61 protein-coding genes and 1 pseudogene (1 of these 62 running past the window's edge) are annotated in these 54,731 nt (G+C 68.8%); 41 read left to right on the forward strand and 21 right to left on the reverse strand.

Annotated features, from left to right (window positions below; translation table 11 throughout):
- The 3 genes from NL115_RS15245 to NL115_RS15255 form a co-directional block, all read left to right on the forward strand.
- A protein-coding gene (locus tag NL115_RS15245; RefSeq protein WP_254830197.1) for a hypothetical protein crosses the window boundary here: on the forward strand, positions 1-102 show its 3' portion. 93 nt of this gene lie to the left of the window's left edge; only the last 102 of its 195 coding nucleotides appear in the window; its start codon lies beyond the left edge, outside the window; the stop codon is at positions 100-102.
- The gene (locus NL115_RS15250; RefSeq protein ID WP_254830198.1) at positions 99-941 is read left to right on the forward strand and encodes a beta-keto acid cleavage family enzyme; all 843 of its coding nucleotides are present in this window, start codon (positions 99-101) and stop codon (positions 939-941) included. Before NL115_RS15245 ends, NL115_RS15250 begins: the two co-directional genes overlap by 4 nt.
- 140 nt (positions 942-1,081) lie before the next feature.
- A complete protein-coding gene (locus tag NL115_RS15255) occupies positions 1,082-2,524 on the forward strand; it encodes a hypothetical protein (RefSeq protein WP_254830199.1) in 1,443 nt (480 codons plus the stop codon).
- An 84-nt stretch (positions 2,525-2,608) separates the two neighbouring features.
- On the opposite strand, the gene NL115_RS15260 is transcribed toward NL115_RS15255, so the two are convergent.
- A complete protein-coding gene (locus NL115_RS15260; RefSeq protein ID WP_254830200.1) occupies positions 2,609-3,187 on the reverse strand; it encodes an LOG family protein in 579 nt (192 codons plus the stop codon).
- Between the two features lie 3 nt (positions 3,188-3,190).
- Positions 3,191-3,595 carry a winged helix-turn-helix transcriptional regulator gene (locus NL115_RS15265; RefSeq protein WP_254830201.1) on the reverse strand — a complete coding sequence of 135 codons (405 nt, stop codon included), beginning with the start codon at positions 3,593-3,595 and terminating at the stop codon, positions 3,191-3,193.
- A 107-nt stretch (positions 3,596-3,702) separates the two neighbouring features.
- Here NL115_RS15265 and NL115_RS15270 point away from each other — a divergent pair, with 107 nt between their 5' ends.
- The 12 genes from NL115_RS15270 (at position 3,703) to NL115_RS15325 (ending at position 14,566) form a co-directional block, all read left to right on the forward strand.
- Positions 3,703-4,377, forward strand: a complete 675-nt coding sequence (locus NL115_RS15270) for an alpha/beta hydrolase (RefSeq protein ID WP_254830202.1) — start codon at positions 3,703-3,705, stop codon at positions 4,375-4,377.
- A gap of 117 nt (positions 4,378-4,494) precedes the next feature.
- A complete protein-coding gene (gene sdhC, locus NL115_RS15275; RefSeq protein ID WP_254830203.1) occupies positions 4,495-4,887 on the forward strand; it encodes a succinate dehydrogenase, cytochrome b556 subunit in 393 nt (130 codons plus the stop codon).
- A 1-nt stretch (position 4,888) separates the two neighbouring features.
- Complete coding sequence (locus tag NL115_RS15280; protein ID WP_254821766.1) at positions 4,889-5,269, forward strand: succinate dehydrogenase hydrophobic membrane anchor subunit; 381 nt, start codon at positions 4,889-4,891, stop codon at positions 5,267-5,269.
- Complete coding sequence (locus NL115_RS15285; RefSeq protein ID WP_254830204.1) at positions 5,269-6,159, forward strand: succinate dehydrogenase/fumarate reductase iron-sulfur subunit; 891 nt, start codon at positions 5,269-5,271, stop codon at positions 6,157-6,159. Before NL115_RS15280 ends, NL115_RS15285 begins: the two co-directional genes overlap by 1 nt.
- A 155-nt stretch (positions 6,160-6,314) precedes the next feature.
- Positions 6,315-8,180, forward strand: coding sequence for an FAD-binding protein (locus tag NL115_RS15290; RefSeq protein WP_254830205.1), 1,866 nt, complete (start codon positions 6,315-6,317; stop codon positions 8,178-8,180).
- A 406-nt stretch (positions 8,181-8,586) separates the two neighbouring features.
- Entirely contained in the window at positions 8,587-9,612 is a 1,026-nt protein-coding gene (locus tag NL115_RS15295; protein WP_254830206.1) for a twin-arginine translocation signal domain-containing protein, read from the forward strand.
- Positions 9,613-9,736: 124 nt separating this feature from the next.
- A complete protein-coding gene (locus tag NL115_RS15300; RefSeq protein WP_254830207.1) occupies positions 9,737-11,083 on the forward strand; it encodes an MFS transporter in 1,347 nt (448 codons plus the stop codon).
- Between the two features lie 98 nt (positions 11,084-11,181).
- A complete protein-coding gene (locus NL115_RS15305; RefSeq protein ID WP_254830208.1) occupies positions 11,182-11,538 on the forward strand; it encodes a ubiquitin-like small modifier protein 1 in 357 nt (118 codons plus the stop codon).
- Positions 11,535-12,641, forward strand: a complete 1,107-nt coding sequence (locus NL115_RS15310; protein ID WP_254830209.1) for an MBL fold metallo-hydrolase — start codon at positions 11,535-11,537, stop codon at positions 12,639-12,641. Before NL115_RS15305 ends, NL115_RS15310 begins: the two co-directional genes overlap by 4 nt.
- Positions 12,642-12,757: 116 nt before the next feature.
- Positions 12,758-13,369 carry a superoxide dismutase [Mn] gene (gene sod, locus NL115_RS15315; protein ID WP_254821773.1) on the forward strand — a complete coding sequence of 204 codons (612 nt, stop codon included), beginning with the start codon at positions 12,758-12,760 and terminating at the stop codon, positions 13,367-13,369.
- A gap of 217 nt (positions 13,370-13,586) precedes the next feature.
- On the forward strand, positions 13,587-14,225 hold the full coding sequence (locus NL115_RS15320; RefSeq protein ID WP_254830210.1) for a hypothetical protein: 639 nt from the start codon (positions 13,587-13,589) through the stop codon (positions 14,223-14,225).
- Between the two features lie 68 nt (positions 14,226-14,293).
- Positions 14,294-14,566 carry a DUF5827 family protein gene (locus NL115_RS15325; RefSeq protein WP_254830211.1) on the forward strand — a complete coding sequence of 91 codons (273 nt, stop codon included), beginning with the start codon at positions 14,294-14,296 and terminating at the stop codon, positions 14,564-14,566.
- Positions 14,567-14,579: 13 nt separating this feature from the next.
- Here NL115_RS15325 and NL115_RS15330 read toward each other — a convergent pair whose 3' ends face one another.
- On the reverse strand, positions 14,580-15,287 hold the full coding sequence (locus NL115_RS15330; protein ID WP_254830212.1) for a class I SAM-dependent methyltransferase: 708 nt from the start codon (positions 15,285-15,287) through the stop codon (positions 14,580-14,582).
- A gap of 123 nt (positions 15,288-15,410) precedes the next feature.
- On the reverse strand, positions 15,411-16,658 hold the full coding sequence (locus NL115_RS15335) for an NAD(P)/FAD-dependent oxidoreductase (protein WP_254830213.1): 1,248 nt from the start codon (positions 16,656-16,658) through the stop codon (positions 15,411-15,413).
- A gap of 161 nt (positions 16,659-16,819) precedes the next feature.
- On the opposite strand from NL115_RS15335, the gene NL115_RS15340 reads away from it, so the two are divergent.
- Entirely contained in the window at positions 16,820-17,416 is a 597-nt protein-coding gene (locus tag NL115_RS15340) for a DUF6149 family protein (RefSeq protein ID WP_254821778.1), read from the forward strand.
- A gap of 72 nt (positions 17,417-17,488) precedes the next feature.
- Here NL115_RS15340 and NL115_RS15345 read toward each other — a convergent pair whose 3' ends face one another.
- Entirely contained in the window at positions 17,489-17,719 is a 231-nt protein-coding gene (locus tag NL115_RS15345; RefSeq protein ID WP_254830214.1) for a hypothetical protein, read from the reverse strand.
- A 249-nt stretch (positions 17,720-17,968) separates the two neighbouring features.
- On the opposite strand from NL115_RS15345, the gene NL115_RS15350 reads away from it, so the two are divergent.
- On the forward strand, positions 17,969-18,241 hold the full coding sequence (locus NL115_RS15350; protein WP_254830215.1) for a ribbon-helix-helix domain-containing protein: 273 nt from the start codon (positions 17,969-17,971) through the stop codon (positions 18,239-18,241).
- A gap of 101 nt (positions 18,242-18,342) precedes the next feature.
- The gene (locus NL115_RS15355) at positions 18,343-18,519 is read left to right on the forward strand and encodes a type II toxin-antitoxin system RelE family toxin (protein ID WP_254830216.1); all 177 of its coding nucleotides are present in this window, start codon (positions 18,343-18,345) and stop codon (positions 18,517-18,519) included.
- Between the two features lie 150 nt (positions 18,520-18,669).
- Here NL115_RS15355 and NL115_RS15360 read toward each other — a convergent pair whose 3' ends face one another.
- On the reverse strand, positions 18,670-18,840 hold the full coding sequence (locus NL115_RS15360; protein ID WP_254830217.1) for a hypothetical protein: 171 nt from the start codon (positions 18,838-18,840) through the stop codon (positions 18,670-18,672).
- Between the two features lie 344 nt (positions 18,841-19,184).
- On the reverse strand, positions 19,185-19,724 hold the full coding sequence (locus NL115_RS15365) for a DUF6789 family protein (RefSeq protein WP_254830218.1): 540 nt from the start codon (positions 19,722-19,724) through the stop codon (positions 19,185-19,187).
- 116 nt (positions 19,725-19,840) lie between these two features.
- Between NL115_RS15365 and NL115_RS15370 the strand changes: the two genes are divergently transcribed.
- Positions 19,841-20,647 carry an arylamine N-acetyltransferase family protein gene (locus tag NL115_RS15370; RefSeq protein ID WP_254830219.1) on the forward strand — a complete coding sequence of 269 codons (807 nt, stop codon included), beginning with the start codon at positions 19,841-19,843 and terminating at the stop codon, positions 20,645-20,647.
- A 28-nt stretch (positions 20,648-20,675) separates the two neighbouring features.
- Here NL115_RS15370 and NL115_RS15375 read toward each other — a convergent pair whose 3' ends face one another.
- A complete protein-coding gene (locus tag NL115_RS15375) occupies positions 20,676-23,408 on the reverse strand; it encodes an AAA domain-containing protein (protein ID WP_254830220.1) in 2,733 nt (910 codons plus the stop codon).
- A 113-nt stretch (positions 23,409-23,521) separates the two neighbouring features.
- Here NL115_RS15375 and NL115_RS15380 point away from each other — a divergent pair, with 113 nt between their 5' ends.
- Positions 23,522-24,073 carry a hypothetical protein gene (locus NL115_RS15380; RefSeq protein WP_254830221.1) on the forward strand — a complete coding sequence of 184 codons (552 nt, stop codon included), beginning with the start codon at positions 23,522-23,524 and terminating at the stop codon, positions 24,071-24,073.
- Positions 24,074-24,083: 10 nt separating this feature from the next.
- On the opposite strand, the gene NL115_RS15385 is transcribed toward NL115_RS15380, so the two are convergent.
- A complete protein-coding gene (locus NL115_RS15385) occupies positions 24,084-24,263 on the reverse strand; it encodes a hypothetical protein (protein WP_254830222.1) in 180 nt (59 codons plus the stop codon).
- Positions 24,264-24,457: 194 nt separating this feature from the next.
- On the opposite strand from NL115_RS15385, the gene NL115_RS15390 reads away from it, so the two are divergent.
- A complete protein-coding gene (locus tag NL115_RS15390; RefSeq protein WP_254830223.1) occupies positions 24,458-25,105 on the forward strand; it encodes a ribonuclease H-like domain-containing protein in 648 nt (215 codons plus the stop codon).
- Between the two features lie 68 nt (positions 25,106-25,173).
- Here NL115_RS15390 and NL115_RS15395 read toward each other — a convergent pair whose 3' ends face one another.
- The 3 genes from NL115_RS15395 to NL115_RS20640 all read right to left on the reverse strand — a co-directional run bounded on the left by NL115_RS15395 (position 25,174) and on the right by NL115_RS20640 (position 27,073).
- Positions 25,174-26,208, reverse strand: coding sequence for a hypothetical protein (locus tag NL115_RS15395; protein WP_254830224.1), 1,035 nt, complete (start codon positions 26,206-26,208; stop codon positions 25,174-25,176).
- Positions 26,209-26,251: 43 nt separating this feature from the next.
- Complete coding sequence (locus NL115_RS15400; protein ID WP_254830225.1) at positions 26,252-26,770, reverse strand: DUF5804 family protein; 519 nt, start codon at positions 26,768-26,770, stop codon at positions 26,252-26,254.
- Positions 26,771-26,938: 168 nt separating this feature from the next.
- Positions 26,939-27,073 carry a DUF7128 family protein gene (locus NL115_RS20640; RefSeq protein ID WP_286666910.1) on the reverse strand — a complete coding sequence of 45 codons (135 nt, stop codon included), beginning with the start codon at positions 27,071-27,073 and terminating at the stop codon, positions 26,939-26,941.
- 120 nt (positions 27,074-27,193) lie between these two features.
- Between NL115_RS20640 and NL115_RS15405 the strand changes: the two genes are divergently transcribed.
- The 5 genes from NL115_RS15405 to NL115_RS15425 all read left to right on the forward strand — a co-directional run bounded on the left by NL115_RS15405 (position 27,194) and on the right by NL115_RS15425 (position 32,961).
- On the forward strand, positions 27,194-28,168 hold the full coding sequence (locus tag NL115_RS15405) for an ABC transporter ATP-binding protein (RefSeq protein WP_254830226.1): 975 nt from the start codon (positions 27,194-27,196) through the stop codon (positions 28,166-28,168).
- Positions 28,165-29,997, forward strand: coding sequence for a PrsW family glutamic-type intramembrane protease (locus NL115_RS15410; RefSeq protein ID WP_254830227.1), 1,833 nt, complete (start codon positions 28,165-28,167; stop codon positions 29,995-29,997). The genes NL115_RS15405 and NL115_RS15410 overlap by 4 nt, the downstream gene beginning before the upstream one ends.
- Before the next feature lie 154 nt (positions 29,998-30,151).
- Positions 30,152-31,204 (forward strand): ABC transporter permease, encoded by a 1,053-nt coding sequence (locus NL115_RS15415; protein WP_254833101.1) that lies wholly within the window; start codon positions 30,152-30,154, stop codon positions 31,202-31,204.
- 54 nt (positions 31,205-31,258) lie between these two features.
- Positions 31,259-32,062, forward strand: a complete 804-nt coding sequence (locus NL115_RS15420) for a shikimate dehydrogenase (RefSeq protein WP_254830228.1) — start codon at positions 31,259-31,261, stop codon at positions 32,060-32,062.
- Positions 32,063-32,127: 65 nt separating this feature from the next.
- Positions 32,128-32,961, forward strand: coding sequence for a helix-hairpin-helix domain-containing protein (locus tag NL115_RS15425; RefSeq protein WP_254830229.1), 834 nt, complete (start codon positions 32,128-32,130; stop codon positions 32,959-32,961).
- Positions 32,962-33,129: 168 nt separating this feature from the next.
- Here the strand turns inward: NL115_RS15425 and NL115_RS15430 are convergent, their stop codons facing one another.
- The 4 genes from NL115_RS15430 to NL115_RS15445 form a co-directional block, all read right to left on the reverse strand.
- The gene (locus tag NL115_RS15430; protein ID WP_254830230.1) at positions 33,130-33,831 is read right to left on the reverse strand and encodes a competence/damage-inducible protein A; all 702 of its coding nucleotides are present in this window, start codon (positions 33,829-33,831) and stop codon (positions 33,130-33,132) included.
- 68 nt (positions 33,832-33,899) lie between these two features.
- Positions 33,900-34,832: a DUF5803 family protein gene (locus tag NL115_RS15435; RefSeq protein ID WP_254830231.1), complete on the reverse strand. Its 933-nt coding sequence runs from the start codon at positions 34,830-34,832 to the stop codon at positions 33,900-33,902.
- Entirely contained in the window at positions 34,829-35,518 is a 690-nt protein-coding gene (locus NL115_RS15440; RefSeq protein ID WP_254830232.1) for a DUF2110 family protein, read from the reverse strand. Before NL115_RS15440 ends, NL115_RS15435 begins: the two co-directional genes overlap by 4 nt.
- Complete coding sequence (locus NL115_RS15445) at positions 35,519-36,055, reverse strand: transcription factor (RefSeq protein WP_254830233.1); 537 nt, start codon at positions 36,053-36,055, stop codon at positions 35,519-35,521.
- 123 nt (positions 36,056-36,178) lie between these two features.
- Here NL115_RS15445 and NL115_RS15450 point away from each other — a divergent pair, with 123 nt between their 5' ends.
- Positions 36,179-36,682 (forward strand): TIGR04206 family protein, encoded by a 504-nt coding sequence (locus tag NL115_RS15450; RefSeq protein ID WP_254830234.1) that lies wholly within the window; start codon positions 36,179-36,181, stop codon positions 36,680-36,682.
- Between the two features lie 48 nt (positions 36,683-36,730).
- Here NL115_RS15450 and NL115_RS15455 read toward each other — a convergent pair whose 3' ends face one another.
- The gene (locus tag NL115_RS15455) at positions 36,731-37,018 is read right to left on the reverse strand and encodes a DUF7091 family protein (RefSeq protein ID WP_254830235.1); all 288 of its coding nucleotides are present in this window, start codon (positions 37,016-37,018) and stop codon (positions 36,731-36,733) included.
- A 128-nt stretch (positions 37,019-37,146) separates the two neighbouring features.
- Here NL115_RS15455 and NL115_RS15460 point away from each other — a divergent pair, with 128 nt between their 5' ends.
- The 8 genes and pseudogenes from NL115_RS15460 to NL115_RS15495 all read left to right on the forward strand — a co-directional run.
- Positions 37,147-37,704, forward strand: a complete 558-nt coding sequence (locus tag NL115_RS15460) for a GNAT family N-acetyltransferase (RefSeq protein ID WP_254830236.1) — start codon at positions 37,147-37,149, stop codon at positions 37,702-37,704.
- A 191-nt stretch (positions 37,705-37,895) separates the two neighbouring features.
- Positions 37,896-38,834, forward strand: a complete 939-nt coding sequence (locus NL115_RS15465; protein ID WP_254830237.1) for a replication factor A — start codon at positions 37,896-37,898, stop codon at positions 38,832-38,834.
- 1 nt (position 38,835) lies between these two features.
- Entirely contained in the window at positions 38,836-39,441 is a 606-nt protein-coding gene (locus tag NL115_RS15470; protein ID WP_254830238.1) for an RPA family protein, read from the forward strand.
- A 114-nt stretch (positions 39,442-39,555) separates the two neighbouring features.
- Complete coding sequence (locus tag NL115_RS15475; RefSeq protein ID WP_254830239.1) at positions 39,556-40,389, forward strand: hypothetical protein; 834 nt, start codon at positions 39,556-39,558, stop codon at positions 40,387-40,389.
- 375 nt (positions 40,390-40,764) lie between these two features.
- Positions 40,765-41,313 (forward strand): CBS domain-containing protein, encoded by a 549-nt coding sequence (locus tag NL115_RS15480; protein ID WP_254821804.1) that lies wholly within the window; start codon positions 40,765-40,767, stop codon positions 41,311-41,313.
- 71 nt (positions 41,314-41,384) lie between these two features.
- Complete coding sequence (locus NL115_RS15485; protein WP_254830240.1) at positions 41,385-41,678, forward strand: DUF433 domain-containing protein; 294 nt, start codon at positions 41,385-41,387, stop codon at positions 41,676-41,678.
- A 1-nt stretch (position 41,679) separates the two neighbouring features.
- Positions 41,680-41,790 (forward strand): DUF5615 family PIN-like protein, encoded by a 111-nt coding sequence (locus NL115_RS15490; protein WP_254830241.1) that lies wholly within the window; start codon positions 41,680-41,682, stop codon positions 41,788-41,790.
- A gap of 24 nt (positions 41,791-41,814) precedes the next feature.
- Positions 41,815-42,027: pseudogene (locus NL115_RS15495) on the forward strand (hypothetical protein); the annotation flags it as partial.
- 85 nt (positions 42,028-42,112) lie between these two features.
- On the opposite strand, the gene NL115_RS15500 reads toward NL115_RS15495, so the two are convergent.
- Both NL115_RS15500 and purM read right to left on the reverse strand, forming a co-directional pair.
- A complete protein-coding gene (locus tag NL115_RS15500) occupies positions 42,113-43,150 on the reverse strand; it encodes an aldo/keto reductase (RefSeq protein ID WP_254830243.1) in 1,038 nt (345 codons plus the stop codon).
- Positions 43,151-43,211: 61 nt separating this feature from the next.
- Positions 43,212-44,294 (reverse strand): phosphoribosylformylglycinamidine cyclo-ligase, encoded by a 1,083-nt coding sequence (purM, locus tag NL115_RS15505; protein ID WP_254830244.1) that lies wholly within the window; start codon positions 44,292-44,294, stop codon positions 43,212-43,214.
- A 124-nt stretch (positions 44,295-44,418) separates the two neighbouring features.
- Between purM and NL115_RS15510 the strand changes: the two genes are divergently transcribed.
- From NL115_RS15510 to NL115_RS15530, 5 genes are all read left to right on the forward strand, one after another.
- The gene (locus NL115_RS15510) at positions 44,419-47,535 is read left to right on the forward strand and encodes an oligosaccharyl transferase, archaeosortase A system-associated (RefSeq protein WP_254830245.1); all 3,117 of its coding nucleotides are present in this window, start codon (positions 44,419-44,421) and stop codon (positions 47,533-47,535) included.
- A gap of 1 nt (position 47,536) precedes the next feature.
- Complete coding sequence (locus NL115_RS15515) at positions 47,537-48,505, forward strand: DUF368 domain-containing protein (RefSeq protein WP_254830246.1); 969 nt, start codon at positions 47,537-47,539, stop codon at positions 48,503-48,505.
- The gene (locus NL115_RS15520; protein WP_254830247.1) at positions 48,506-49,825 is read left to right on the forward strand and encodes an MFS transporter; all 1,320 of its coding nucleotides are present in this window, start codon (positions 48,506-48,508) and stop codon (positions 49,823-49,825) included.
- A gap of 102 nt (positions 49,826-49,927) precedes the next feature.
- On the forward strand, positions 49,928-51,295 hold the full coding sequence (gene nreA / locus NL115_RS15525) for a DNA repair protein NreA (protein ID WP_286666922.1): 1,368 nt from the start codon (positions 49,928-49,930) through the stop codon (positions 51,293-51,295).
- 64 nt (positions 51,296-51,359) lie between these two features.
- The gene (locus tag NL115_RS15530) at positions 51,360-51,650 is read left to right on the forward strand and encodes a hypothetical protein (RefSeq protein ID WP_254830248.1); all 291 of its coding nucleotides are present in this window, start codon (positions 51,360-51,362) and stop codon (positions 51,648-51,650) included.
- Positions 51,651-51,753: 103 nt separating this feature from the next.
- Here the strand turns inward: NL115_RS15530 and NL115_RS15535 are convergent, their stop codons facing one another.
- Both NL115_RS15535 and NL115_RS15540 read right to left on the reverse strand, forming a co-directional pair.
- Complete coding sequence (locus NL115_RS15535) at positions 51,754-52,206, reverse strand: DUF302 domain-containing protein (protein WP_254830249.1); 453 nt, start codon at positions 52,204-52,206, stop codon at positions 51,754-51,756.
- A gap of 243 nt (positions 52,207-52,449) precedes the next feature.
- Entirely contained in the window at positions 52,450-52,743 is a 294-nt protein-coding gene (locus NL115_RS15540) for a DUF5789 family protein (RefSeq protein ID WP_254830250.1), read from the reverse strand.
- Positions 52,744-52,943: 200 nt separating this feature from the next.
- Here NL115_RS15540 and NL115_RS15545 point away from each other — a divergent pair, with 200 nt between their 5' ends.
- Positions 52,944-54,731 (forward strand): YcaO-like family protein, encoded by a 1,788-nt coding sequence (locus NL115_RS15545; protein ID WP_254830251.1) that lies wholly within the window; start codon positions 52,944-52,946, stop codon positions 54,729-54,731.

Raw genomic sequence — 54,731 nt, forward strand, 5'->3', positions numbered from 1 at the left:
CGCGCCGACATCTGCAACGACCGGCACGACCTCTCGCACGCCACGCACTGTGAGTTCTACCGGGAGGCCGAGGGGCTGGACGGGGAGGGGGACGGGTCGTGACGGGCTACGACGACTACCTCGCCGGCGAACCCGTCATCATCACCGTCGCGCTGACCGGCGGCGTCCACGGGAGGGAGGCGAACCCGAACCTGCCCGAAACCCCGGCCGAGGTCGCCGCGGCCGCGGCCGACGCCGAGGCCGCGGGCGCGAGCGTCGCCCACCTCCACGCGCGCAAGCCGAACGGGGAGCGCTCGTTCGCGACCGAACGGTTTCAGGAACTCACCGAGGCGGTCCGGGAGGCGACCGACCTCGTGGTCCAGCACTCGACGGGCGGGACGGGCGCGCCGCTCGAAGCACGTCGCCAGCCCCTCCGTACGGACCCGGCACCCGAGATGGCGAGCCTCGACATGGGGCCCCTCAACCGCTACCGGCACCTCACGAGCGAGAACCCTCGCGCGATGGTGGACGACCTCTACGACGAGATGGCCGCGCGCGGCATCAAGCCGGAGCTGGAGGCGTTCAACGACGGGCACGTCAACGAGGTCCACGGGCTCCTCGACCGGAAGGACCTCGACGAGCCGTATCACACCACCCTCATCTTCGGTGGCGGGACGCTCACCCCGGCGAAGCCGCGGAACCTGCTGAACGCGGTCCGGAACCTGCCCGAGGGCGCGACGTTCAACACACTCGGATTCGGCCCGCACCAGCTCCCGTTCGCGACGCTCGGCACCATCCTCGGCGGCCACGTCCGGGTCGGACTGGAGGACAACGTCTACTACGAACGCGGGGAACTGGCCGTGAGCAATGCGCAACTCGTCGAGCGCGTGGCGAGTGTCGCACGGACGCTCGGACGCGAGCCGGCGACGCCCGACGAGGCACGCGACATCCTGAACCTGTGAGCGACATCTGCGGTCGCCCGTGATAGAAGACAGCGTCAACTATTGCAGAGCGACGGACAACTGTTGTACGGCCTCCCTCCGATGATTGTGTATTATTTACCGTGATAATAATCACGTGGGTGGCGTCGACGGATGACATCGTGAGTCACCCTCCCAACCCTTCACGTCGCACGGTGCTCGCTGCAGCCGGTGCCGCGGTCGGTACCACCGCTCTCGGCGGCGTCGCGTACGCGGCGACACAGGACGGTTCGACCGATGAGAACGACTCGACGGACGCGGACGCGTCGCAGGACCCCGCGGTCCAGTGGACGGAGACGTACTCCAGCGGGTCCTCCGACCAGGCAGTGACGGTCGTTCCGTCCAGCGACGGCGGCTACACGTTCCTCGGGCACGCACAGGACGAGGACGAGTCCACGTCGGGCGTCTGGCTGGTGGGCGTCGACGAATCGGGCGCGAAACAGTGGGAGGCCCGCCCCGGCGACGGCTCGTGGAGCAGCCCGACGGACCTGACCGAGACGGACGACGGGGGCTACGTCATCACCGCCCGGACGGGGGAGAACGACGCCGGGCTCATCAGGACCGACAGTCAGGGGACGGTCCAGTGGACCTCCGTCTACCAGGGCGCCGACGACGAGCCCGAAACGACCCGGACCGTCGCCGATGGGGGTGGCTCGGAGGAGGACTCGACGGAGGTCCTCACGGCCGTCGAGTCCCATCCCGACGGCGGATTCATCGCCGTCGGGCGGACGACCCTCGTGGGCTCCGAGGGGGTCGTGCTGTTCGTGGACGAGGACGGAACCCAGACGAACGACTGGCGCCGCAGCGAGGCGGCGTTCACCGACCTCACGACGGTCCGCGAGTCCGAGGAGTTCGTCATCGCCGGCCGTGACGAGGACCAGGCGTTCGCCCGCAACTGGTCCCGTGAGGGGTGGGACGACATCCGACCCGACCAGTGGGAGAGCTTCGACAACGTCGTTCGGCGAGCCGGCGGCGGGTACGCCTTCGACGTGGAGATCGAGGATGGGTACGGGCTCTTCACGCTGGACTCGGACGGTGATGTGGCCTTCGAGCGGTCGTACGACGAGGCCGACGACACGCCGGAGGAGGTTGTCGGCGGGCTCGTGCAGACGGCCAACCGCGGGTTCGTGCAGGCCGGGAACGGCCAGGCCGACCGGTCGGTGTGGCTGGTCGGCACCGGACCCGAGGGCGAGCGACGCGGCAGCGTGACGCTCGACGATGGACCCGGCACTGCCTGCCCCATCGACCCGAACCCGCTCGCACCGACGGCCGACGGCGGTGTCATCGTCGCGTACACCGCGAACCTCGGCGGCGCGACGAGCGACGAGCAGTCCGACGTCCGGCTGGCGAAGGTCGGGCCGTCGCTCACGGCCGCTCCGGGGACGCCGACCGAGGCACAACCCGACGAGCCGACCGAGGACACGCCGGAATCCGACGACGACACCGGAGCCGGTGACGCCGACGGGACGGACGATACGACCGACGAGGCGGACCAGACACCGACCGAGACGACGGCAGCATCCGACGACGAGACGGGCACGGACGAGGAGGACTGCGAACCCTGACGCTGTCGGCAGGCAGTGGCGGCTCCCCTGACCTTGACCGTCTCGTGGAGGCCGTCGCACCGGTGAGAAGCGCTCCGACGGCCGCTACGTGTCTTCAGGGCCGACCTTCGGCTCCGTCGGTGGTTCGTACGTCTCGAAGGCGTCCAGCAGCGCCGCCGGGTCGGTATCGACCTGTGCGAGGTCGCGGTGCGCCGGCGAGACGAACCCCTCCTCCGCGGCGCCGTCGAGGTGCGAGACGAGCCCGTCGTAGAACCCGCCGGCGTTGAGGACGCCGCAGGGCTTCTCGTGGATGCCCAGTTGCGCCCACGTCAGCACCTCGAACAGCTCCTCCAGCGTGCCCAGCCCGCCAGGGAGCGCGATGAACCCGTCCGAGTGTTCGACCATCCGCTGCTTGCGCTCGTGCATCGAGTCGACGACCTGCAGTTCGGTGACGCCGCCGTGGGCCACCTCCTTCGCCTCCAGGGCTTCCGGGATGACGCCGACGACATCGCCCCCGCCGTCGAGGACGGTGTCGGCGACCGTGCCCATCAGCCCGACGCTGCCGCCGCCGAAGACGAGCCCGAGGTCACGGTCGAGCAGTGCCTCGCCCATCTCGCGCGCGGCCCGCCGGTAGGCCGGGTCGTGGCCGGGGCTTGAGCCGCAGTAGACACAGATGCGCTCCACGGGTCAATCGGCGGACTCGGGAGCGGCTTCGTCGCTCTCCGCATCGCCCTCGGCGCCGGGCGCACCGTGGAGCCACTCGTCCGCCCAGCGCTCGATCTCGTCGAAGACCGGACAGAGGGAGGTCCCCTTCGCCGTGAGCGAGTAGTAGGTCGCGACGGGAGCGTCCTCCTCCATCCGGCGGTCGACGAAGTCCATCTCCTGCAGGTCGTCGAGCACGCGCGAGAGCGTCCGCGAGGAGGCGTCGGTCGACCGCTTCAGCTCGTTGAACCGCTTCTCGCCGTCCTGCAGGTCGTGGAGGACGATGAGCCGCCACTGCGAGCCGATCTGTTCCAGCGAGTCGACGACAGCACAGGGGCCGTCGTCCGCCACGTCGGTCTCCGAACCCGGAGTGTCTGCACCAGAGGACATGGATGTCACCTACCGGGATGGTTGTCAGGGAATATATAAGTAAGTTCGGGAACGTACTCAGGTGACGTGATGACACTGCTCGACCACCGCCGACCGGAGGGACATCGATGAGCGACGAGACGGCCGACACGGAGACCGGTGCGGGCGTCATCGGACCACATCAGGGCCAGCAGACGCTCACCGCCGGCACCGACCTCGAGGCGGCCGAGGCAGCGGTCGTCCTCGCGCACGGTCGCGGGGCCTCCGCCCGGGGCATCCTCGGACTGGCCAGCGAGATCGGCGTCGAGGGCGTCGCCTACCTCGCACCACAGGCCGCGCGCAACGAGTGGTATCCGAACTCGTTCCTCGCCCCGGTCGAGTCGAACGAACCCGGGCGCTCCTCGGGATTGCGGGCGGTGGGCGACGCCGTCGAGCGGGCGGTCGACGCGGGGATTCCCCACGAGCGCATCGTCCTCGGTGGCTTCTCGCAGGGCGGCTGTCTCGCCACCGAGTACGCCGCGCGCAACCCGCGCCGGTACGGCGGCGTCGTCGCGTTCAGCGGCGGCCTCATCGGGGAGGAACTGGACGACGAGTACCAGGGGGACCTCGACGGTACTCCTGTCTTCCTCGGCTGCTCGGACGTGGACCCGCATATCCCGGCCGAGCGCGTCGAGGCGACGCGGGATGCCTTCCAGTCGCTCGGTGCGGATGTCGATATGCGCCTGTATCAGGGGATGGGCCACACGGTGAACGAGGACGAACTCGAGTCTGCCCGGGACATCGTCGCTGCGCTGGTCGGGTAGGCTCCCGGCGCACGGTCGGGTCGTCGGGGCCCCCATCACGCGACCGGCGGAATCCGGGGGCTACGCCCGCGCGCAAAGGGAACTTTGATACGCGACCGGTTCGCACGCTGTGCCGTAATGAGTCAATCGTACGACCGGGGCCTCGTGGAGGACTTCGGGCGCTGGCGGGACTTTACCGCCGGCATGTGGGCCTGGATCTTCCACAAGTTCACCGGGTGGGTGCTCATCGGGTACTTGTTCACGCACATCGCCGTGCTGAGCACCGCCACGGTGGGCACAGCGGCCTACACGAACACCATCTCGGGGCTGGAGAGCCTGCTGGTGGTCCGGTTCCTCGAGGTCGGCCTGCTGGCGGTCGCCGTCTTCCACATCCTCAACGGACTGCGGCTGCTGTTCGTCGACCTCGGGGTCGGACTGGAGGCACAGGACAAGAGCTTCTACGCGTCGCTCGTCCTCACGGGGGCCATCGTGGTGGCGAGCGTCCCGACCTTCCTCGCGGGGGCGATATAACATGGCAGACTACTACTCCTCGTTCGACCCGAAGGGGTCGCGCTGGATGCTCCAGCGCCTGACCGCAGCGTTCCTCGTCGTCGTGCTGGCGTTCCACTTCATGCTGCTGCACTTCGTCAACCACGCCGCCGATGTCACCTTCATGCAGACCCACCTCCGGATGCAGCAGCCGGGCTACTTCCTCACGATGGTGGCGTTCCTCGTGACGGCGACGTTCCACGGCGTCAACGGCGTCTACAACGCACTCGTCAACCAGGGGCTCGACGGCACCCCGAAGACCGTCGTCAAGTACGGCCTCGTCCTCGCCTCCCTGCTGCTCATCGCGCAGGGTATCCGCGTCGCGATGGCGATGGCCGGCTTCATCATCGGACCCGCAGCATAATGAGCACGCAAGTCACCGAACAGGAGCAGACCGAGACGGAGGAGGAGTCGGCCCACCAGCAGCGGCGGCTGGCCGAGAAGGCCGAGCGCCAGGAGGTCCGTGACCGGATGCGAGAGCGTGCCGAGACGGACCTCGAACAGGCCGATACCGTCTTCGACCTCAAGGTCTTCCGCTACGACCCGGACATCCCCGAGAAGGAGGACCCGCGCTTCGATACGTTCCCCGTCCCGTTCACGAAGGGGATGACCGTGCTCGACGCGCTGATGTACGCACGGGACCACTACGACTCCTCGCTCACCTTCCGGCACTCCTGCCGGCAGGCCGTGTGCGGGTCGGACGCCCTGTTCGTCAACGGCACCCAGCATCTGGGCTGCAAGACGCAGGTCGTCGACCTCGGCGATTCCGAGGGCGTCCCCGGCCAGATTCGCGTCGAGCCGCTCCCCCACCAGGAGGTCGTCAAGGACCTCGTCGTGGACATGGAGCACTTCTACGACCAGATGGACGCGGTCGAGCCGTTCTTCGATGCCGACGAGCTCCCGTCGGGCGACCTGGAGGAGCAGCGCCAGACCCGCGAGAACCGCGAGAAGATCAAGATGTCCTCGCGCTGTATCTGGTGTGGCGCCTGCATGTCGTCGTGCAACATCGCCGCCGGGGACAACGAGTACCTCGGCCCCGCGGCCATCAACAAGGCCTACAAGTTCGCGATGGACGACCGCGAGGGCGAGAACCGCAAGCAGGAGCGGCTCGAGATCATCGAGCAGGAGCACGGCGTCTGGCGGTGTCAGACCCAGTTCTCCTGTACGGAGGTCTGTCCGAAGGACATCCCGCTCACCGAGCACATCCAGGAACTCAAACGCGAGGCAGTCAAGAACAACCTCAAGTTCTGGTGAGTGCCGTGCCCGCACCGGGCTGCCGGATGGCGTCGCGCTCGCGATGCACACCCGGCCGCCGGCGTGCGGTCGCGCACAACAGGCTCAAGTTACCCACAGCCTAACACGAACATACGAACGCGACCGAGCGACCACCTACCACATCACTTCAACCAATGTACGAACACGACGTCATCGTGGTCGGCGCCGGCGGCGCCGGCCTCCGGGCGGCCATCGCCGCACACGAGGAGGGCGCCGACGTGGCGCTCGTCTCGAAGCTCCACCCCGTCCGCAGCCACACCGGCGCGGCCGAGGGCGGTATCAACGCCGCGCTCCGCGACGGCGACGACTGGCACGACCACGCATACGACACGATGAAGGGCTCGGACTACCTGGGCGACGCCCCGGCCATCGAGACCCTCTGTGAGACCTCCCCCGAAGAGGTCATCCAGCTCGAGCACTGGGGGATGCCCTTCTCCCGCGAGGAGGACGGCCGCGTCTCCCAGCGCCCGTTCGGAGGCCTCAGCTTTCCACGGACCACCTACGCCGGTGCCGAGACCGGCCATCACCTGCTCCACACCATGTACGAGCAGGTCGTCAAACGGGGCATCAAGGTCTACGACGAGTTCTACGTCATGGACCTGGCCGTCACCGACGAGCCCGACCCCGAAGACCGGGAGTGCCACGGCTGTGTCGCCTACGACATCAAGAGCGGCGAGGTTACGGGCTTCAAGGCCAACGACGGTGTCGTCCTCGCGACCGGCGGCGACGGCCAGGCCTTCGACCACACGACGAACGCCGTCGCCAACACCGGTGACGGCCCGGCGATGGCGTATCGGGCCGGCGTCCCGGTGGAGGACATGGAGTTCGTCCAGTTCCACCCGACCACGCTCCCCTCGACGGGGGTGCTCATCTCGGAGGGCGTCCGCGGTGAGGGGGGCATCCTCTACAACGCGGAGGGCGAGCGCTTCATGTTCGAGTACGGCTACGCGAACAACGCCGGGGAACTCGCCTCGCGCGACGTCGTCTCCCGTGCCGAGCTGACGGAGGTCAACGAGGGCCGCGGCGTCGAGGACGAGTACGTCTACCTCGACATGCGCCACCTCGGCGACGAGCGCATCCTCGACCGCCTCGAGAACATCCTCCACCTCGCGGAGGACTTCGAGGGCGTCGACGGGCTCGTCGAGCCGATGCCGGTCAAGCCGGGCCAGCACTACCACATGGGCGGTATCGAGACGAACGAGCACGGCGAGACCTGTGTCTCCGGCCTCTACGCCGCCGGGGAGTGTGCCTGCGTCTCCGTCCACGGCTCCAACCGCCTCGGCGGGAACGCCCTGCCGGAGCTCATCGTCTTCGGCGCCCGCGCCGGCTACCACGCCGCCGGGCGCGACTACGGCGAGGCGCTCGTCCAGACCGGTCCCTCCGCGGCTATCGAGCACGAGGAGGACCTCGGGGCCCCCGTCGAGCCGGGTGCGCTCGGCCCCGCGGACGACGATGTCGCAGCGGATGGCGGAGCGACGGCTGACGAGGCCCGCTCCGACGGCGGTCAGCTCGCCAGCCCGTCCGAGGTCGTCCACCGCTCCGTCGAGCGCCAGCGCCAGCGCGTCGAGCGGCTCAAGGAGCGCGACGGCCGCAACCACGCGGAGATCCGCAAGAAACTCCAGAAGGCGATGACCCGCTGGGTCAACGTCTTCCGCGAGGAGGAGGGCCTGAAGAAGGCCCTGGAGGTCATCAAGGAGTGCCGCGAGGAGTACCAGAACGTCGCCGTCTCGGACCCCTCGAGCACCTACAACACGGACCTCATCCACACCATCGAGACCCGCAACCTCATCGATACCGCCGAGACCATCGCGCTCGGCGCACTCGCGCGTGACGAATTCCGCGGCGCCCACTGGCGCGCCGAGCATCAGGAGCGCAAGGACGACGAGTGGCTCAAGCACACGATGGTCCAGTGGTCGGACGGCACCCCCGAACTCTACTACACGGACGTCATCCTCGAGGGCGCCGACAAGACGTACGAGCCGAAGGTCCGGTCCTACTAAGACACCGTTTTTCGCCTCGGGTTCCGCGCCTTCGGCGTCCTCAGAAATCTTCGATTTCTGATGGGCTGCGGGAGAGCTTTGCTCTCCCGAACGCGGAACCACTCGGCCAAAAGATCTGCATCAAAAAAGCCGCTGGCGACCGGAGGGAGCCAGCGGTGAACCGTGCCCGCTTCGCTCGCGCGGACGCAAGTGATGTATTATCTATATAATATCTTAATTATTCTGGTAACTATGCAATTGCCGTATTAAATTGGGAATGCGTAGTGAATAGTGGGTAGGATGTTGGGTCTCATCGGATAGCGTCTCCGAGCCGTCACGTCTCCCCCATCGAGGTGGCCTGTTGTCGGCGCGGCTGGGCCCCGATGACAGGAGGTATATACCCGTTCGTGAGCAATCCCCGACAACGATGCCCTCCCGGCGGCGGTTCCTGGCCACGGTCGGTGCGACCGCAGCAGCCGTCGGACTGGCGGGCTGTTCGACGGCGGTCGGTGAGCCGCCCGCCGAGCGGTGGCTCTACGACCCGGCAGCCGTGCTGGACCAGCCGTTCCCGTGGCAGGCGTACCTGTCGGTGGATGTGCCGACGGCGTGGAAGCGGCGCGAGCAGCTCCCGAACGAGTGGGTCGCGACGGCCACGTCGTTCGACCAGACGGTCGAGTCCGTCGACATGAGCGACCTCGACCGGGTGACCGCGCTGGGATTCGGAACCGAGGGCCTGACGACGATGGGAGCGACGGCCGCGCTCACCGGCGACATCGAGCCCCGGCCGGTGGTCCACGAGTTCACGCGGGGGAGCGTCACCGAGCACGAGCCGGTGGCCGGGCACCGGTTGTTCGGCTACACCCCGCCGTTCTTCGACCGTGTTCACCGGAACGGCGTGACCTCGCGTGGCTCGCTCGGACTCGCGGTCGGCGAGGGGCAGGCCGTCGCGGGCGGCCTGCTCGCGCCGGAGGGGACCGCCGTGAACGCCGTGGCGGCGATGGTCCGGACGAGGGCGGGCGCGTCGGAGCGTCTGCCCGACGGCGACCTGCGGTCGGTCGGTCGTGCGCTGGCCGCCTCGCCGCTGGGAAGCCCGCCCGTCTCCGGCGCGGTCGCGTTCGACCCGGACCTCGCGGTCCGCCTCGCCGAGGCGATTCCCGACGACTGGCCGACGCTGGCGGCGACAGTTGATGACCTCCGGGCCATCGGCGTCGGCCTCCGCTTCACCGAGGATGCTACGCTCACCTCGTTCGTCTTCGTCTACGACCCGCGCACGATCACCGAGAACGAGAACCTCCAGGCGGCGGTCCGGAAGCTGAACGACGAGTCCGGCACCCCCGACAGCGGAGTGGTCGGCGTGCGACTGGGCCCGGACGGCCGGTCGCTCGTGGTCCGGACGACGGTCTCCCCGCAGGCGGTCTGGACCGACTTCCGCGACCGGCTTCCCGGGCTCTGAGCCGAGGTGTCCGGAAGTGCCTCCCGGAGCGGCGCGGCGGGTCTGAGGGTGGTGACGCGCGTGTCACCCGCGTTACGCGACGCTATGCAAAGCGTCAAACGGCCGCCGCCCGAAGTTGCGGCAAATGGTTCTCGGGACCGACCGACGCGTCCTCGCACTGGCCATGGCCCGCATGGCCGACGCGCTCGGCAACTCCTTTCTCATCATCGTCCTCCCCCTCTACATCGCGAGCGGGCAGATCGCTATCGACGGCATCGTCGGCACCGACGTGCTGGGATTCACCCTGACCGAGGAGTTCCTCATCGGGCTGGTCCTCTCGCTGTTCGGCTTTCTCAACAGCTTCGGCCAGCCGGTCACGGGGCGCATCTCCGACCGTGTCGGGGCGCGCAAGCCGTTCATCCTCGGCGGCCTCGTCGTCTTCGGCGTCGCGAGCGCGGCCTACCCGTTCGTCTCCTCGTACGCCGCGGTCCTGCTCGTCCGGGCGTTCCAGGGGCTCGGCGCGGCGCTGACCGTGCCGGCGACGGTCGCGCTGGTGAACGACTACGCCACCAGCGACTCCGAGCGTGGGGGTAACTTCGGCGTGTTCAACACCTTCCGCCTCATCGGATTCGGCTTCGGCCCCATCGTGGCCGGCATCGTCGTCGCGGGGGGCTTCGGGCGCGAGACGGTCACGCAGTACATGCTCGGGGGCTTCGCCCTCTCTGGGTTCAACGCCGCGTTCGCCATCGCCGTCATCGGGGCCGTCGTCTCGTTCGCCCTGGTCGTCTGGCTGGTCGACGAGCCGCCACGGCCCGACGCCGAGGCGGCTGACTCTCTCTCGGTCAAGGTGCTGGACCCGGACGGCGGACTCGACACCGTGTTCGCCGTCGGGGTCGGGACGCTGTTCATGGCACTGACCATCGCGCTGTTCGCGACGCTGCAAGAGCCCATCAACAACGCCCTGGGGCAGGGGTCGACGCTGTTCGGGCTTCAGTTCTCCGCCGTCGTCGTCGCGAACGTCTTCCTGCAGGTCCCCATCGGGAACTGGGCCGACGAGTACGGTCGGCGTCCCTTCATCGTCGCCGGGTTCGCGCTGCTCGTGCCGTCGGTGCTCGCGCAGGGACTCATCCCGCTCGTCACCGGTGTGGCCGGTGCTGTCGGCCCCGCGTTGATGCTGCTCGCGCGGCTCCTGCAGGGCGTGGCCGTCGCGATGGTGTTCGCGCCCGGCCTCGCCATCGCGGGCGACCTCGCGCGAGGTGGGAACTCCGGCACCACGCTCTCCGTGCTGACGATGGCGTTCGGCCTGGGCGTGGCGTTCGGACCGCTCGTCTCCGGGTTCCTGTTCTCGTTCGGCCTGCTGGCCCCGTTCGCCTTCGGCGCCGCCCTCTCGCTGCTGGGACTTCTCATCACCGTCACGCAGGTCGAGGAGACGCTCGGGACGGGCAGCACGCCACCGGATGCGGACGACCCGTCGGCGGTCGGCGGGGACTGACTCCGACGGGCCACCGCCGGCGCGGCTCCGGTGCTCTCGTCGACTCCCGGCCCGAGGTGAGGGGCAGACCTTTCACGTCGCCGGGCGACGCGCCAGGCATGGCAGGCGACGACGAGACGGTCACCCTGGAGTTCTACGGCACCGTCCGAGACGCAGTCGGCGAGAAGGCCCTCTCGCGCCCGCTCGACCCGGGAACAACAGTGAACGCCCTCCTGAAGGACGTGGCGGCGACGCATCCGGACCTCCACCCGCTCCTGTTCACCAGCGAAGAGCGGCTCCGCCCCCACATCAACGTCTCCCGGAACGGGAACCCCATCAGGGACCTCGACGGTCCCGACACGGACCTCGATGCCGGCGACCGCGTGACCGTTGCGCCGTCGGTGTCGGGTGGCGCCGTTGCCGGGAGCACCGAGCGGACACGCGGCCGAACCACCACTCAGGGGGTGGCTCTATGACCGACCCCGCGCTGCCCTTCGAACTCGGGCAGGTCCAGCTCGGCAACAACGCCTTCGAGGGGCAGAACAACTGCTACGTCGTCGGCGCCGACACGGACGCCGGGCCGACGACGCTGGTCGACACCGGCATCGCGATGCCCGACACGGAGACGGAACTCCGCGAGGGACTCGCCGCGTACGACCTGACGTTCGCGGATGTCGACCAGATACTGCTCACCCACTGGCACATGGACCACGTCGGGCTGGCGGGGGCCATCCAGGCAGAGAGCGACTGTGTCGTCCGCGCCCACGAGGCCGACGCCGCCCTCATCGAGGGAGCTCCCGAGGCGGAGGCCGAGTCCCGCGAGACGCTCGAACGGCTGGTCGACGAGTGGGGGATGCCCGACGACAAGCGCGAGGAGCTGTTCGCGTTCATGGAGCTGGGCGAGGGGGAAGCGGGCGATACCCCCGACGTCGAGCCGTTCGTCGGCGGTGCGACGTTCGATGCGGGCGCCATCGAACTCGAAGCGGTCCACCTGCCCGGTCACGCGGCCGGCCTCGCCGGCTACACCTTCGACGGGCGCGACGGGCGAGAGCTGTTCAGCGGCGACGCGCTCCTGCCGTACTACACGCCGAACGTCGGCGGCGCCGACACTCGCGTCGACACCCCCCTGGCCGACTATCTGGAGACGCTCGCCGACATCGTTCGGGCGGGGTACACGCGGGCGTGGCCGGGCCACCGGGGCGTCATCATCGACCCGGTCGGTCGCGCGGCGGACATCGTCGTCCACCATCGCGAGCGGACGGAGAAAATCGTCGACTACCTGCGCGAGTCGGGCCCGGCGGACCCGTGGACGGTCTCGGCGCACCTGTTCGGCGAGCTCTCGTCCATCCATATCCTCCACGGCCCCGGCGAGGCGTACGCCCACCTGCACCATCTCGCGGATGTCGGCATCGTCGCGCGAGTTCCCGGCGATGCCGGGGACCGAGCAGCCGGCGGCGGAGCCGCCAGCCACGAGGGCCGGGCGTACGAGCTGGTGGACGAGTCGCCCGACCTCGACGACCTGTTCCCGGACGTGGCGGACCTGGCCCTGCGCCCGGGCGCGATTCCGGGGCCGGGGTAGGGGTCCGGGGCACGGCTTCTGTGGTTCCGGGGGACGAGTCCTGTGGTTCCGGACTCCCTCTTCCGACGCCTCAACGTTTAACCCGGAGCCGAGAGTGAACCCGACTGGTGATATAGATGCCCGAACATTCCAACCCTGAACTTCCCGACCTGCCGTACGATTACGACGCGCTGGAGCCGTTCCTCGACGAACAGGTGCTCACGTGGCATCACGACACGCACCACAACGGCTACGTGAACGGCCTCGAGTCCGCCGAGGAGACGCTGGCCGAGAACCGCGACGCCGGCGACTTCGGTTCCTCCGGCGGTGCGATGCGGAACGTGACCCACAACGGCAGTGGACACTACCTCCACACCCACTTCTGGGAGAACATGTCGCCGAACGGCGGCGGCGAGCCGTCCGGTGACCTCGCGGACCGCATCGAGGAGGACTTCGGCTCGTTCGAGGGCTGGAAGGGCGAGTTCAAGGCCGCCGCGGGCGCCGCGGGCGGCTGGGCCCTGACGGTGTACGACCCCGTCGCCAACCAGCTCCGGAACGTCGTGGTGGACAAGCACGACCAGGGCGCGCTGTGGGGCAGTCACCCCGTCATCGCGCTGGACGTGTGGGAGCACTCCTACTACTACGACTACGGGCCGGACCGGGGCAGCTTCATCGAGGGCTTCCTCGACCACATCGACTGGGACTACTGCGAACAGCAGTACCAGCGCAGCGTCGAGCACTTCGAGTAGGCACGCGACGAGACGCCGGCCGCGTCGGCTTCCAATCACGCTTTCTTTCGCGCCACACACCGATAGCCGCGCCTCCAGCGGCGGCTTTCTGCGGCGCGGTGGCGGCGGTACTCCGGCGTCGTTCCCCTCCGTGTCCCACGAGCCGCGGTCGGTCGCGTATAAAATGCCGAACTGTTCGACCGACGATGCACGTGTGCTCGAATCGAACCCTCGAGCGATGGAACGGCGTGCCTTCCTCGGCGCCCTCGCGTCGGGAGGGGCAGTGGTCCTCGCGGGGTGTACGGCACAGCGCGAGACCATCAGTACTGTCTCGACCACCACCCGGATTCCGAGCGGCGAGTTCTATCACCGGCCGCTCCGGATCGACGAGCGGGGGAAACAGTTCAATCTCCGCTACGAGGTGACAGCCGACGCGCCGTTCGATGTCATGCTGTTCGGCGGGCAGTCCGACCCCGGCGAGTTCGAGACGTACCGACAGCTGGTGCGTCGTACGGAGGGGGGCGGCCACCACGCCAGCGGCATGGGTTGTGGGGGGCCACTCGGTGGAGGGAACCGTCGGCACGGCGGTGGACACCATCGGCAGGATGGCGGCGCCCACCGGCACGGTGGTGATAGTGCCGCAGGAGGGGACCAGCCGCACGGCCGTGGTTCCGGCTATCGGCCCCGGTGCCCCGAGCCGTCCGAGTGGCACTCCGTCATGGGTGCGCGCGGCAAGGGCGAGGTGAACCGGCCGCTGAGCCCTGGTACCCACCACTTCGTGGTGGACAACACCCGCTTCGGGGAGGCGACGCCGACCGGAACGCTCCGGCCCACCATCGACCTCCGGGTCCGGGACTTCGATATGTTCTCCGGCTGACGCGGCCGGGTCGTGTCGGCGGCCCCAGACCCGCAACCGTTTACCCCGTGCTCGCGCCATCCCTAGCCATGCCACGTCCGCGCGATTCGTTCGACGACCTGCGCCCCCTCGCCTTCCGCGAACCCGACGAGGTGCTCGACGCCGACCAGCTCTACACCGTCTACGAGGTCGCCCGGCTCCTGCAGGGTGTCCCGCTCGACCAGGAACTCGACGTCGAGACGGAGAACGTCCTGCTGGACTGGGCGATTCCGTGGCTCGTCTACAACCAGGAGCAGTTCGTCTTCGCCGAGCCCGAACACGACTCCCAGCCCGGCTACTACGGCCTGCGACGCGAGGAGTGAGGCCGTCGGCGCGTCACGAGACGCGCGCGTCCCAGTAGGAGACCGAGGCGAGCCGACGGCCGATGGGAGTCCGGACGAGCGCGGTGTCTATCTCCCGGGCCGGCCCGGCGATCTCGCTGGGGACCTGGCGGTAGAAGCCGTACGGGAGGACGAAGTCGTGCTGTGAGCCCTCGAGCTGGAGGCCCGCACCCTGGAGGAGCCGCTCGACCTCGCCGGTCGAGTAGAGGCGCGACCCCATCGGGAGCGCGAAGTTGTAGATGGAGCGGAAGGAGAACCGCTTGAACGTGTCGAAGAACACCTGGTTCCGGGAGACGCGAGCCATCTCGGAGAGGAACGATGCCGGGCGGTCCGCGAGATGGAAGAAGCGCATCGCCAGCACCGTATCGAAGTGGTCGTCCGGGAACGGCAGGCGCGCGGCGTCGGCGCGCATGAACTCCAGATGCTCGTCGACGCCGACCGACCGGGCTTTCTCGCGGCCCTGCTTCAGCATCGCCGGGGAGATGTCCAGCCCGACGATGTCGGCGCCGTGGTCGGCCAGCAGGGAGGTGAACCGCCCCGTCCCGCAGGCGACCTCCAGTACCTCCTTGCCTTCGACGGTGCCGAGCGCGTCCAGCACCGCCTCCTTCTCGCGGTCGTCGATGAGTCGGCCGCCGTTCGAGAACCGTTTGTCCTCGTAGGCGTCGGCCACGTCGTCGGACTGGTACCACTCGCGTCCCTTCACGTCCCTGTCACTCCCCGGCGCGTGGATAAAACGGTACTGGAACGCGGTCGCCGTCGGTCGATGGGCCGGGGGTGTGAGGAACTGTCGCGGGGCGAGATGTCGTCGACGGTCGGGGACCGGTCGCTACTCCGCCTCGGCAGCCGTCGGGTCCAGGTCGTCGAGGTCGATGGTCTCGGCCAGCAGGACCTCCTCCTGACCGGAGACGTCGCGCTGCTCGCGCGCGAGCTGCTTGAGCTTCGACTGGGGTGCGAGGTCGCCGATGAGGACGCCGCCGATGACGCGGCCGTCCTTGAGCGCGACGCGGCGCCACTCCGTGTCCGAGTACTTGCGCTCGACGAAGTCGTCGCCGAGCGTCGGGTGACCGAAGGAGAGGAACGGGAAGTCGAAGTGCGTGATGGAGTACGAGGAGACCCAGCGGAACTCCTCGGCGGCCTCGTCGGCGACCATGTTGGAGGCCGCGATGGAACCCTGCTCCTTGGCCGAGCCCCAGGCACCGTTCTGTGCGCGCTCGCCGAGGATGAGGTCGTTGAACTGGGTGATATCGCCCGCCGCGTACACGTCCTCGACGTTGGTCTGCATGTACTCGTCGACGACGACGCCGTTGTCGAGGTCGAGCCCGGAGCCGCGGAGGAACTCCGTGTTGAAGTCCAGGCCGATGGCGACACCCACGAAGTCACCCTCGTAGTAGTCCCCGTTCGGGTCCGTCGCGCCCGTGACGACGCCGTCGTCGTCGACCTCGAACTGGTCGACGCCGGACTGGAAGACGGGTTCCACGTCGCGCTCGCGGAGCGCCTCGTGGATGATCTCGGCCCCCTCCTCCGAGAGCGCGTAGCGCCACCAGCAGTCCCCACGCATCAGATACTTGCCCTCGATGTCCTGGGCGGCGCAGATGGCCGCGAGGTCGATGCCCAGCAGCCCGGCGCCGACGACGATGCCCGTCTCCGCCTCGTCGGCGTGCTCCTTGATGGCGCGGGCGTCCTCGAACGTCCAGAAGTGGTGGACGCCCTCGGCGTCGCTGTTCCCGACCGGAAGCTGTGTCGGCGTCCCCCCCGTCGCCACGAGGAGCTTGTCGTACTCGTAGGTCCCGCTCTCGTGGGTGTGGAGCTCGTGAGCATCCGTGTCGATGTCCGTGACGTACGTGTTCAGTTCGAGGTCGATATCGCGCTCGGCGTACCACTCCTCGTCGTGGATGGAGATGGGCGCCTCGGGCAGCTTCCCCTTGGCGAACTCCTTGATGAGGATGCGGTTGTAGAGGGCCTCCCCCTCGTCCGTGAGCACCGTCACGTCCGCGCCCGGGTCCTCTTCCCGGATGGTCTCGGCGGCGGACGACCCCGCGATGCCGTCGCCGATGATGACGTGCGACGTTGTCATACTGGGGGCTTAGATACCCCGCCAAATAGGGGTTGCCATCGGCCGAATCCCGGATGAAGATACGTGATAGTTCCTGTCTCCGACCGCTCCACGTCCGCCGACACCGGCAGTCGGGGCAGGGCGTCGGGAGGTTGAAGCGTCCGCGGGCCTTCCAGTCGGATATGAAGATCCGTCAGAACGTTCGTCACTGGGCGGCGAAGAAGGCGCTGACGACGCCCGTCATCGGGCCGCGGGTCAACGACAGACTCGTCGATATGCACACGGATATCTTCCTGGGCAAGACCGACGAGTCCAACCACGAGGCCCGCAGGCTCCATCTGGACGACTTCTTCGACGCCACGATGGACACCTACGTGGCCGCGCTGGAGGCGGGCTACCCGGAGGCCGAGGCCCGCGAGATAACCCACATCCAGGCGAACTTCGACTTCTTCAACCACGGCTGGACGGAGATGATGGAGATTCCCGCCGACGAACTGGAGGACCACTACCGCCGCTACGAGGCGTTCTTCAGCGAGTACGGAATCACCATCGACGATCCGCTCGGCGAGTTCACGCCGCCGACGGGCGTGGCCGAGGCACCCGCGACACCCGAGAAGCTGGAGGACGCCGAGTTCGAGAACGCCATCGAGGGGTTCGCCGACGACGTGTACGTCGAGACGCCCGACGGGATGCTGAAGGGCCGCGGGACCGCCGAACCGGAGGATGTCGACCCGAGCGAGGCGCCCGGCGTCGACGACGAGGAAGCGAGCGCGGACTGACTAAATGGCGAAGTTCGATATATCTCGTAGATAAATCCGCAGATTCCCCCATACCGAATCATATCCATCAGTTCATTCGGTATCTCTCTCGCTCCCGAACCACCGCTGGAAGTCGCCGGCTTCGGCGTGGCCCGCCATCTCCCCCGCGAAGGCCAGGGTCCCCGCAAGCACGACCACGCCAGTCGCGTCCAGTCCGGCCGCGAGCCCGACACCGCCACCGACCAGGCCTGAGCCGACGCCGATGACGGCGGACTGTTCGGGGGTGTCACAGAACGGAAGCGTGAAGCCGAGGTCGAACGCCATACCTACATTCGGCGCTCAGTGATGTTAAGCGCCACCCTGGGTGGGGTACTCCCCGGCCCGCAACCTCCAGGGGTCTCAGTTGTCGGGGGCGGTGTCGTTTGAAACCACCAGTCGCTGATATTCTGTTGAGGTCGTGCTGCATACAGAGGTTGTAGTCAGCATCGATCTACTGCCCGTTCTATCCCCCGGCAGTCAGGATTGATTCCGGCCACCCGAAACCACTTATTGGTGCTGCTGTAATACATATGTATGTCGAATGCGGATACGAAATCAGGAGATCCTCCGAAGACGAACATCAACATCCGTGTGACTGAGACGTTTCTGGAGGACATCGACGCAACCTGGCAGGAAGAGGGATACAACAGTCGCAGCGAGTTCATTCGGGACGCACTCCGTGATGCGGTCCGCCATCCGGATTTGACCCGGGGAAGTTGGAAGGAGATCGCTGCTGTCGAGCACGCGCGTCGGACTGGCGAGAGCGAGACGTTCTCGCGCGAGGACATCGTCGGCGACGATGAGTGAGGAGGGCTGGCACTGGCAGTTCCGCACGCCAGCCAAACGAACCTACGACGACCTCGACACGCACGCCCAGAACCGTAGTCACCGACAAACTCGACGAGATCGTGGCAGACCAGTGGCGCGATACGGACGACTATCTCGAACCGCTGACTGGAGCGCCGTATTCCAAACTCAGAATCGGACAGTTCCGTCTCGGTGCCGAATGCGATCACGACGAGAAGATGCTGGACATCTACACCATCGAACACCGTAGCGGCGCGTACAAAGCTGACGACGATTGATACTGCACACGCGTCCTGAGTCCAGAGGTCCTGGCGAGAGTGCTTGAAGCCTGGTAGAACAATCGTGACCGACGTAGGAGGTGACTCTAGCACAACCTACCGAGGTCAATTGACCACGCCTACTGCATCAGCGGTTGGTGGGGGAAGGTTTCACTCTTCCTCAACGGTCAAGACGTCCTGCCAGGACGACTCACCGAAGAACGTCCGTAGCGCTCCGAGGACCCCCAGGTACGTCGCAATAAGGACGATTACGAACGGGATTACGAGTGTCAGCACCAAACTACCGAGTGGGTTGATTCCGAACATCTGGAGGAGCATCATACCATGCGGTAGCCCCCACTTTCGAATAGTATTGTCGAAATCGGACATAACTACTTCCTGTCTCTGACTTCTGGAGGTGACCGACTCGCGCCCTGTATCTCGCACGCCGTTTCTATCAGTTCCCATGGGTTTCGGTAGAGGCGGGTGCGGACACGGCGGACCGGTCACCACTTGACCAGCTACTGTCTGGCTTGCATACCGCGCCGCAGGCGCGGTTTCACCGGCACGAGGCCGCGAAGCGGCCGAGTGCCGGCCTTTTTTCTGAACGTTTTTTGCGCAAGTGGTTGCCGCAGACGGTCGGCGAAGCCGGCCGTCAAGGCAACCCGCAGCGGAAAAAAGCTCGTTCAGACCAGCGTGTCGGGCCGGTCCCCGAGGTAGTCGAACACCGAGCCCATGGAGAAGCCGTAGACGAGGTGGGCGACGAGCGAGAGGACGACGTAGACGGCGAGCGCGGTGCCGCTGTAGCCGACGTTGAACGCCAGCACGAAGCCCGTCCAGAGGACGAAGCCGTAGGTGAGGCCAGCGGTCGCGTAGTCCTCGCCCGGCAGGTAGCGCCCGATGGAGGCGAACAGGAGCGGCCACGTCGTCATCCCGCCGCCGAGGAAGATGACGTACCCGGCGGCGAGCACCATCTCCGGACCCAGCACCGCGTCCAGCCCGATGAGTTCGGCCGTGGTGCCGAACGAGGACATCTCGAAGCCGCCCAGTGACGCGCCGACGAGGAAGACGACGGTCATCAACGAGGTGCCGACGAAGCCGCCGAGTGCCCCGACCAGCCCGTCCGCGAGGATGCCGGCCAGGACATCCACGTTGGGTTCGGGATGCTCGTTGGCGAGCGTCGTGTCCATGTTGGCGTCCTCCACGCCACTGTCGCTCTGTGACATGTGTACGTATGACGTTGGCCGTCCTGATAAGGATTGGCACACCATGCGGCGGACAGTAAGAACCACCGTGTCAAACCGGGAGTACCAATATCTGCTGACCGTGGATTCAGTGTGTTGTGGAGTGTCACAGGTATCTGGAGCGCCTCGGTGTCGACCCTGCTTCGGTGGGCTGCCCGGCGTCGGTAGCCGCTGTTACGTCGCTCCAGTCGGCACACGTCCGGACGGTCCCGTTCGAGACGCTGTCGGTCGCAGGGGACCCGTTCGACGGTGACAGCGGGGGAACTGCCGTCCAGCTCGAGGAGTCGGCGCTGTACCGGAAGGTCGTGGCCGACCGGCGGGGTGGGTACTGCTACGAACTGAACGGGGTGTTCGGCTGGCTCCTCGACGAACTCGGGGTCGAACGGTCGTACGTCGCCGCCGTCAACCTCCACGAGGACGGCGAGGCTCGCCCTCCGGCCAACCATCTCGTCAATCTCGCGACGTTCGGTGGGAAGCGCTACCTCGTCGACGTGGGGCTCGGCACGCCGACGCTCCGGAAGCCGCTCCCGCTCGACGGAACGGTCGTGACGGACGAGGCCGGCGTCGCCTGGAAGGTCGTCGGGACCGAGCGGCCCGATGCCGATGCCCTGACCCAGTTCCGGTGTCAGAGCACGGGAGAGTGGAACGACCGGTACCTGTTCGACACGGAACCCCGCGACCTGAGTTACTTCCAGGCGACCAACGACTACCTCTCGACCGCCCCGGAGTCGCCGTTCACGGGGTCCCCGGTCGTGACCCGCGCGACCGACCGCGGACACGTGAAACTGACGCCGACCCGGTTCGTCGAGTGGGTCGACGGCGAGGCCACCGAGCACCCGGTCGTCGGCGCCGAGGAGTGGTACGAGCGACTCGACGAGTGGTTCGACATCGACTACCCCCGGTGACTCCCACCGGCAGCCGCCGGCCGACCACTCAGCGCCGGGCCCACTGGAGGAGTCGCCGGTAGAACGGGTCCGACTCCAGCGCCGCCGTGTCGCCCACGAGCGCGAGCGACCGCTTCGCCCGCGTGAGCGCGACGTTCATCCGCCTGTGGTCCTCGAAGATGGGGCTCTCGACGCCCCCGGTCGCGACGAACGAGACGACGATGACCTCCTTTGCCGAGCCCTGGAACCGGTCGACGGTGTCGACGGCGACTCCGGTCCCGTCGAGACGCTTGCCGATCTCGGCGACCTGCGCACGGAACGGGGCGATGACGCCGATGTCCTCGGGTGCGACCCCCGCATCGAGGTAGGTCCGCACGGTGTCGGCCACGGCGTCGGCCTCCGTCGGGTTCGTGTTCCCGACCTGCCGACCGTCCGGGTCCACGAAGGCGACGGCGTCGCGGAGCGAGTCGGGCAACCGTGACGTGTCCACCCCGTCGAGATTCTCGAGCCGCCGCCCTGCTACCTCGGGCGTCGCCGGGCGCAACTCGCCGTCGTAGAACTCCTCGGAGGAGAACCACTGGACGCGCTGGCACATCCGGTACTGGCGGTCCAGCATCACGCCCGCCTCTGGGTACGCGTCGATGAGCCGCTCGAACAGCGAGGTCTGGAGGTCGTTCTCCGCACGGACGACGGGCGGCAACTGCTGGTGGTCGCCGACGAGGACGAACCGGTCGGCGCGGTTCGTCGCGAGGAAGGTCCCCGGTTCGGTCAGCTGCCCAGCCTCGTCGACGACGGCCACGTCGAAGTCGCGGGATTTCACCGCGCGCGACCCGCAGGACGCGGTGGTCGCGGCGACGACCGACGCCTCCTGTAGTTCTCTCGCCACGCGGTCCGGGTCGCCCGTCTGGTCGAGCAGGTGGTCGTGCATGTCCGCCCGGACGCCCGACTTCGAGCCGACGCGGAGGAAGTCCTCGAACCCCTGGTCCCGGAGCGCCTCCAGTGCGTTGTCGACCGCGCGGTTGGTGAACGCCGACAGCAGAACGCGGTCACCCCGCTCGACGAGCGCCCGGACGAGCGTCGCCAGCGTGTACGTCTTGCCCGTGCCCGGCGGCCCGTGGACGAGCGCGAAGTCCTCGGCGTTGAGCGCGAGGTTGACGGCCTCGTTCTGGGCCTCGTTGTTGTCGATGTGCGTCTCGTGGTCGTCGCTGAACTCCGGGTCGCGCCGCCCGAACAGCACGTCCTTGCGCTCCTCGTCGCCCGCGAGGATGGCGTCGTGGAGCGCGTTCAACTGGCGGTCGACGGTCAGCTCCGAGGGGTAGACGTCCAGTCGACGGACGTCGAGCGGCTCGTCGGCCGTCAGGACGATGTCGCCGTCGGTGCCGCTCCCCAGTGACTCGACGCGCGCGAGTTCGGCCTTCGTCCGCGTGGGATGGCCCTCGCTAGCGAGGACGAGGTCGCCCTCCCGGATCTTCGAGACGGCCTCGCTCGTGCGGCGGGCGCGGAGTTCCCACTGGCTCTCGGCCTCGCGCCACTCGCGGCCCGCGGGTTCGAGGTCGACGAGGGCGCGGTCGTCGTCGGCCCGTTCCTCGGCCGTCTGTTCCCAGAGCTTGCGGTACTCGCGGTGGACTTCCCGCCGCTCTGCCTCGATGGCGCGGTAGAACCGGTCGAAGTACGCCTGTTCCGCCTCGGTGACGGCGATGCCCGGAATCATCCCGGCCTTCGCCTCCTGTTCGAGGCGCCCCGCCACGGCCATGCACGGGTCCTGCTCGAAGCAGTACTCGCACTTCGCGTTCGCCTCGTAGCCCGTCGGGACCGAGTGGTCGTGCTCCATCGCGGCGAGGTGGTTGCGCTCGCGGAGGACGTACTCGGCGAACCCGCGGCCGATGGAGAAGTCCTTGGCCGGTGAGAGGTCGCCCGACTCCTCGTTGCGGTCGAGTGCGGCGTTCTTCGTGTAGATGAGCGTCCCCGTGTCCGGGATGGCCGCCGCGGTGTCCCCCCCGCCGCTGATGGGGGTTCCGTCCTCCTCGACCGCGCCGTCCACGTCGGCGTACTCGCCCAGCATCAGTGCGTAGCACGCCGCCTGCACCTTGTCCTGGAAGCGCGGCTCGCCCTTCGTGTTCTTCCCCGTCTTCAGCTCGACCGGCGCACCCCGGCGGACGGCGTCGGCCCGGCCCTTGATGCCGAAGGTCTCGGAGACGAGCGTCTGCTCGGAGCGCCAGCTGTCGGTCTCGGTCAACGTCCCCTGCTCCAGCCAGGCCTGGATGGCCGCGGCGTTCGCCCGCACCTCCTCGGCCACCTCGTCGGGGTCCAGTCCGAGCAGGCCGATGTCGAGCGCGGCCGCCTCGACCTGCTTCTCGACGGCCTCGTCGAGGTCGCCGCCGCGCAGGAGGTCGCCGAACACTTCGTGGACGACGGTCCCCTTCACGACCGGATATTTGAGCGGGACGCCCTGCAGCTTGTTCAGGTAGTACATCCGCGGGCACTGGACCCACGCGCGGATGCCCGTCACGTCGACGAGGAAGTCCGGCTCGACGACGACCCACGAGGTGGGCGTGGTGCTGTACTGCGTCTCGCCCTGCCACTCCTCGGTCTCGACATCCGTGACGAGCAGTTCCATGCCTGGCTCGAGGTAGTCGGCGGTCTCGGCCCACTTGCGCCACAGCGTCACCTGCGTCGGCGGCGCCGCGCCGCCCTCTGGCCGGACCGTCACCTCGGCGAGGTCGGTCCCGCCGCTCACCGTCCGCGTCTCACCCACCTCGACGACAGGCCCCCGTACGTTCACAGCAGTCCCTGTGCCGTCGGGGGAAAGAGCGTATCGGTCATCCCGACCCGGGTGGCAATCGTGGCGTCTCCGTGGACGACACGCTCTTGCCGACGGACCACCGAACACGGAGCATGCGCGTGCGCGACTGGCAGGACATCGTCGAGGACGTGGTCGACTCGGGGGCCGACCCGGACGGCTGGCGGGCCGTCGCGGGCGACCGACGCGGTGGCCTCGGCGAGGACATGTTCATCGGCCACCCGTCCGCGGGCGTCTTCCAGCTCAAGACGTACGCCAGGAACCCGTTCGACGTGAAGGGCGTCGGGAGCGAGGTGGCCCGCCGCATCGACGACGACCTCGAACCGCTGTTCCCCGACCGCGACCACGACGGTCGGTTCGGCGTCCAGTCCGCGCCCGAGGACGAGGACGCCGCCGCGGAGTCGGCGAAGCGACTGGAAGAGGTCCTGAAGACCCACGCCGACGCGCCGACGACCGGCGACGCCCTGTTCGAGGACGTGATGGACGCGCTCGACTCGCCGGCGTTTGGCCCGATGGAGTACGAGTTCGACGGCCGCCCCGAGGAGATGAACGACCTCTCCGAGACGTTCGAGGAGGCCGAGGAACTGCTGTCGAAAGAGCTCGACGACCTCATCGAGGAGGATGGGGTCGGCCGCGGCTTCGAGTAACCGGCGACCGCTACTCCTCCGTCACTGATTCGTTCTCGACGCTCTCGACTGCCTCTGCGAACGATTCCGCACCGAAGAACGACTGGAGTGCCATCAGGACGCCAACGTACGACCCGAAGGCGACGAGGAGGAACGGGACCACGAGCGCGATGACGAGTCCACCGACGCCGCCCGTTCCAGCGAACTGCATCGGGAGGGCCATACTCGATTTTGTACAATTTCCACCTTAACGTGCACGATTGGGGTTCCGGGGTCGATGTGTCTGCGGAACCGGTCTCTGTGATATCGTTCTGAACGAGTCAGAGGCGCTCCAAGAAAGCCGATTCCACTACCGCTCCGGTCTCCGTACAGTTATATGCGGGCTCGCAGTCGGAGCCGGACAGGATGCACTTCGACCGGGCGGACGACGGGGTAGAGCGGGTGGCGACGCTCGACATCGAGACGACCCACTGGAAACCGGAGTCGGGCGAGGTGGTCGCCGTCGGCGTCGGCGTCCACGAGCGCGGCACGCCCGGGTCGGAGGCAGTGTACGACTGTCTCCTCCGCGAGGGGGACGACGAGCCGGCCGTCATCCGCGACGCACTCGACCGGCTGGCCTCGTACGGGGCCGACCGGCTCGTCACGTACAACGGCGCCGAGTTCGATATCCCCTTCCTGCACGACCGGCTGCGGGCCCACGACGCCGACCCGGTCGCGCTCCCACCCGTCGACCACCTCGACCTCTACGCCGACCGGAAGCGACGCGCGGACGAGACCGGCCGGAAGTGGCCGAGTCTGGAGGAGTGTGTCGCGGCCTACGACGCCACTCCAGCCGAGACGCACTGGCGGGGGGAGCCGGTGACGAACAGCCGCTTCGGCGAGGAACTCGGCCCGGAGTACCTCGACGCCGTCCGGGCCGGAGACGGCACCGGCCTCCGTGCGGTCGTCGAACACTACCTCCGGAGCGACCTCGAGAACAACTTCCTCGTCTACTACGGGGACGTGGGGACACCGTTCGAGCCGGCGTTCGCGGGAACACGACGAGATTTCTGATTGGGTGGGGATATATATTTAAAATAACTGGAATATAGTGAAAGTTGGGGCATAATACAGCTAACACGCTATCTACTATCTTTCCCTTCCGATTCGTTGCCGTCGTCTGCGGGGCCCACCTCTTCCGCGGGGTCCCGCTCCTCTGCCGGGCCCATCCCCATCTCGATTCCATCGATTCCACGCCCCTTCTCGTCGTATCGTCCCGAATCCGGCCCGCCGTCGTCGGCCGGTGGCTGCGGGCCGGCGCTCGCTTCGCCGACCCGGTGCCTGACGAACGCCATCGTGGCGGCGTTCAGCGCGAGGCCCACGGGCGCGGCGACGAGCGCCGTCAGGAGGATACTGGGCAGCCCCGCCGAGAACGCCACCGAGGAGAGCGGCACCGAGCAGACCGCCACGAGGGCGGCGTAGGTCAGCGCGAAGACGAGGTAGTTGGCCGTGAGCGCGATTCTGGCACCGAGCCGGAACGCCCGGCGCGGGCCGAGGTCCGCGGCGACACCCGCGTAGACCCCGGGTGCAAGCAGGTAGTAGCCGACGAGCGCCACGACGAACACCGGAACGAACAGCGCGGTGGCGATGCCCCCGGCTGCGAGGATTCCACCGCCGAGGATCAGCAGGACCAGCAGGAAGCAGACCTGGAGCGCGGCGAACGCGAGCGTCACGGGAGCGTACCGGCGCAGGTTCTCCACCGGGTCGCCGGACCGTCCCGCCAGCGCGTCGTCGATGGACCCGAGGTAGATGGCGGTCAGGAGGCCGACGAGGAGCAGGCTCCCGACCGCGACACCTATCCCGGTGACGAGGAGCTCCGGCTGGTTCGCGACGGCGGTGCTGGAGTAGCCGAACACGGAGACGCCAGACTCGGTCGGCGCGTTCAGGAACGTCCAGACCCCGGCGACCGGCGTCGGGAGGCCGAAGTTTATCTGCATCGTCACGTCGGCACGCGCGGCGCGTTCGAGCTGGTCAGGCGACAGGAGGCCGGCGACGAGCGGGACGAGCGCGAGCCACGGGCGGCTGGCCAGCACGCCGAAGCCGCGTGAGAAGTACGACGCGGTGGACGGCGCCTCGCGGCGGTCACTGCGGCTGTCGGTGGAGGAGGGCGTCGACATCATCTGAAGGCCGAACGCCGTGTCACTTCAACCGGACGGAGGCTCAAGCGCCGAATTCACCCTCCGTGACGCGGACGACGACCGTCTCGTCCACGTCCCGCAGGTCGTAGTCGGGGAGTTCCGGGCCCGTCCGTGTGACGAACATCGGGTCGACGAGGCGGCGGTCGGGGCCGCGGTGGGTCCCGTCGCTCCCTTCGTCGCCGTCCGCAGCCGCGTCCTCCTCGTCGGCCGCCACGACGCCGTACACCTTGAGGAAGCGGTCGCTCTCGTCGGGCGTGATGCGGTCGTCGCGGAGGTCGCTCGCGAGGTCGCGCGCGAGCCACTCCGTGTCGCTGACCGACGGTTCCAGCACGAGTGCCTCGTCGACGAAGCGGACGAGGTACCAGTTCAGGTCGTTCAGCAGGGAGACGGCGGCGCCGAGCGAGACCGTCTCCAGCGCCACGGAGTTGTGGTACGGCTGCCGGAGGTCGTAGGTCGCGAGCGCCTCGCGGGCGGTCTCTCGCGAGAGCAACTCGTACCGGAGGTCCACGTCGTCGTCACCCAGCAGACAGACCCGCGCCATACCTCGACTGCCGGGGGCGCACTCAAAGCGGTTTCGACCGGGGTAGCGGGTGCGGCAAGCGGTCCGGGTGCGGCAAGCGGTCCGGGTGCGGCAAGCGGTCCGCGTGGCTGGTGCGGCGAGCCATCGGGATGGCGGGTGGGGCGACCCGCCGGGGTGGTCGGCCGCGCCTCACTGGATGTAGGAGGGTTCCTCCGCGTCGCAGTTCTCCTCGTGGGCCGCCGCGTCGTCCGGGTCGTCGAACAGGAGGCCACACGCCTCGCACTCGTACCACGTCTCGCCCTCGCGGCTTGTTTCGGCGACCATGTGGGGAACCTGACCGCCCGCGGACAAATGTGTTACTCCGGGTGGCCATCGGTGGGCACCGGGTGACGGGGCGCGAAGTGGGGCCCGGACTTAAGTCTCGTGCGTCCCTCGCACCGACGAATGATAGAGGTCCGGGACCTGCGCAAGGAGTACGGTGACTTCGTCGCCGTCGAGGGGTCGAGCTTCACGGTCGAGGGAGGCGAGGTGTTCGGCATCATCGGGCCCAACGGCGCCGGCAAGACGACGACGCTGAAGACGCTTGCCGGCCTGCTGGAGCCGACGAGCGGCAGCGCCGAGGTCGCGGGCTACGACGCCTCGGACCCGCGGATGCGCCAGCAGCTCGGCTTCCTCCCCGAGGAGTCGCCGCTGTACGAGGAGATGACACCCATCTCGTATCTCACCTTCTTCGCGGACCTCTACGACGTGGACCGCGATGTCGCGGAGACCCGTATCCACGACACGCTGGACCGGCTCGACCTCGAATATCGCGAGCGCCCGCTCGGCGACATGTCGAAGGGGATGAAGCGGAAGGTCGCCATCGCCCGCTCGCTGGTCAACGACCCCGACGTGCTGGTGTACGACGAACCCGCCTCGGGACTGGACCCGCTGACGACGAACTACATCATCGACTTCACGCGCGACCTCGCGGACGAGGGCAAGACGGTCGTCTTCTCGGCGCACAACCTGTACCACGTCGAGTCCATCTGTGACCGCATCGCCATCATGAACGAGGGGCGCATCGTCGCCCGCGGCAGCGTCGAGGAGCTGCGCGCGCAGTACGGCCGCACCACGTACCACGTCTACACCTCCGTGCCCGTCGAGGGCTCGACGCCCGTCGAGGGGAGCGCCGGCGAGCGCCACGAGCGGACCGTCGAGTCGATGGATGCGGTGGATGCGACCCGCGAGGCCGCCGAGGCCGCAGGGGGGCAGATGGTCGACATCCGAACCGAGGACCCGTCGCTGGAACGCGTCTTCCTCGACCTCGCCGAGGGTGAGAGCGAGGCCGAACGAGCCGTCGCCCGGCGTGCCGCCGACGGGGCGGCCGGCGAGGACACGGAGACGGCCCGCGCGACGCCGCCGGGGGCCGACGAGTGAGGCCACGGACGGTCCTCCGCATCGCCCGCTGGGAGGTCACGAAGAACGCCGGCGGCCTCGACCGTCGAACCGTGGCGGTGGCGGTCGTCGGCATCCTCTTCGCGTTCGCGCTCGCGCCGGTCGTCGCGGGTGGCGGGTTCGCGCTCGACGAGGGCATCTACCGCGTCGGCGTCGCGGAGGACAGCGTCTTCCACCCGGCTGTGGCGAGCGACGACACGTTCCGGGTCGTCGAGCCCGAACCGGGACTCCTCGCGGCCGGCGGGGCCGACATCGTCATCCAGGAGCGGTCGCTGGTCGCCGCGGACTCGGAGAAGGGCCGCGCGGCGGTCGCCGAGCTCCGGACCACGGTCCAGCAGTTCAACGACCGCCGGATGCTGAACGAGACCAACGCCTCGGCCGCCTACCCCGTCTTCCCCGTCTCGCTGCGGTACGCCGACCGTGGCTCGGTCGATACCGGCAGCGACGGTGGAGCGGGCGGTGACGGGGGAACGGGTGGCGGCGGTGACGGGGGAACGGGTGGCGGCGGTGAGGGCGGCACTGGCAGTGACGGCGGTGCGGGCGGCGACGGTGACGGTGACGGCGGCGGCCTGCCGTCGGGCGGCGGTGGCGGCCAGTTCGGTGTTCCGGGGCTCTCGGGCGGCGTCTTCGGGAGTGGCACCACGGCCGGGACGCCGGGTGACCTCGCACCCCCGTTCCCCTTCGGCTCGCTGGTGCTGGCGTTCGTCTTCGTCATCCCGCTGAACTTCGTCATCCAGGCGTACGGCTCGTCCGTGCTGAGCGAGCGGCTCAACCGGCGCGGGGAGTTGCTGCTCGTGGCGCCGGTGAAGCCACGCGAGATCGTCGCCGGCAAGACGCTCCCCTACCTCGTCGGCGCCATCGCCATCACCGGCGCCATCACGGGCCTCATCACGCTCGGAACCGGGAGCGGGAGCCTGCTGTCGGTGGTCGCGGTGGCGGCGCTGGCGCTCCTGTTCCTGGCCGCCTCGTTCGTCGGCGCGATGTTCGCGCGCTCGTTCAAGGAGCTCACCTTCGTCACCGTCGCCATCTCCGTGCTGCTGATGACGTTCGCGTTCGTCCCGGCCATCTTCACGGATGTCGGCAGCGTGGCGCTCATCTCGCCGCTGACGCTGGTCGTCCGTGACCTGACGGGGGCGACGGTCGGCCTCGGCGGTATCGTGTTCGCGTTGCTCCCGACCACGCTGACCGCGCTCCTCCTGTTCACGCTCGGCACGGGCATCTACCGCGAGGAGGATATGTTCACCCAGCGGCCCGTCCATCTGAAGGCGATGGACTCGCTCGCGGCCCGCATCAGCCGCCCGCGCTCGCTGACGCTCGTGGTCGCGGCGCTCGTCCCGTTCGTCTTCGTCGCGGAGCTGATGGCCGTCGCGCTGCTGTTCGCGCTCCCGGGCGGGCTCTCGGTCGTGCTGCTCCTGACGGTCGTGGCCGTCATCGAGGAGCTGGCGAAGTCGCTCCCGGTCTACGCCGGGTTCATGCACGCCCGCTACGAGCGGACGGCCCGGACGGCCGTCGTCGCGGGCGCGTTCGCCGGCTTCGGCTTCTTCCTCGCCGAGAAGCTCACCCTCATCGTCCAGGTGGTCGGGCTGGACCAGCAGATATCGGAGGGGAGCGCCGTCTTCCAGACTGGCGCGAACGCGGGGCCGGCCGTGGCGCTCCTGCTGTTGCTCGCCCCACTCGCGCTCCACGTCGTCACGACCACGCTCTCGGCGCTGGGTGCCACCCGGAGCCGCGACGGGTACGCGCTCGGCCTGACGGCTGCCATCTTCCTGCACGTCGTCTACAACCTCTCGGTGGTGGTCTTCCTTGTCTGACCGAACCGGTTCCTTCGGCTCGGGCAGTCGTCCCATCCGGACCGATGGTGGGGAGGCGAGCAGCAGCGGGGACGGCGCCGCGGACGGTACGCCGCGGGCCGACGGCGGGGAACCCGCCAGTTCGGGCGGGCGGGGCCTCGGCTGGGCGCTCCGAATGCGGGGCGTGGTCGCCAGGCGTGACCTCACTTCGCTCACCCGCGAGAAGACCATCGTCCTGGCGCTGCTCATCCAGCTGTTCGTCGCCGCGTTCTCCTCGTTCCTCGTCGTCGGGCTCACGTCGCTGTACGACCCGTCGGCGGTGCAGGGCAAGGTGACCGTCGGGGTGACCGGCGAGGCGGCCGACGTGGTCGCCGCCGCCGGGGCCGGTCGCGAGGGACTCTCGGCTGTCCGGTACGACACGCGGGACGACGCCCTCGCGGCGTTCGAGGCGAACCAGGTCGACGCGCTCGTCGCCGCCGAGCGGTACGCGGACGAGAGCGGCGGCACCCGCGTCCGCATCGAGGCGACAGCGCCCGCCAACAGCTTCCGTGGGACGCTCATCGTCGCTCAGTTACGTGAGACGCTGGAGGCGCTCGAACGCCAGGAGCGCCAGGAACGCGCCGCGTATCTCGACGCACCCGTGATTCCGCTCCCGGGCGAGGTGAGCGCGAGCCCCTACTTCGGGTTCTCGTACACCGTGCTCGTCCCGCTGTTGCTGTTCCTGCCCGTCTTCATCGCGGGCTCGGTCGCGGTCGACATCGTGACCGAGGAGATCGAACGGGGGACGCTCGAACTCCTGCAGGTCGCGCCCCTCTCCCTGACGGCCATCGCCGACGGGAAGGCGCTGGGCGCGGTGTTCCTGGGTCCGGCACAGGCGCTGCTGTGGATGGCGCTCCTGACGCTGAACGGCATCACCGTCGCGAACCTGCCGGGGCTGCTCGTGCTCACGGCGGGGCTCTCCCTGGCACTGGTCGCCGTCGGCATCGGGCTGGGGCTGGTGGTCCGGGAACGCCAGCGGGCCCAGTTGCTCTACTCCCTGGGCGTCCTCGGCGCGTTCGCCGGCGCGGCCCTGCTCCCCGAGCACCCAGCCACCACGGCCGCACTGCTGGCCATCGACTCGCCCGGCGAGTTCTCCCGGCTGCTGGTCGTGCTATATCTCGTCGCCGGCGTCGCCGTGGCCCTGGGGGTCCGCTCGTTCGTGACCCGCATCGACGCCGAGGGTCTGTAGCCCGCCCCGGGCCGAACCGCCAGCGTCAATCCCCCGTCCGTCGCACTGTGGACCATGCAGGTGTACGGACTCCTCGGCAACCCGGTGGGGCACTCGCTGTCGCCGCCGATGCACGAGGCCGGCTACGAGGAACTGGGACTCGACGCCCGGTACGTCACGTTCGAACCCGCTCCTGACGAGTTCGATGACGCCGTCGCGGGTGCGCGGGCGCTGGGTGTGCGCGGCCTGAACGTCACCATCCCGTTCAAGAGCGACGCACTGGCTCACCCCGACGTCGAGGCCGACGGGCTCGCCGAGCGCATCGGCGCCGTGAACACGCTCGATTTCGGCGGCGACCGCATTACGGGGCACAACACCGACGCGGCCGGGGTCACGCGCGCGTTCGAGCATCACGATGTCGCCCTCGAGGGCGCGGGGGTCGTCGTGGGCGCGGGCGGGGCCGGGCGGGCGGCCGCGTTCGCGCTCGCCGATGCGGGCGTCGACGTGACCATCGCCAACCGCACGGAGTCGAAGGCCACCGACCTCGCCGCGGCGGTTCCGGGGGCGTCGGGTCACCCGCTCGACGCCGTGCCGGACCTCCTCGCGGGCGCGGACCTGCTGGTCAACGCCACCAGCGTCGGGATGGAGGAGGACACCAGTCCGGTGCCAGCCGAGGCGCTCCACGGTGACCTCGCGGTGCTCGACGCCGTCTATACACCCATCGAGACGCGGCTCCTCCGCGATGCGGCGGCGGCCGGTGCGACGACCGTCGACGGGGCGTGGATGCTCCTCTTCCAGGGGGTCGAGGCGTTCGAACTGTGGACCGGTGAGCAGGCCCCCGTCGACGCGATGAACGCGGCGCTGCGCGGGGTACTCTAGCGAGCTGCCCGGGTCGTCAGCCCATCGTGTTGGGGTTTAAGTCCAGCCCCGCCATCGCTTCGGACATGACGCTGTTCGACTCCATCCTGTCACTGCTGGGGCTGAAGTCGACGGACTCCGACAGCCGGTCGGAGTCGACCGACGTGACCGTCGAGCACGACCCCGACGCCGAGAACGAGGCGGCGGTGAAAGGCACCGACGCCACTGCTTCGACAGGGTCCATCACGGAGGAGCCCCCGGAGGACGAGGGGGCTGCGGAGCCGGCCGAGGCGACCGACGGGACCGCCGGGGCCGACCACGCCGGTACCGAGCACGAGGCCGCGGAGCCGGCCGAGGCCGCTGGTCCGTCCGACGAACCCGATACGGAGGCTGAGCCCGCGCCGGTCGACGAGAGCCCGGCGGGCGAACCCGAGGTCGAGGCCGACGAGGAGGAGACGACGGACGGAGAGGCGGAGACGGCAGACGAGGAGACGGCAGACGAGGAGGCGGCCGACGCCGCCAGCACCGAGGATGCGGCCGCGGCCGGCACGGACGCCGCGGCCTCCACCGGGAGCGTGACCGAGGAGCCCCCGGAGGAGGGTGCGGCCGCCGAACCCGCCGAGGCCGCGGGCGGTATCAGCGAGGAGGACGACGAGCACGAGGCCGCGGAGCCGGCCGAGGCCGCCGGTCCGGTGAGCGAGGAGTCCGACCCCGCCGAGGAGTCGGAGGGCGACGACGACGACCCGGTCGACACCGTGAGCGGTATCGGGCCGGCGTACGCCAGCCAGCTCGCGGACGTGGGTGTCGAGACGGTCGCGGAGCTGGCGGCCGCTGACCCGGCAGAGCTGGCCGAGGAGACGGGTATCTCAGAGAAACGGCTCACGCGGCTCGTCGAGCGCGCCGGGGAACGCCTGGACTGACGCCGGCAACCACATCGATTAAGAGAAACCTCCGACTACGACACGCCATGTACCTACCACTGCAGGCCGTGAACACCGGTATCATCGACGCGACCGGCTGGCTCGTCGGGCTCGCGAGTCTCGCCTTCACCATCGCGTGGGCGGTCTACCTGTTCCGGTAGCCCCGTCTCACGTCCCCTCGGCTTCCTCGACGACGTCGACCCGCTCGCGGAGCCACGCGGCCGCCTCCTGCACGACGCGTTCCTCGGGGCCCTGAAGCTTGACCCGGACGTGTTCGCCCGGGTAGGAGCCGACCTGGACGTCGAACTGCTCGCGGAGCTCGGCGAATCGGTCGATGAGTGCGCTCTCGGGCTCGTCGGCGGTGACGAACGCCGTGTATGTCTCGCTCCCGACGAACTGGCCGGCGATGGACTCGAACATCGACTCCATCTCCGCCGGGACGCCGGGGAGGACGTAGACGTTCTCGATGACACAGCCCGGCGCGACGCCCTCCTCGTTGTGGAGCGGCCGGGCTCCGGCAGGGATGTCCGCGGTCCCCGTCGCGAGGTCCTCGTGGGCGTAGCCGCTCTCGGATAGCCAGTCGAGCGCGACCTCGCTCTCCTCGACGGCCACGTCGAACGCCGCCGCGACGGCGTCCATCGTCAGGTCGTCGTGGGTCGGGCCGAGTCCACCCGTGACGAGGACAGCGTCGTACCGGTCCCGGTACTCGGTGACCACGCCCGCGATGTCGGCCACCCGGTCGGGGACGGTCGTCGCCCGCTCGACATCGACGCCACGCTCGGCCAGCTGCCGGCCCAGCCACGCCGCGTTCGTGTTCACCGTGTCGCCCACCAGCAGCTCGTCCCCGACGGTGACGATGGCCACGCGCATGGCTCGGCGTTGGTCCTCCCCGAGCAAAAGAGCCCCGCGATGGGACGACCGTCTCTCTCGCCGGGGCGCTACCCCATCCCCGGCGGCGGGTCGCGCCCGTCGTCGTCCTCGATGTCGATGTCGAGGCCGACCTCCTCGCGGCGTTTGACGGTCTCGCGGATCTGGAGGTAGTAGTAGAGCGCCCCGCCCGTGCCGAGCACCAGCATCAGTGCGACCAGCCCGCCGAACAGGAAGAGGTCACGCTGGAGGTAGTAGCGGACCAGCACGGAACGGGCCCGCGTGACCGAGTCCCACCTGACGTGGACCTGACCGTCGACCCGCTCGGCGCTGGTCCGTGTGGGCTGGACCTGCGCCAGGACGGGCAGGCCGACGCGAGCACCTTCGGGCAGGACCATCTCGTATGAGCCCTCGACGAACGTCGGGGTGGCCACCTGCTTGCCGTTCTTCGGCGTGGTGAACGCCAGCTTCCCGGTCTCGTTGGTCGGGAGCCGGACCGTCGTCCGGCGGCGTGACTTCGAGACCGCGAGCTTCGAGTCCGGCACGTCGACCGTCTCGCCGTCCTTCAGCATGACGAGGTTCGCGTTCCCGTCGTCGGTCTCCTGGTACCGGAGAACGGTGCCGTTCTCGTACCGGAACTGGAGCGAGATGGGGTCGACCGGCTGGTCGGTCCCGAGCGCGTCGCGGGTGTACAGCCCCATCGTGAAGTTCTCGCCCGCCTCCCGGCTCCCGGTCGTCCGGTTGCCGACGGCGTAGACGGAGGTGAAGTTGTTCTTGTTCACCTCGATGTAGCCGTCGGCGTCCGCCGTCCAGTCGTACTGGCCGCCCGGGTCCTCTGCGAGCGACCCGGACTGGACCGAGCCCGGGCCGAACACGGAGGTACAGCCACCGAGCGCGAGGAGTGCACCGAGGAGCACGACACCCGCCGCGAGACGGCGTCGACTGCCCGGTGACGGGCCTGCGCCTCCGTCGTTCGTCCCGTCGTCGGGTACGTCTCCGGTCATGGGACGACGCACAGCAGCTCCGCGGGCAGGTACTCGCCGACGGCCGACAGCAGCCCCGGCGGGTCGGTCCCCTCCTTGCAGACGACCGACTGCTCCAGCAGACCCAGCCGCTCGACGGTCACGATGTCCTGTGCGTGGCCAGCGCGGTTGACGGTGGCGCGGACCTCCGCCCGCGTAGCACTGTTGACGTTGAGTCGGCCGGTACCACGGGTCCACTCGTAGAGCCGGTCCTGCTCGCTTTCGGCGAGTGACGCCACCTCGTCGCCCTCCTCGTCTTCTGCGATGGTGTAGGTGAGCGGCAGGTGCTGGACGAGGCCGAAGCGCTGGCGGATCTGTGTGGCGTCGCCCGGCCCCAGTCCGAGGTTCTCGGCCGGGACGCGGACCGTCTCGCCGAAGCCGACGTCGAGTGTGAACCCGTCGTCGTCCCAGCGCGCGAGGGTGCCGACGTAGGTGCCGCCGGCCTCGCGGTGCGGGGTGAGTTCGCCCCACTCCTCGGCGAGCGCGTTGCGCGCGGCCGTCGCGTCCGGCCCGGAGATGGTGACGCTCGGGAAGTCGTCGTCACGGATGCCCAGCGAGGACTCGACGTCGAGTTCGCCGATGGTGTTGTCGACCTGCGAGCGTAGCGAGTCGAGCGCTCGCTCCCGGGCCTCGCCCTCCACGTAGAGCTTCGTCGCGAGAACGACCATCTACGCCTCGGCCTCGTCGGGTGCGGGCAGGTGGAGTTCCTCGCGGAGCTCGGCGATACGCTGCTCCATCGCGTCGACGAGCCGCTCGTTGGACATCGAGGTGAGTTCGCCGCCGCAGTTGGGACACTGGAAGCCGAACTCCATCGCCTCGCCGAACTCGAACCGGATGGAGTCCTGCTCGCAGAGGTAGAACTCGTTGTCGCGCTCGTAGTCCTCGCGCTCCTCCAGCGCCTCGAGCAGCCGGTGCATTTCCTCTTCGAGCCGCTCGGGGATGTTCTCGTACTCGAACGTCCAGAGGTAGGTGAGCCACCCGGAGTCCTCGTCGCGGAGCCGTCGGTAGCTCGCGAGGTCGTTCTCGTAGAGGATGAACAGGGCCCGACGCACGTCGTTGAGCTCCATCCCCAGCTCCTCGGCCAGTTCCTCGTCCGTTACCTCCCCGTCCGGGGGGGCCGCCGCCACCGGCATGCCGGTCGGCCCCACCAGCTCGTGGAGGTACTTCTGTATCACGGGGTCCTCGAGTAGATCCTCGAACGCCATTACGGTGTAATCCGCCGGTCCGCCGGGTAAAACTTCCGCTCGGGCCGTCTGTCTCCGCTCGGCCGGCCGGCGGCGGCCTGCTGGATTCGCGGGACCGAAGTAGGTCGCTCCCTGACACCGGGTATGGACGATGCGTCCGCGGGCGGTCCCGCCCCACTGACTCCCGACCGGGGGGAGCCGCACGGTTCCCCCGGGCGCCGACTGGCCGCCATCGCGGCGCTCGCCGTCGTCCCGTGGACGGTCATCCTCATCTATGGGGAGGTGACGCTCGTGTTCCCGTTCGGCTTCGTCAACACGAACCCGCCGGAACTCATCGACACGTACACCCTCCTCGTGGTCGCGAAGGGCGGCCTGCCGCGGAATCCGGAACTGCTCCCGCTCTCCATCCTGTTCTACCTCGTCGCGCTCGCCAGCGCGGCGGCCGGACTGGTCGGCCGCGAGGACGCACGCTTCACCGCCGGAATCCTCGTTCTCGCGGGCCTCTCTCACCTCGGCGTCGCGTACGCGTTCAGCCACCGACTCGCGTACACCCCGGTCCCGTTCGGCGCGGTACTGATGTTCGGTGTCGCCTGGTGGTACTACTGGCCCAGCCTCCGGGCGCTGATGCTGGCGCCGGTGGACGGGTAATCGAGGGAAACGGAATACTTCGGAGTATCTGTTATCGTAGCCGAGGGGCTACTCCCACGTCTCGATGCGGCCTTCCCGGATATCTTCGACGCAGCCCTGGCAGTCCGTGCTGTCTGGGTCGTAGCAGACCGGCCGGGCGGCCTCGTCGAGGTCGACAGCCCGGCGCTCGGCGTGGCGGCGGCAGACGAGCTTGGCGCGGCCCTCCTCGTCGGTCGGGAGGCCCGCGAGCGCCTGGTTGCGTCCGCTCTCGTACGACCGCCGGGCCTCCTCGACCTGTCGGCCCGCCGAGCGGAGCTTCGACCGGAGGAACCGCTTCAGTCGCCGTCGGTCGCCCATACCGACTCACGGGTGCCCGGCCACAAAGACGCGTCGGCGCGCTCCCGGCCGCGCTCCAGTACGCGTCGGTGCGTCCACGCCCACGCTCCGGCGAAAGCGATAGGTGGGTTCCGTGGGCAAGAGCCGGTATGCCGGGGCCCGTGTTCATCGAGACGGAACGGCTCGAACTCCGGACGGTCGAGGAAGGGGACGCGGATGTGGTACAGCGCGCCCGGATGCATCCCGATATCAGGCGGTACATCGCCGGATTCCGGGCGCCCCGGAGCGAGTCGGCCGTCGCCGAGGACGTTCCGAGCGACGACGGCGTCTCGCTGTTCGTCGTTCCGAAGGCGGGTGAACACGGGGGGCAGCCGGTCGGACAGGTCGAACTCGACTACGTGAACGAGGCCGACGGCTGGGCGAACCTCAGCTTCTGGTTGTTCCCCGAGGGGTGGGGACACGGCTACGCGACGGAGGCCGCGGCGAATCTGGTCGCGTTCGCCTTCCGGGAACGGGGACTCCGCCGCATCACGGCGAACGCGCTCGCGCCGAACGACGGTTCCATCGCCGTACTGGAGCGACTGGGATTCACGCACGAGGGGACACAGCGTGAGAAGACGATGGCAGACGGCGAGTACGCCGATGTCGAGTTCTACGGGCTCCTCCAGCGCGAGTGGCCGGGAGCCGATACCGTCCGGTCGGACTGACCGTCGACGGGCCGGCGGCGGTCCGGCGGGAGGCGGTCCGGCGGGAGGACCTGACCCGAGCCGAGGAACCCGGCGATAGATGCATCGAAGGCCACGATTACACTTCCACCCCGGTCGCGAAACTTCTTATACCATCCGGCGCCAAGCGGCGTACGCCTCCCATTGAAAACACGCGGAGGCGGAACGAACCCATGGCAGACCTACAGCGACACGCCGAAGAGGTACACGACCAGTTCTCCGACCAGCTCGATATCACCGTCGAGGACGTCCAGGAGCGCCTCGAGACGCTCGTGAACGAGTACAAGGTGCCGGCTGACGAGGCCCGGCGCAGCGTCGTCTCGACGTATCTGGACGAGGCGGGCATGGAGCGCGATGAGATCGGCGGTGGCGGCGGTGGCGGCAACGCCTCGGTCAAGGCGGCCGAGATCGACCAGGACGAGCAGTGGGTCGACCTGCGCGTGACGGTGGCGGACCTCTGGGAGCCCCGGAGCGACGCCGTCGCGCAGGTCGGGCTGCTCGGTGACGAGTCAGGCACGGTCAAGTTCGTCGCCTTCGAGACCAGCGACCTCCCGCTGCTCGAGGAGGGCCAGTCCTACGCGCTCGGGAACGTCGTCACCGACGAGTACGAAGGCAACTACTCCGTGAAGCTCAACCGGACGACCAGCATCACCGAACTCGACGAGACCATCGAGGTCGGCGACGACGCCACCGAGGTCGAGGGCGCGCTGGTCGACATCCAGGACGGGAGCGGGCTCGTCAAGCGCTGCCCGGAGGAGGACTGCACGCGCGTCCTCCAGAACGGCCGCTGCAACGAGCACGGCGAGGTCGACGGCGAGTACGACCTCCGTATCAAGGGCGTGCTGGACGACGGTGACGAGGTGACGGAGGTCATCTTCGACGAGGAGGCCACCACCGATCTCACCGGCATCGGGCTGGAGGAGGCCATCGGCATGGCCAAGGACGCGCTCGACACGGAGGTCGTGGTCGAGGAGATGCGCGAGGACGTGCTGGGGCGCTACTACCGCGTCCGCGGCCCGACGTTCGGCCGGTACGTCCTGGCGAACGAGACAGAGCGGCTCGACGGGCCCGTCGATGCCGAAGCGACGCTGATCAAGGCGAGGTCGATCTGACATGAGTTCCATCCCCACCCGCGAGGTCGCGCGGCGCGCGTTCGCCCGCGAGTTCAACGACGCCGGCTACACGTTCAAGGAGTCCGACGACGACCGCGCGCCCCTGTACGCGCTCCTGCCCACGGGCGAGCGCGCCAACCGCGTGTTCGTCGTCGGCACCCTGATGGAGACCGAGGACGTCGGCGACGAGTCGGAGTACTGGCGCGGCCGCATCGTCGACCCGACGGGCACGTTCTTCACGTACGCCGGGCAGTACCAGCCCGAGGCCGCCGCCGCGCTCCGCGAACTGGAGACGCCCACGTTCGTCGCTATCGTCGGCAAGCCCCGCACCTACGAGACCGACGAGGGCGACGTCCGTGTCTCGCTGCGCCCCGAGTCCATCACCGTCGTCGACCAGGCGACCCGTGACCGCTGGGTCGTCGAGACGGCCGAGCGGACCATCGAGCGCATCGAGGCGTTCGACCCGGAGACCAGCGAGTACGCGGCCATGGCCGACGAGCAGTACGACCTGCCCGTCGACACCTACCGCGACCAGGCCATCGCGGCGCTGGAGTCGCTGGACGACGGTGAGACGGCCGAGGCGCCGGCGCCCGACGCGGCCGACTGACCGCCTCCGCGGTTCGTAGCGTTCGTCAATCGTTCTGCGATTTCTTCGCGTCTGATAGCGATGCGCTCGCTGTAAGGCCGAACTCCTAATACCTGTCAGTTTCAGCGTGAAATCATGGGTGGGCTGAAGAGGGGATACAGGGCATCCGTCTTCGGCCTGGGACTTCTGCTGTCGGTTCCGCTGCTCCTCGTTGCTATCCACGTCGCCGTCCCTGGGGCGGTCCGGAGTCAGCTCGCCTTCTCTCACGACCAGTTCCGTGGATATACGCTGCTGACGTGGGTCTCCGTCCACCCTTCGAACATCCATCTCGGTGGCTCGCTCGTCGCGTATCTCCTCGCCGGTGGTCTCACGTACCACCTTGCCGTTCACGCCAGGGCACAGCGGTGGTTCCGCTACACGTTCGTGGTTATCCTGTTGCTCGTCCCCGTCCTGACGGCACTGACACGTTTCGGCCTCGTCTCGATGCTGGCACCTGCGGCCAGTCCGACCGAACAGGGGTTCGTAGACGTGGCTGCCGGGTACGGTGGCACGCTGCTGGTTGCGCTGTGGGCGTACGTCGGCGAGCGGTTCAATCGGAGTATCAGGTGGGACGTACTGATCAGCTTCCTACTGTTCGTCGTCCTCGGAGTTGACACGCTGTACCGACGCCGTTTCCACCCGCTGCTTCTCGGGAGCTTCCTCGCTCTGGGTATCGTTCAAACGGCGATGTACGCTCGAGGAACCGACAAGTGGTGGATTATGCCTTCCTATCGACGCTCCTTCGGCTTCCATATGCTCAGCATGGGGGTATTCTTCACGCTTTTCGTGATTGTCGTGATTTTGCACCCTGCCGATGTCCAGCTGGGACAGCAGTTTCTGACGACGTTCGCCGACACCGCTGGAATCTGGTTCGGGTTCGTCCTCGGGTCCGCTACATGGGTGGCGGCATCAAGCACAGCCGAGCGGTGAGTACCGATTCCCTGCTGTGGGACTACCGGGCCGCCGACGCACGACGCACTCGCTGGGTAATCCACGGGCCGGGAGCGCGTGGTGAGGCCCGGAGCGGCCGAACCCGCGCGACCTGGGGAAGGGCAGGGCCACCGCGCCCGTGACACCTCCAGTCTCCTGGTGGACTCGAAGGGCGAGGCCGCTCGTCGCCGCCCGGACGACGTAAGCACCGCAGACCGAACGTAGTGAGGTCGAGGAGCGCAGCGAGGCCCGGCGGCACGAGCGGCCGAGGGCTTCGTAGCAGTCTCTCTTGTCGCTGGGGACCGAATCGTAATAGACCAGGGCCACCCCTAGCACCCGAACGCTTTAGTGATAACCCACAGTAATCGGCCGAACATGGAACTGCCCACGGCCGCCGAACTCCGGGAACGGCGGAAGACGGACCTCGACATGACCCAGAGCGAGCTGGCGGAGATGGCCGGCGTCTCCCAGCCGCTCATCGCGCGCATCGAGGGCGGCGACGTGGACCCGCGGCTCTCGACCCTCCGGCGCATCGTCAACGCGATGAACGAGGCCGAGGGCGCCATCAAGCGCGCCGAGGACATCATGAACGAGGACCTGACCTTCGTCTCGCGCGACGACAGCGTCGCGGCAGCCATCGACCTGATGGGGGAGGCCGGGTTCTCGCAGTTACCCGTCGTCGACGAGGGTGGGACACCCGTCGGGCTCATCTCGAACTCCGATGTGCGCCACTACAGTGCCGACGAGGTCGACGAGATTCCGGTGGCGGAGTCGATGAGCGAGTCCATCGTCACGGTGGGACGGGACGCCACGCTCGACGAGATCAACGACTATCTCGACCACAACCCCGCCATCATCGTGATGGAGAGTGGCGAGATGGTGGGCATCATCACCGAGGCCGACGTGGCGACGCATCTCCGGTGAGTCGCGCGGTCGCGGAAGTCGGGCAGCAGGGGCGGCGGCACGCTTTTGCGGTTGCACCGACGAATACGAGTATGGCCGAGCGTGAGACGCGTCGCGTCGCCCACGACCTTCTGGGAGAGCCCCACGTCGCGGGACGCCGAATCAGCGTCCGGCAGGTGCACGCGCTCGTCGAGCGGGGGGGAGAGGACCCGGAGGCAGTCGCCGACCGGTTCGACCTGGACGTGGCTGACATCTACCACGCTCTCGCGTACTACCACGACCATCCGCGCGAGATGCGGGAGGTCGAGACCGAGCGGGAGGCGGCGGCCGAGCAGTTCGGAAAGCGTATCGACCGGCCAGCGGGCGTCGACCCGGACGGACAGTGAGATGGGCGGCGAGTGGCGCTTCCTTCTCGACGAGAACGTCGACCCGAAGACAGTCACGTATCTCGAGAAGGAGGGAATCGACGCTGAACACGTCCGGGACGTGCTCGGGTAAGGGGCGGACGACGAGGCCGATGTCCTCCCGTACGCACGGGATTCCAGCCGCGTCGTCGTGACCAGCGACGTGACGGACTTCGGCGCGGTCGCGGACGACGAACACGCCGGTATCGTCCTCCTCTACGACGACACGATGCCAGGGCATCGGGTGGCATCCGCCCTCATCCACATGGTGGACACCTATCCGGACCGGGACGCGTTCGCCGGATACGAACAACTCGATGATTGGGTCTGAAACTCCTGGACAATTCTATTAAATCACTATTAATTTCTAAACAAATAAAATATCTGATTAAATACTTTACCGGGATTCTATCTGCTTACCTGTCCATCCGGTCCCGCATCCCGTTGTGGATGATGTCGTTCACCATCCCCGACTCCAGGAACTCGCCGGGGAACCCCATGTCCACCGCGCTCACCTCGTTCAGGCGCTCGACGTGTTCGTCGGCGAGCTTAACGTCGAGCGCGCCGAGGTTGTCGTCCAGTTGCTCGGGTGTGGTCGCGCCGACGATGGGCGTGAACCGCACGCCAGTCGCCTCCTGTCGGGCATCCAGCCACGCGAAGACGACCTGCGCGGGCGAGCAGTCGGCCCCGTCGGCCACCTCGACGACCGCCCGTGCCACGCGTTCCTGCTCGTCGGTCATCTCCCGGCCCGTCACGGAGAGGCGCCCCTCGGCGTCCGCCTCGAGGTACTTCCCGGTGAGGACGCCGCTGTCGAGTGGTGACCAGACGGTGACGCCGAGTCCGAGTTCCCGCGCGAGCGGGAGCAGCTCGCGCTCGGGCGTGCGCTCGGTGAGGGTGTACTTGATCTGGAGCGCACACGGCGTCACGTAGCCGCGCTCCTCGGCCAGCGTCACCGCGCGCGAGGCCGCCCACGCCGGGTAGTCCGAGAGCCCGACGTGGTGGACCAGACCCCGCGAGACGAGGTCGTCCAGCCCCCGCATCGTCTCCTCGATGGGCGTCATCCCGTCGTACGCGTGGACCCAGAGCAGGTCGATGTAGTCCGTCCCGAGGCGGTCGAGCGAGGCCTCGACGGCCTGCATCATGTTCTTGCGCCCGTTGCCGCAGGCGTTGGGGTCGCCCGGGCGGGTCGCGGAGGTGAACTTCGTCGCCAGGACGAACTCGTCGCGTCGGCCCTCCAGCAGGTCGCCCAGCATCCGCTCGCTGGAGCCGTCCGTGTAGTTGTTGGCCGTGTCGATGAAGTTCCCGCCGGCGTCGGCGAACCGGTCGAGCTGTTCGCGGGCGCCCGCTTCGTCGGCACCCCAGCCCCAGTCCTCGCCGAACGTCATCGTCCCGAGGCAGTACTCGCTCACGCGCAGGCCACTGTTCCCGAGACGTCGGTATCGCATGTCGGTCATGCCACGGGCTACACGCGGGGCCAGGATAACTGTGCGCCGGGCCACCGGGGATGCACCGCTCTCAGGAGAGCGTCAACCCACGGATATCGACGCTCGCCTCGCCGTCCGTCTCCTCCACCCGCCCGATGACCCGTCCCTCCGTCTCTGCGACGAGCGCCTCGGCAGCCTCGGGGTCGAGCGCGGCGACGAAGCCGGTGCCCATGTTGAACGTGCGGTGCATCTCCTCGTCGTCGACCGACCCCTCGGCCTGCACGAAGTCGAACATGGGGTCCGCGTCGAACGGGTCGTCGACGACGTACCGGAAGTCGCCGAGGCGGGTGAGGTTCGTCCACCCGCCCCCTGTGATGTGCGCGGCGGCGTGGGCGCTGGCCTCCCGGAGTGGCGCCAGCAGATGCGTGTAGATGCGTGTCGGCTCCAGCAGCACGTCGCCGATGCGGGGCGTCTCGCCGTCCTCGACCCGCGAGCAGTTCGGCGTCCCGTACTCCTCGACCGGGAACGGGTCCGTGTACTCGTGGTCGCGGGTGGTCGCCTGCCGCGCGAGCGTGAGGCCGTTCGAGTGGATGCCCGAGGACGGGAACCCCACCAGGGCGTCGCCGGCCTCGGCGTCGCCGGGGAGCAGGTCCGCGTCGGTCGCGAGGCCGGCACAGGTCCCGGCGAGGTCGAGGCTCTTCACGACCTCCGGCATCACGGCCGTCTCGCCGGCCACGAGTTCGATGTCGGCGGCCTCACAGCCCGCGCGGAGGCCCTGGCCGACCTGCTCGGCGAACCCCTCGTCCGGTTCGTCGACGGCGAGGTAGTCGACGAACGCGACCGGCGTCACGCCCGCGGCCGCGAGGTCGTTGACGTTCATCGCGATGCAGTCGATGCCCACCGTGGAGTAGTCCCCCAGCGCCTCGGCGACGAGCAGTTTCGTCCCGACGCCGTCGGTCGCGAGCGCGAGGTAGCGGTCGCCGATGTCGAGCAGGCCGGCGTAGTCGCCCGAGACGCCCTCGACCGCGCCCACGAGGGCGGCGGTTGCGGCCTCGCTCGCGTCGATGTCGACGCCGGCGTCGGCGTAGGTGAGTCCCTCCTCGTCGGTCTCGTCCGCCGCGTCCCGGTTCCCGTCCGGTGCGTCGTCGTCCCCGTTCGCGCCACGGTCGGTCATGGGTGAGCGCGGGGGCGAGTCGCGCAAAGGCGTGTCGGTCGCCGCCTGACACCGTGGCACTGCGGAATCGCCCGGCGAGCCAATCGCAAAAGGCTTATGCGCGTTTTGCTCCCCCGTTCGGGCAATGAGCCAGTCCTCGAAATCGATCTCGGAGCGGGTGGAGGAACTCGACCTCCCCAGCGATAGGCTCCGTGAGGTGTATCATCTCCCAGTGCTGACCCTGCTGGTCGCGTTCTCGCTCTGGGTTCGGACGCGCGGCTGGCAGAACTACACGTCTGGTGAGCGGATTCTCTTCTCTGGAAACGACCCGTGGTACCACTACCGGATGGTCGAGTACACGGTTCGGCACTGGCCATCGACGATGCCGTTCGACCCGTGGACCGGGTTCGCAGCGGGGAAGAACCCCAGCACGTTCGGCACGCTGTTCGACCAGCTCGTGGCCACGATGGCCCTGATATACGGGCTGGGCTCGCCCACGCCCGAGCAGGTGAAGGTCGTCACGCTGTTCGCCCCTGCGCTGATGGGCGCGCTGACGCTCATCCCGCTTTACTTCATCGGGAAGCGCTTCGGGGGACGAGTTGGAGGGCTCATCGCGGCCCTCATCGGTGCGATAACGCCCGGACTGTTCCTCACGCGTGGACTGGTCGGCGTCGCCGACCACCAGGTCGCCGAGGTGCTGTTCATGGGCATCGCCGTGGCGCTGTTCCTCATCGCGCTCGACGTGGCGAAGCGTGACCGTCCCATCTGGGAGCTGTTCACCGCTCGCGAGTTCGATTCGCTCCGACCGACGCTCCTCTGGTCGACGCTGGCGGGGCTCGGACTCGGGCTGTACGTCTGGGTGTGGCCGCCAGGCGTCGTGTTGATCGGCATCCTCAACGTCTTCCTCGTCCTGTACCTTCTCGGGACCTTCGCCCGAGGGGGCGCCCCCGACCACGTCGGCATCGTCGGTGTCGTCACACTGGGGGTCACGCTACTGCTGAGCCTCGTCCAGATGGAGTCCCTCGAACTCTCCATCGACTTCTCGCTGACACAGCCACTCGTGGCTGCCCTGGGTATCGTCGCCTGTGTCGTCATCGTGGCCGGGAGCCGTGCCTGGGAGGGGATGGACCGGGAGGTGCCGCGCTGGGGGTTCGGTGTCGGGCTCCTCGTGCTCGGCCTGCTCGCCGTCGGCCTCTCGGCGCTCGTGGTGCCTGACGTGTTCGCCTACTTCCAGCGCCAGGTCGTCCGGGTCTTCGGGACCGATGTCAGTGAGACCGCCGCGACCATCGGTGAGGTCACGCCGTCGGGCGACCCGGTCGGGTTCTTCTTCAACTCGTTCGGCTTCGCGTTCTTCACCGGAATCGCCGGTCTCGTGGCACTGACCTACCGCTCGCTACAGGATGACTCCATCGCGCCCGCCGGCCTGTTCGTCGTCGTCTGGTCGCTGTTCCTCTTCGCGATGGCCAACACGATGACGCGATTCGCGGTCTACATGGTGCTCCCACTGGGAGCGCTGAATGCGTTCCTGGCAAAGGAGGCGTTCGACCTGATTGGACTGTACGACCTCTCCGACGTCACCGATATCAAGGGGTATCAGGTCATCTCCGTCGTGGCGGCCCTGCTCCTCGTCACCGCCCCGATCGCCGTGACGATCGGGCAGGGCGGGCTCTCCAACGCGGCGCTGGATACGGCCGAGTCTCGGGGGAGCGGCACCCCGGGCGCGGCCCAGTGGGCGCCGGGCCTGGAGTGGCTCCAGAACGAGACGCCGGAGGAGGGCCAGTGGGGACAGAACCCCCAGACAGCCCTCGACAAGGGGTACTACGGGACGTACGAGCGGACTGACGATTTCGACTACCAGTCGGGGGATTACGGCGTCCTTGCCTGGTGGGACTACGGCCACTGGATCACCGTGCTCGGTGAACGGATACCCAACGCGAACCCGTTCCAGCAGAACGCCAGATACGCCGCGAACATCATGCTCTCGGCCAACGAGTCGTACACGGTCGAGTCGACCGCCAGCACCGGCGGCGACGGCGAGCAGACCAGGTACGTCATGCTCGACTATCAGATGGGGCTGGCTGGGACCCAGAAGTTCAGCGCGCCGGTGGCGTTCCAGCGCCGCTACGCCGTCGACAACGACACCGGCGAGTACGTCGTCCAGCTGCACCCCAACGGGAGCGACGGGCTGCCGGACGGCCTCCGGGCCCTCCGCGCTGCCGACCTTCAGCAGACGGCGTACGTCGTCCAGCAGACCCAGGGTGGGAGCCGCCTCGTCGGCCGCTACGCCGTCCACTCCCAGCGGTCGATGGAGAGTATACGGACGCGGCTCTACCAGTACCACGGGAGCCGGGCTGAGCCGACCTTCAGCGACGGGAGCGTCGTCGTCGCCGACTGGGAGCGCGTCGACTACCGTGGAACGACCCTCCCGGGAATCACCGCTGCGACCCAGCCCGTCCGAACGTTCCCCAACCGGACCGCGGCCGAGCAGTACGTCCGCCGTGACGGGACCGCACAGATCGGCGGTGTGCTGGGCAAGCCGAGCGAGCCGGTCCCGGCACTGGAGCAGTACCGGCTCGTCTGGGCCTCGGAACGGACCGCACAGACGCCTATCAGCCGTGCCTTCGGTCTCTGGTCGCGCCTCAACCAGCGGCCGCCCCAGCCTATCGAATCGGCATCTTACCTGAAGACGTTCGAGCGCGTCGAGGGCGCGACCATCCAGGGTGAGGGCCCCGCGAACACGAACGTCACGGCAACGGTCCAGATGCGTATCCCCACCAACGGCCGGACGTTCACCTACGAACAGCAGGCCCAGACCGGCGACGATGGCCGGTTCACGATGACGGTGCCGTACTCCACGACCGGGTACGACCAGTTCGGCCCCGAGCAGGGCCGCACCAACGTCTCCGTCAGGGCGACGGGCCCGTACGCCATCACGGCACCACCGACGGTGGCCGAGGACGGAATCACCCGATACCGGGCGAACGCGACCGTCTCCGAGGCGCAGGTCATCGGCCGGAGCGACGAACCAGTCACCGCGACGCTGGAGGGCGAGGTCGTCACGGTGAACGAGGGCAACAGCACCAACTCGACGGACTCGGGGAGCGGAACGAACACCACCGACTCCGGCGGCTCGGACACCAACTCCACGTCGTCGACCCCCAGCCCGACACCCACCGGCACGGCGACGCCGACCGCGACACCGACGGCATCGCTCGCACCGCCGGCCTGGCTGACCACGCCGCTCACGTCGGTGCTCGGCTGAGATGGGCGGGACCGAAGCGACGGTGACGTCCGGCGAGGGCCCGCTCCCATGGTGGCTGTCCGTCTACCTGAAAGGCGCCGCGATGGGCGCTGCCGACACCGTTCCCGGCGTCTCGGGCGGGACGGTCGCGCTCATCGTCGGAGTCTACGAGCGACTGGTGACGGCCATCACCGAGCTGGACCCGCTAGCGGTGCTTCTGCTCGGCGACATCCACACCCGTGCCGGCCGTGCCGCCCTCGTCACGCGACTTCGGGAGATGGAGGTCCCCTTCCTGCTGACGCTCGGTGGCGGTATCGCGACGGCCGTCGTGACCCTCTCGCGAGTACTCGAGTTCGCACTGGAGGAACACCCTGCCCCGACGTTCGCGTTCTTCTTCGGCCTCATCGCCGCGAGTGCGGTCGTCCTCTACGGGGAGGTGGATGTCGGCACCCCTCGCCGACTGGCGGTCGGCGTCGTCGGTGTGGTCGTGGCGTTCCTGCTGACCGGCCCCATCTCTGGAGCCCTGCCATCGACGCTCCCGGTGGTCTTCGTCGCTGGCTCGATCGCCGTGACTGCGATGGTCCTGCCCGGTATCAGCGGCTCGTTCCTGCTCATCATCCTCGGGCAGTACGAGTACATGATCACGCAACTGGGTGACTTCGTCGACGCCGTCATCGCGACGGTGACGGGCGGTCAGGGGCCGTCACTGGCGAGCCACGCGGGCGTGGTCGTGACGTTCTGTGCGGGCGCTGTCGTCGGGCTGCTGACGGTTGCACACGTCATCCGCTGGGCACTGGACCACTACCGCGCCGCGACGCTGACGTTCCTGGTGAGCCTGATGGTGGGTGCGCTCCGCTTGCCGGCCCGGGAAATCGCTGACGCCACTACACAGTTCACGCCCGGGACCGTTGCGCTCCTGCTCGGTGCCGGCGTCGTCGGTGCCGTCCTCGTGCTGGGTCTCGACCACATCACGGCCGACCTCGGGCTCTGAATGCCCCCCGGCGCGTCGGACGAGACCGCGACGGGACCGCTCGCGGCCGTGATTGCCCGCCTGTTCGGTGCGGAGGCGGACGTGGTCCGGGACCGGACCTTCCAGGTGCTCCTGCTCGGGAGCATCATCTCCCCGATGGGCTCGTCAGTCGTCTCGCCGGTGCTGGAGTCGCTGGCGGCGCCGTATGGCGTCTCCGTCGCCCGTGTCGGCCTGCTGATGGCCGCGTTCACCGCGCCCTCTATCGTCGCTATCCCGCTCGTCGGGGCGCTCTCGGACCGCATCGGGCGGCGCCCCGTTCTCGCTGCGGGGCTCGTGCTGTTCGCCGTCGCCGGCGGTGCGGCCGCGTTCACGACCGACTTCCGCGTCGTCGTCGGACTCCGCCTCGTGCAGGGTATCGGCTACTGTGGTATCGGCCCGGTCCTCATCGCCAGCGTCGGCGACCTCTACGGCGGCGAGCGTGAGGCGACCGCACAGGGACTCCGGTTCGCCACGGTCGGGCTCTCGCTGGCCCTGTTCCCGGTCGTCGCAGGGGTGCTGGTCGCCCGGGGGTTCCAGCTCCCCTTCCTGCTGTTCCTTCTGGGGCTGCCGGTCGCGCTCGTCGTCCTCCTCGTGTTCGAGGAACCGACGCGGGCGGGTGCCGGAGGAGGGGCGACCGACGGCTCGGAACCAGAGGCCACGGTCGGCGCCCTCGTCGAACGGTTGCGCGACCCGCTCGTCCTCGCGGCGCTCCTGGGGCGGGCGGTGCCCTCCTTCCTCTGGTTCGCCTTCCTGACGTACGCCTCGGTCGTCACCGGGAGGCTCCTCGGTGGGTCCCCCGGCGTCGCGGGCCTCGTGGTCGGCCTCGCCAGCCTCGGGTCGGCGGTGGGTGGAACCCAGGTCGGCCGGCTCACCGCAACCTTCGACGGCCGCGGGGTCCCCCTCGCCACGACGATGGCGGTCTGTGGCGCGGGGCTGGCGCTGTTCGGTCTCGCGACCTCGCTCCCGGTAGCGGCCGCGGGAGCCGCGTTCGTCGGGGCCGGCTTCGGGACCGTCCTCACGCTCTACCGGTCGACCGTGACCGGACTGGCCGACGCCAGCGCCCGCGGCGGCCTCGTCAGCGTCGGTGAGTCGGTCGGCCGCGTCGGTTCGACGGCGGCTCCGCTCGTCCTCGGCGGGCTCATCGCGGCCGGCGAACCCGTCCTCGGCTTCGAGGTCGCGGTCCGGTACGTCCTGCTCGGGACGGCCGCCCTCGGGACGGTCGCGGGGCTCGGTCTCGGGCTGCTGGCCGGGCGAGCCCACACGCGAGCCACCGACGACGACGGCGTCTTCGAGGCCGACTGACGGGCGCCCTGCGCTCGCGCGTTCTCACTCCTCCTCCCCGACCACTTTCGCTCCGCTGCCGAACGATTGAACTGGGCTGCGGCCGGAGTTCGTGACGAGACGATGCGCCTCGACGAGTTCATGGACGGGCTGGACGACGGCACCGAGGCGCTGAAGCGCCAGCTCGCCGAGGAGAAGTCCTACGCCATCACGGACCACCTCGACGAGGTCCAGCGCCGCTTCGACGAGGTGGCCCAGGGCGACTCCCTGTTCGGCTCCACGTCGCCGTCCATCTTCGTCGGGCGGAGCCAGTACCCGGACGTGACCGCGGGCGTCCTCGCGCCGGTCGGCGACGAGGAGCGCGCCGAGCGCTACGAGACGGGGAGCCACTGGTACCGCGAGGGGTTCGGCATCGAGGACGTGTTCGAGGCGCGCACAAACCTGCTGAACTCCACCCAGCGGACGAACGTCCACGTCGCCGACGAGTGGACCGGCTTCACCGGTGTGCAGCGCGAGGTGGCCATCGCCGACCGCCCGGTCGACGTGGAGGTGGGGCTGGACGGCCCCCTCGACCTCGACCTGGACGTGGGCTTCGACGACATCGCCACCCCGACCGGGCCGCGCGCGCAGGCCGAGCACGCCGAGTTGACGGAGAACCCCCACGTCCCTCGTGCCGTCGAGAAGACCCTGGAGGACGACGACTGGAAGGCCGAGGGCGCGATGAGCTACCTCTACAACCGTGGCTTCGACGTGTACGAGGTCAAGACCATCCTCTCGGCGGGCGCGCTGGGGCAGACAGAGGAGCGCCGGATGGTCCCCACGCGCTGGTCCATCACCGCCGTCGACGACACCATCGGGGGCTTCCTCCGCGGCGGCCTGCGGAACGCATCCTCGGTCGACGAGATCGAGGTCTGGTACAACGAGTTCCTCGGCAACCGGTTCTGGGTGCTGCTCGCGCCCGGCGACTGGGAGTTCGAACTGGTCGAGATGAAGGCACCCGGCAGCGTCTGGAACCCCCACGAGGACCGCGGCTACCGCGTCGCCTCGGACCGGGAGGGGTACGAGGGCCGCACCACGTACGTCGACGAGACCTCCGGGGCGTACTACGCCTCCCGGCTGGGGGTTCTCGAGCACCTCCGGGACCGGGACCGGCAGGCGAAGGTGCTGGTTCTCCGGCACGTCACCGAGGACTACTGGGGGCCGGCCGGCGTCTGGCAGGTCCGCGAGACCGTGCGGAACGCCTTCCGCGACGGGCAGCCCGGTGTGGCCGAGACCTTCCACGACGCGGTCCGCGAGGTCGGCGAGCGCCTGCCCATCTCGATGGACGCACTCCGCCGCAAGTCGGAGATGGTCGCCGGCCTGCAGTCGACGCTCGGCGCGTTCGGGAACGGGGGTGGCGTCGACCCGAGCGGCACGGTCGGTGACGGCGGCCGGGTCGACAAGGACGCCGGCGACACCGGCGGCAATCCGACGCTCTCGGACTTCGAGTGAACGAGCGCGCCCGGTGACCGCTCCCGACCTGCCGTTTTTCCCCCTAGGGGTGGTGTTCCGGACGATGCTCGCCCCACTCCAGATTCCCGGCGGCCCGGAACTGCTCATCATCGCGCTCAACGTCATCTTCGGTGTCGCCATCCTGCTGGCCATCCTCGGCGGGTTCTACTACTTCATCGACCGGACGAAGAGCGGCGGCAGCATGGACGAACGCTTCGACCGCGTCGAGCGCGAGGTCGGCGGCGTCCAGGCACGCGTCGACGACCTCGACGACCGGGTCACCGAACTCGAGGCGCTCCAGAACCGCGTCGACGACCTCGAACGGATGGTCGCGCAGGGGGAGGACCGGGAGTGAGGTGGTATCCGGACCCTCACTGACTGCGACACAGATATCTGTTGGATGTTGCGGATTACTACTGAAGTTCTAGAACAAGTCGACATCTCGGCGATATCGTCTATTATTCTGCGGTGTCCAGATTCGCCCACGCCGCGTCGACCAGTTCGCCGGTGTCGGCGATGATGTCGGCCATCGTCTCGTTGTCGTCGGCCATCCCGAGGAGTCGGGCGGCCTTCATGATGGAGACGTGGTAGACGACCTGGACGCCGGGTTCCTCCTGCCAGACGACGACGTTGCAGGGGAACAGCCCGCCGATGCGTTTGTCGCTGGCATCCAGTGCGCGGTCGGCCATGTTCGGGTTGCAGGCGCCGAGGACGTAGTACGGGTCCCGGCCGGCGTCCACCTTCTCGTTGAGCATGTCCGAGGGGGAGAACTCGGTCGCGACGCCGAAGCCCTCCTGCGTGAACGCCTCCCGGACGTGCTCGATGGCCTCCTCGTGGTCCATGTGGAGGGTCGCGCGCTTCTCGCCGATGTCGTCGCCGTCCAGCTGTGTCGGGTCGATGGGGAGCGTCATGCGTTCGGACGGACGCCCGTCGGAGGAATAAGCGTTCCCACAGTCTTGCGCACGGTTCGCAATTCAGATGGTGCCGGCGTGTGACCCGTGCCGGCCCACTCGCCGCTGTTGTCGTGAGCTGGTGCCGCTGATTCAGAGCCCCCACGCCGCTGTTCCCGGGCGCCGGCGGGGATGGTGCCGTGGCTGGTTCCACAGGAGAGACATGACGGAATCGCCGCTGCGACTGCCGGCCACCTGACCGGCTCAGTCCTCGGTCGGAACCGGGCCGGTGCCGACGACGCTCTGGACGGCGTCCTCCAGCGCGTTGCGCGTCTCGAAGTACGTCTCGTCGGTCTCCTCGAGGATGTCGCCGAGTTCGCGCGGGCCGTCGGGCGTCCGGACGACCGTCTCACCCTCCCGGCGGACGACCTCGCTGTGCTCGATACCGTAGTGGAGCCGGTGGCTCACTCTCGCGAGCGGTGCGCCCTCGACGTCGGCGCCCTCGCCGAGCTCCACGGCCGGCGCTTCCTCCTCGGTCTCCTCGTCCTCGTCGCTCATGGTCGAGTGTTCACGGGTTCGCTCATACCGTTTTCGAAGCCGGAGCGTCCTCACCCTCGCCCCGTCGGGACCACAAACGACACCTCCCGTCCGGTCGCGACGTGTGATATGCACCAGACAGCCGGGCCGATGCACGGGGCCGTCGGGACGCCGCGCGCGCGAGAAACCGGACGGGGACGCGGACGAACGAGGGGAGAGCCGTGACCGAGGTCCGACTCGCGGGCGAGGGGCCGGCGGTCGAGGCGGTTGCGGCCGCGCTCGCGGACACCGACGCGACGGTCGAATCGGCCGCACCCGATTCGCTTGTGGGTGCCGACCTCGGCATCGTCGTCGCGCCGGTCGGCGCCGAGGCCTTCGCCGATGCGACGGGGACTGCGCACGACGCCGGGACGCCGTGGCTGGCGGTCGAACTCGGCGGCGTCGGTGGCCACGCGCTCCCGGACGGCGACGCCGCCGTCGGCGGATTCGGCGCTGGCACGGCCTGTTTCGACTGTCTCCGGACGCGCGTCGCGGCGGGGCTCGAGGGGGATGGAGACCGCGCCGACGGTGACGCGTCGGTCGCGGCGACCACGGCACGCTTCGCGGGCGCGCTCGCCGGGCGCGCGGCGGCCGACCTCGTCGAGGGCCGCGAGACGGCCACGCTGGGGAGCGTCGTCGAAGTCCCGCACGCGCAGCGTCGAATCCTCCCGGTTCCCGGGTGCGCCTGCGAGACGGACCCGCCCGATGCGACCCTCGACCGGACCGTCGTCGACCGCTCGCTCCAGGAGTCCGTCGACCGGCTGGAGCGCGCCGTCGACCGGCGGCTGGGCCCGGTCCGCGAAATAAGCGAGGCCGAGTCCTTCCCGGCGCCGTACTACCTCGCCGAACTCGCGGACACGAGCGCGTTCAGCGACGGCGTGACCGGCGGCCTCGCCGCGGGGGTCGCGACCGACTGGAACGTCGCGCTCGGGAAGGCGCTCGGTGAGGGACTCGAACGCTACGCAGCCGCCGTCTACCGCGGCGACGCCTTCGAGCGCGCACCGGCCGCCGGCGTCGAGGGTGCGGTCCCGCCGTCCGCGTTCGTGCGGCCGGACGCCGACGATGGCGACTGGCACGCCCCCGACCCGAGCGAGTCCATCCCCTGGGTCGCCGGCGAGGACCTCGTCACGGGCGAGCGCGCGTGGCTCCCGGCCGAGTTCGTCGTGTTCCCACCGCCGCAGGGCGCTCGCCACCGTCCGGCCATCACGACAGGACTGGGCTTCGGGAGTGGTGTCGACGCCCTGCTCTCGGGGCTCTCCGAGGTCATCGAGCGCGACGCCGCGATGCTGGCGTGGTACTCGACGTTCGAACCGATGGGGCTCTCCGTGGGGCCCGACGCTCTCGCGGCTGCACCCGAGGACAGCCCGCTCGCCACCTTCGAGACGCTCCGGCGGCGCGCCCGCTCGGAAGGGCTGGAGACGACTGCGCTCCTGCTGACACAGGACATCGACGTGCCGGTCGTGGCCTGCGCGGTCCACCACGACGGTGACCGCTGGCCGCAGTTCGCGGCCGGGATGTCCGCGGCGCTCGACCCCGCGGCGGCCGCCCGGGACGCACTGGCCGAGGCGCTCCAGAACTGGATGGAACTCCGAGGGATGGGACGACAGGGCGCGACCGAACAGCAACCCGGCGTCGCGCGAGCCGCGGACCGACCGCGGGGCGTCCGGGAGTTCTGTGCCCCCGAGACGACGGTTCCGCTGGAGTCCGTCGGCCCGTCGGACCCCCCTGCCGGCGACGCGGCGCTCGAGGCATTGCTCGACGCGGTGGCGAGTGCCGACCTCGACGCGTACGCAGCACGGGTGACGACTCGCGACGTCGAGGCGCTCGGCTTCGAGGCGGTCCGGGTACTGGTTCCGGGTGCGCAACCACTGTTCAGCGGGACGTCCTACTTCGGCGAGCGTGCACGTAAAGTCCCGGAGACGTTCGGGTGCGAACCGCGCCTGGACCGTGCGCATCATCCGTTCCCCTGA

Source organism: Haloglomus salinum (assembly GCF_024298825.1).
Lineage (GTDB): Archaea > Halobacteriota > Halobacteria > Halobacteriales > Haloarculaceae > Haloglomus > Haloglomus salinum.

Excerpts from the sequence above, each read along its gene's own strand:
- NL115_RS15470 (WP_254830238.1), top strand. The coding sequence starts at position 38,836 with ATGAGTTCCATCCCCACCCGCGAGGTCGCGCGGCGCGCGTTCGCCCGC.
- NL115_RS15405 (WP_254830226.1), top strand. The coding sequence starts at position 27,194 with ATGATAGAGGTCCGGGACCTGCGCAAGGAGTACGGTGACTTCGTCGCC.
- NL115_RS15335 (WP_254830213.1), bottom strand. The coding sequence starts at position 16,658 with ATGACAACGTCGCACGTCATCATCGGCGACGGCATCGCGGGGTCGTCC.
- NL115_RS15415 (WP_254833101.1), top strand. The coding sequence starts at position 30,152 with ATGCGGGGCGTGGTCGCCAGGCGTGACCTCACTTCGCTCACCCGCGAG.
- NL115_RS15480 (WP_254821804.1), top strand. The coding sequence starts at position 40,765 with ATGGAACTGCCCACGGCCGCCGAACTCCGGGAACGGCGGAAGACGGAC.
- NL115_RS15440 (WP_254830232.1), bottom strand. The coding sequence starts at position 35,518 with ATGGTCGTTCTCGCGACGAAGCTCTACGTGGAGGGCGAGGCCCGGGAG.
- NL115_RS15455 (WP_254830235.1), bottom strand. The coding sequence starts at position 37,018 with ATGGGCGACCGACGGCGACTGAAGCGGTTCCTCCGGTCGAAGCTCCGC.
- NL115_RS15475 (WP_254830239.1), top strand. The coding sequence starts at position 39,556 with ATGGGTGGGCTGAAGAGGGGATACAGGGCATCCGTCTTCGGCCTGGGA.
- NL115_RS15500 (WP_254830243.1), bottom strand. The coding sequence starts at position 43,150 with ATGACCGACATGCGATACCGACGTCTCGGGAACAGTGGCCTGCGCGTG.
- NL115_RS15465 (WP_254830237.1), top strand. The coding sequence starts at position 37,896 with ATGGCAGACCTACAGCGACACGCCGAAGAGGTACACGACCAGTTCTCC.
- nreA (WP_286666922.1), top strand. The coding sequence starts at position 49,928 with ATGCGCCTCGACGAGTTCATGGACGGGCTGGACGACGGCACCGAGGCG.
- NL115_RS15320 (WP_254830210.1), top strand. The coding sequence starts at position 13,587 with ATGGAACGGCGTGCCTTCCTCGGCGCCCTCGCGTCGGGAGGGGCAGTG.
- NL115_RS15540 (WP_254830250.1), bottom strand. The coding sequence starts at position 52,743 with ATGAGCGACGAGGACGAGGAGACCGAGGAGGAAGCGCCGGCCGTGGAG.
- NL115_RS15340 (WP_254821778.1), top strand. The coding sequence starts at position 16,820 with ATGAAGATCCGTCAGAACGTTCGTCACTGGGCGGCGAAGAAGGCGCTG.
- NL115_RS15380 (WP_254830221.1), top strand. The coding sequence starts at position 23,522 with ATGCGCGTGCGCGACTGGCAGGACATCGTCGAGGACGTGGTCGACTCG.
- NL115_RS15365 (WP_254830218.1), bottom strand. The coding sequence starts at position 19,724 with ATGTCACAGAGCGACAGTGGCGTGGAGGACGCCAACATGGACACGACG.
- NL115_RS15385 (WP_254830222.1), bottom strand. The coding sequence starts at position 24,263 with ATGCAGTTCGCTGGAACGGGCGGCGTCGGTGGACTCGTCATCGCGCTC.
- sdhC (WP_254830203.1), top strand. The coding sequence starts at position 4,495 with ATGAGTCAATCGTACGACCGGGGCCTCGTGGAGGACTTCGGGCGCTGG.
- NL115_RS15395 (WP_254830224.1), bottom strand. The coding sequence starts at position 26,208 with ATGTCGACGCCCTCCTCCACCGACAGCCGCAGTGACCGCCGCGAGGCG.
- NL115_RS15445 (WP_254830233.1), bottom strand. The coding sequence starts at position 36,055 with ATGGCGTTCGAGGATCTACTCGAGGACCCCGTGATACAGAAGTACCTC.
- NL115_RS15295 (WP_254830206.1), top strand. The coding sequence starts at position 8,587 with ATGCCCTCCCGGCGGCGGTTCCTGGCCACGGTCGGTGCGACCGCAGCA.
- NL115_RS20640 (WP_286666910.1), bottom strand. The coding sequence starts at position 27,073 with ATGGTCGCCGAAACAAGCCGCGAGGGCGAGACGTGGTACGAGTGCGAG.
- NL115_RS15535 (WP_254830249.1), bottom strand. The coding sequence starts at position 52,206 with ATGACGCTCCCCATCGACCCGACACAGCTGGACGGCGACGACATCGGC.
- NL115_RS15345 (WP_254830214.1), bottom strand. The coding sequence starts at position 17,719 with ATGGCGTTCGACCTCGGCTTCACGCTTCCGTTCTGTGACACCCCCGAA.
- NL115_RS15520 (WP_254830247.1), top strand. The coding sequence starts at position 48,506 with ATGCCCCCCGGCGCGTCGGACGAGACCGCGACGGGACCGCTCGCGGCC.
- NL115_RS15460 (WP_254830236.1), top strand. The coding sequence starts at position 37,147 with ATGCCGGGGCCCGTGTTCATCGAGACGGAACGGCTCGAACTCCGGACG.
- NL115_RS15280 (WP_254821766.1), top strand. The coding sequence starts at position 4,889 with ATGGCAGACTACTACTCCTCGTTCGACCCGAAGGGGTCGCGCTGGATG.
- NL115_RS15430 (WP_254830230.1), bottom strand. The coding sequence starts at position 33,831 with ATGCGCGTGGCCATCGTCACCGTCGGGGACGAGCTGCTGGTGGGCGAC.
- NL115_RS15325 (WP_254830211.1), top strand. The coding sequence starts at position 14,294 with ATGCCACGTCCGCGCGATTCGTTCGACGACCTGCGCCCCCTCGCCTTC.
- NL115_RS15265 (WP_254830201.1), bottom strand. The coding sequence starts at position 3,595 with ATGTCCTCTGGTGCAGACACTCCGGGTTCGGAGACCGACGTGGCGGAC.
- NL115_RS15300 (WP_254830207.1), top strand. The coding sequence starts at position 9,737 with ATGGTTCTCGGGACCGACCGACGCGTCCTCGCACTGGCCATGGCCCGC.
- NL115_RS15420 (WP_254830228.1), top strand. The coding sequence starts at position 31,259 with ATGCAGGTGTACGGACTCCTCGGCAACCCGGTGGGGCACTCGCTGTCG.
- NL115_RS15360 (WP_254830217.1), bottom strand. The coding sequence starts at position 18,840 with ATGATGCTCCTCCAGATGTTCGGAATCAACCCACTCGGTAGTTTGGTG.
- NL115_RS15435 (WP_254830231.1), bottom strand. The coding sequence starts at position 34,832 with ATGACCGGAGACGTACCCGACGACGGGACGAACGACGGAGGCGCAGGC.
- NL115_RS15450 (WP_254830234.1), top strand. The coding sequence starts at position 36,179 with ATGGACGATGCGTCCGCGGGCGGTCCCGCCCCACTGACTCCCGACCGG.
- NL115_RS15515 (WP_254830246.1), top strand. The coding sequence starts at position 47,537 with ATGGGCGGGACCGAAGCGACGGTGACGTCCGGCGAGGGCCCGCTCCCA.
- NL115_RS15305 (WP_254830208.1), top strand. The coding sequence starts at position 11,182 with ATGGCAGGCGACGACGAGACGGTCACCCTGGAGTTCTACGGCACCGTC.
- NL115_RS15310 (WP_254830209.1), top strand. The coding sequence starts at position 11,535 with ATGACCGACCCCGCGCTGCCCTTCGAACTCGGGCAGGTCCAGCTCGGC.
- NL115_RS15425 (WP_254830229.1), top strand. The coding sequence starts at position 32,128 with ATGACGCTGTTCGACTCCATCCTGTCACTGCTGGGGCTGAAGTCGACG.
- NL115_RS15510 (WP_254830245.1), top strand. The coding sequence starts at position 44,419 with ATGAGCCAGTCCTCGAAATCGATCTCGGAGCGGGTGGAGGAACTCGAC.
- NL115_RS15285 (WP_254830204.1), top strand. The coding sequence starts at position 5,269 with ATGAGCACGCAAGTCACCGAACAGGAGCAGACCGAGACGGAGGAGGAG.
- NL115_RS15490 (WP_254830241.1), top strand. The coding sequence starts at position 41,680 with ATGGGCGGCGAGTGGCGCTTCCTTCTCGACGAGAACGTCGACCCGAAG.
- NL115_RS15485 (WP_254830240.1), top strand. The coding sequence starts at position 41,385 with ATGGCCGAGCGTGAGACGCGTCGCGTCGCCCACGACCTTCTGGGAGAG.
- NL115_RS15400 (WP_254830225.1), bottom strand. The coding sequence starts at position 26,770 with ATGGCGCGGGTCTGTCTGCTGGGTGACGACGACGTGGACCTCCGGTAC.
- NL115_RS15350 (WP_254830215.1), top strand. The coding sequence starts at position 17,969 with ATGTCGAATGCGGATACGAAATCAGGAGATCCTCCGAAGACGAACATC.
- NL115_RS15290 (WP_254830205.1), top strand. The coding sequence starts at position 6,315 with ATGTACGAACACGACGTCATCGTGGTCGGCGCCGGCGGCGCCGGCCTC.
- NL115_RS15270 (WP_254830202.1), top strand. The coding sequence starts at position 3,703 with ATGAGCGACGAGACGGCCGACACGGAGACCGGTGCGGGCGTCATCGGA.
- purM (WP_254830244.1), bottom strand. The coding sequence starts at position 44,294 with ATGACCGACCGTGGCGCGAACGGGGACGACGACGCACCGGACGGGAAC.
- NL115_RS15530 (WP_254830248.1), top strand. The coding sequence starts at position 51,360 with ATGCTCGCCCCACTCCAGATTCCCGGCGGCCCGGAACTGCTCATCATC.
- NL115_RS15390 (WP_254830223.1), top strand. The coding sequence starts at position 24,458 with ATGCACTTCGACCGGGCGGACGACGGGGTAGAGCGGGTGGCGACGCTC.
- sod (WP_254821773.1), top strand. The coding sequence starts at position 12,758 with ATGCCCGAACATTCCAACCCTGAACTTCCCGACCTGCCGTACGATTAC.